At 70.5% G+C, this 40,618-nt stretch carries 35 protein-coding genes and 1 pseudogene (1 of these 36 running past the window's edge); 22 read left to right on the top strand and 14 right to left on the bottom strand.

Features of this window, described 5'->3' with window-relative positions; all coding sequences use genetic code 11:
• Positions 1-156: 156 nt before the first annotated feature.
• From ACZ7M2_RS01390 to ACZ7M2_RS01360, 7 genes are all read right to left on the bottom strand, one after another.
• On the bottom strand, positions 157-873 hold the full coding sequence (locus ACZ7M2_RS01390) for an ABC transporter ATP-binding protein (protein ID WP_067363973.1): 717 nt from the start codon (positions 871-873) through the stop codon (positions 157-159).
• Positions 870-1,871, bottom strand: a complete 1,002-nt coding sequence (locus ACZ7M2_RS01385; protein WP_471593679.1) for an ABC transporter ATP-binding protein — start codon at positions 1,869-1,871, stop codon at positions 870-872. The genes ACZ7M2_RS01390 and ACZ7M2_RS01385 overlap by 4 nt, the downstream gene beginning before the upstream one ends.
• A complete protein-coding gene (locus tag ACZ7M2_RS01380; protein WP_471594496.1) occupies positions 1,868-3,652 on the bottom strand; it encodes a branched-chain amino acid ABC transporter permease in 1,785 nt (594 codons plus the stop codon). The genes ACZ7M2_RS01385 and ACZ7M2_RS01380 overlap by 4 nt, the downstream gene beginning before the upstream one ends.
• Before the next feature lie 5 nt (positions 3,653-3,657).
• Positions 3,658-4,590 carry a branched-chain amino acid ABC transporter permease gene (locus ACZ7M2_RS01375; RefSeq protein WP_075026312.1) on the bottom strand — a complete coding sequence of 311 codons (933 nt, stop codon included), beginning with the start codon at positions 4,588-4,590 and terminating at the stop codon, positions 3,658-3,660.
• A 194-nt stretch (positions 4,591-4,784) separates the two neighbouring features.
• Positions 4,785-6,005 (bottom strand): branched-chain amino acid ABC transporter substrate-binding protein, encoded by a 1,221-nt coding sequence (locus tag ACZ7M2_RS01370; protein ID WP_471593678.1) that lies wholly within the window; start codon positions 6,003-6,005, stop codon positions 4,785-4,787.
• An 853-nt stretch (positions 6,006-6,858) separates the two neighbouring features.
• Positions 6,859-7,344 (bottom strand): PaaI family thioesterase, encoded by a 486-nt coding sequence (locus tag ACZ7M2_RS01365; protein ID WP_352046504.1) that lies wholly within the window; start codon positions 7,342-7,344, stop codon positions 6,859-6,861.
• Between the two features lie 54 nt (positions 7,345-7,398).
• A complete protein-coding gene (locus ACZ7M2_RS01360; protein ID WP_471593677.1) occupies positions 7,399-9,678 on the bottom strand; it encodes an FdhF/YdeP family oxidoreductase in 2,280 nt (759 codons plus the stop codon).
• A 122-nt stretch (positions 9,679-9,800) separates the two neighbouring features.
• Between ACZ7M2_RS01360 and polA the strand changes: the two genes are divergently transcribed.
• Positions 9,801-12,530 (top strand): DNA polymerase I, encoded by a 2,730-nt coding sequence (polA, locus tag ACZ7M2_RS01355; RefSeq protein ID WP_471593676.1) that lies wholly within the window; start codon positions 9,801-9,803, stop codon positions 12,528-12,530.
• Positions 12,531-13,277: 747 nt separating this feature from the next.
• Positions 13,278-14,240, top strand: coding sequence for a serine hydrolase (locus ACZ7M2_RS01350; protein ID WP_471593675.1), 963 nt, complete (start codon positions 13,278-13,280; stop codon positions 14,238-14,240).
• Here ACZ7M2_RS01350 and ACZ7M2_RS01345 read toward each other — a convergent pair.
• Positions 14,161-15,009: a DUF4184 family protein gene (locus tag ACZ7M2_RS01345; RefSeq protein WP_471593674.1), complete on the bottom strand. Its 849-nt coding sequence runs from the start codon at positions 15,007-15,009 to the stop codon at positions 14,161-14,163. The two genes, ACZ7M2_RS01350 and ACZ7M2_RS01345, sit on opposite strands and share 80 nt — an antisense overlap.
• Before the next feature lie 256 nt (positions 15,010-15,265).
• Between ACZ7M2_RS01345 and ACZ7M2_RS01340 the strand changes: the two genes are divergently transcribed.
• From ACZ7M2_RS01340 to pgfA, 3 genes are all read left to right on the top strand, one after another.
• The gene (locus ACZ7M2_RS01340; protein ID WP_471593673.1) at positions 15,266-16,975 is read left to right on the top strand and encodes a lytic transglycosylase domain-containing protein; all 1,710 of its coding nucleotides are present in this window, start codon (positions 15,266-15,268) and stop codon (positions 16,973-16,975) included.
• Between the two features lie 152 nt (positions 16,976-17,127).
• The gene (locus ACZ7M2_RS01335; protein WP_107096558.1) at positions 17,128-17,262 is read left to right on the top strand and encodes an SPW_0924 family protein; all 135 of its coding nucleotides are present in this window, start codon (positions 17,128-17,130) and stop codon (positions 17,260-17,262) included.
• A gap of 39 nt (positions 17,263-17,301) precedes the next feature.
• On the top strand, positions 17,302-18,294 hold the full coding sequence (pgfA, locus tag ACZ7M2_RS01330) for a cell envelope lipid trafficking protein PgfA (protein ID WP_471593672.1): 993 nt from the start codon (positions 17,302-17,304) through the stop codon (positions 18,292-18,294).
• On the opposite strand, the gene hrpB is transcribed toward pgfA, so the two are convergent.
• Both hrpB and ACZ7M2_RS01320 read right to left on the bottom strand, forming a co-directional pair.
• Positions 18,284-20,854: an ATP-dependent helicase HrpB gene (gene hrpB, locus ACZ7M2_RS01325; RefSeq protein ID WP_471593671.1), complete on the bottom strand. Its 2,571-nt coding sequence runs from the start codon at positions 20,852-20,854 to the stop codon at positions 18,284-18,286. The two genes, pgfA and hrpB, sit on opposite strands and share 11 nt — an antisense overlap.
• 4 nt (positions 20,855-20,858) lie before the next feature.
• Positions 20,859-21,740, bottom strand: a complete 882-nt coding sequence (locus ACZ7M2_RS01320) for a class I SAM-dependent methyltransferase (RefSeq protein WP_254650252.1) — start codon at positions 21,738-21,740, stop codon at positions 20,859-20,861.
• Between the two features lie 337 nt (positions 21,741-22,077).
• Between ACZ7M2_RS01320 and rpsA the strand changes: the two genes are divergently transcribed.
• The 5 genes from rpsA to ACZ7M2_RS01295 all read left to right on the top strand — a co-directional run bounded on the left by rpsA (position 22,078) and on the right by ACZ7M2_RS01295 (position 26,206).
• Positions 22,078-23,577, top strand: coding sequence for a 30S ribosomal protein S1 (gene rpsA / locus ACZ7M2_RS01315; RefSeq protein WP_075026303.1), 1,500 nt, complete (start codon positions 22,078-22,080; stop codon positions 23,575-23,577).
• A 63-nt stretch (positions 23,578-23,640) separates the two neighbouring features.
• A complete protein-coding gene (locus ACZ7M2_RS01310; RefSeq protein WP_471593670.1) occupies positions 23,641-23,946 on the top strand; it encodes a hypothetical protein in 306 nt (101 codons plus the stop codon).
• Positions 23,947-24,058: 112 nt separating this feature from the next.
• Positions 24,059-24,997, top strand: coding sequence for a PAC2 family protein (locus tag ACZ7M2_RS01305; protein ID WP_060898459.1), 939 nt, complete (start codon positions 24,059-24,061; stop codon positions 24,995-24,997).
• 169 nt (positions 24,998-25,166) lie between these two features.
• Positions 25,167-25,775, top strand: coding sequence for a dephospho-CoA kinase (gene coaE / locus ACZ7M2_RS01300; protein WP_471593669.1), 609 nt, complete (start codon positions 25,167-25,169; stop codon positions 25,773-25,775).
• 50 nt (positions 25,776-25,825) lie between these two features.
• Positions 25,826-26,206, top strand: coding sequence for a tetratricopeptide repeat protein (locus tag ACZ7M2_RS01295; RefSeq protein ID WP_054235974.1), 381 nt, complete (start codon positions 25,826-25,828; stop codon positions 26,204-26,206).
• 45 nt (positions 26,207-26,251) lie between these two features.
• Here the strand turns inward: ACZ7M2_RS01295 and ACZ7M2_RS01290 are convergent, their stop codons facing one another.
• Positions 26,252-26,518 carry a DUF6343 family protein gene (locus ACZ7M2_RS01290; protein WP_352046495.1) on the bottom strand — a complete coding sequence of 89 codons (267 nt, stop codon included), beginning with the start codon at positions 26,516-26,518 and terminating at the stop codon, positions 26,252-26,254.
• A gap of 64 nt (positions 26,519-26,582) precedes the next feature.
• Here ACZ7M2_RS01290 and ACZ7M2_RS01285 point away from each other — a divergent pair, with 64 nt between their 5' ends.
• A complete protein-coding gene (locus ACZ7M2_RS01285) occupies positions 26,583-27,629 on the top strand; it encodes an acyltransferase domain-containing protein (RefSeq protein WP_471593668.1) in 1,047 nt (348 codons plus the stop codon).
• Positions 27,630-27,719: 90 nt separating this feature from the next.
• Positions 27,720-28,178: a DoxX family protein gene (locus ACZ7M2_RS01280; protein WP_471593667.1), complete on the top strand. Its 459-nt coding sequence runs from the start codon at positions 27,720-27,722 to the stop codon at positions 28,176-28,178.
• A 90-nt stretch (positions 28,179-28,268) separates the two neighbouring features.
• Here ACZ7M2_RS01280 and ACZ7M2_RS01275 read toward each other — a convergent pair whose 3' ends face one another.
• The gene (locus ACZ7M2_RS01275) at positions 28,269-28,754 is read right to left on the bottom strand and encodes an RNA-binding S4 domain-containing protein (protein ID WP_471593666.1); all 486 of its coding nucleotides are present in this window, start codon (positions 28,752-28,754) and stop codon (positions 28,269-28,271) included.
• A 126-nt stretch (positions 28,755-28,880) separates the two neighbouring features.
• On the opposite strand from ACZ7M2_RS01275, the gene nicT reads away from it, so the two are divergent.
• The 3 genes from nicT (at position 28,881) to pip (ending at position 31,845) form a co-directional block, all read left to right on the top strand.
• Positions 28,881-30,032 (top strand): Nickel transporter NicT, encoded by a 1,152-nt coding sequence (gene nicT, locus ACZ7M2_RS01270; RefSeq protein ID WP_471593665.1) that lies wholly within the window; start codon positions 28,881-28,883, stop codon positions 30,030-30,032.
• 91 nt (positions 30,033-30,123) lie between these two features.
• A complete protein-coding gene (locus ACZ7M2_RS01265; protein ID WP_471594495.1) occupies positions 30,124-30,873 on the top strand; it encodes a uracil-DNA glycosylase in 750 nt (249 codons plus the stop codon).
• Between the two features lie 9 nt (positions 30,874-30,882).
• A complete protein-coding gene (pip, locus tag ACZ7M2_RS01260; protein ID WP_471593664.1) occupies positions 30,883-31,845 on the top strand; it encodes a prolyl aminopeptidase in 963 nt (320 codons plus the stop codon).
• 12 nt (positions 31,846-31,857) lie between these two features.
• On the opposite strand, the gene ACZ7M2_RS01255 is transcribed toward pip, so the two are convergent.
• Positions 31,858-32,541 (bottom strand): GntR family transcriptional regulator, encoded by a 684-nt coding sequence (locus ACZ7M2_RS01255; RefSeq protein WP_471593663.1) that lies wholly within the window; start codon positions 32,539-32,541, stop codon positions 31,858-31,860.
• A 194-nt stretch (positions 32,542-32,735) separates the two neighbouring features.
• Here ACZ7M2_RS01255 and ACZ7M2_RS01250 point away from each other — a divergent pair, with 194 nt between their 5' ends.
• Both ACZ7M2_RS01250 and ACZ7M2_RS01245 read left to right on the top strand, forming a co-directional pair.
• A complete protein-coding gene (locus ACZ7M2_RS01250) occupies positions 32,736-34,211 on the top strand; it encodes an NCS1 family nucleobase:cation symporter-1 (protein WP_471593662.1) in 1,476 nt (491 codons plus the stop codon).
• A gap of 5 nt (positions 34,212-34,216) precedes the next feature.
• A complete protein-coding gene (locus ACZ7M2_RS01245) occupies positions 34,217-34,927 on the top strand; it encodes an aspartate/glutamate racemase family protein (protein WP_471593661.1) in 711 nt (236 codons plus the stop codon).
• A gap of 13 nt (positions 34,928-34,940) precedes the next feature.
• Here ACZ7M2_RS01245 and ACZ7M2_RS01240 read toward each other — a convergent pair whose 3' ends face one another.
• Positions 34,941-35,393 (bottom strand): RidA family protein, encoded by a 453-nt coding sequence (locus ACZ7M2_RS01240; protein ID WP_471593660.1) that lies wholly within the window; start codon positions 35,391-35,393, stop codon positions 34,941-34,943.
• 143 nt (positions 35,394-35,536) lie between these two features.
• On the opposite strand from ACZ7M2_RS01240, the gene ACZ7M2_RS01235 reads away from it, so the two are divergent.
• From ACZ7M2_RS01235 to ACZ7M2_RS01215, 5 genes and pseudogenes are all read left to right on the top strand, one after another.
• Entirely contained in the window at positions 35,537-36,376 is an 840-nt protein-coding gene (locus ACZ7M2_RS01235) for a nucleotidyltransferase domain-containing protein (protein ID WP_471593659.1), read from the top strand.
• 41 nt (positions 36,377-36,417) lie between these two features.
• The gene (locus ACZ7M2_RS01230; RefSeq protein WP_471593658.1) at positions 36,418-37,149 is read left to right on the top strand and encodes a DUF7873 family protein; all 732 of its coding nucleotides are present in this window, start codon (positions 36,418-36,420) and stop codon (positions 37,147-37,149) included.
• A 594-nt stretch (positions 37,150-37,743) separates the two neighbouring features.
• Positions 37,744-39,621: an FUSC family protein gene (locus ACZ7M2_RS01225; protein ID WP_471593657.1), complete on the top strand. Its 1,878-nt coding sequence runs from the start codon at positions 37,744-37,746 to the stop codon at positions 39,619-39,621.
• 77 nt (positions 39,622-39,698) lie between these two features.
• Positions 39,699-39,845, top strand: a pseudogene (locus ACZ7M2_RS01220) (amidohydrolase); the annotation flags it as partial.
• Between the two features lie 24 nt (positions 39,846-39,869).
• Positions 39,870-40,618, top strand: partial view of a cytochrome P450 family protein gene (locus tag ACZ7M2_RS01215; protein ID WP_471593656.1) — the 5' portion only. It continues 424 nt past the right edge of the window; only the first 749 of its 1,173 coding nucleotides appear in the window; its start codon is at positions 39,870-39,872; the stop codon falls past the right edge of the window.

The following is a 40,618-nucleotide window of genomic DNA, read 5'->3' as shown; positions in this document are numbered from 1 at the left end:
AGGGGGTTGGGCAAGGTGGGGTGGAAGTTGGGGTCTGCTTTTCCGGGCCGGGTGGGGAGTTTTTTGGTCTGATTCCGAGGTTCCCAACTCCCCCCCCTTGGGGCCCCCGGGCCTCTTCGTGCAGCGGCTGTACGGTCGTACGGCCGGAGCCCGGTCTCAGTCCTCGCCCAGGTAGGCCTTGCGTACCGACTCGTCGTGCAGCAGGTCCTGCCCGGTGCCGGAGAGGACGATGTTGCCGACCTCCATGACGTGTCCCTGGTCGGCGAGGGAGAGCGCCGCCTGGGCGTTCTGCTCGACGAGGAGGATGGTCGTACCGTCGGCCTTGAGTTCGGCGATGGTGGCCATGATCTTCTGCATCATGATCGGCGAGAGGCCCATGGAGGGTTCGTCGAGCATGAGCAGCTTGGGCTGGGACATGAGCGCGCGGCCCATGGCCAGCATCTGCTGTTCGCCGCCGGAGAGGGTTCCCGCGGCCTGCTTGCGGCGTTCACCCAGGATGGGGAAGAGGTCGTAGGCGCGCTGGATGTCCTTCTCGATGCCCGCCTTGTCGGTGCGCAGGAACGCGCCGAGCTGGAGGTTCTCGGTGATCGTCAGCCGGGGGAAGATGTGGCGTCCCTCGGGGGAGTGGGCGAGGCCCAGGGAGACGATCTTGTGGGCGGGGATGTTGCTGAGGGGTTTGCCGTCGAAGGTGATGCGGCCCGCGGTGGGCTTGAGGAGCCCGGAGAGGGTGCGCAGGGTGGTCGTCTTGCCGGCGCCGTTGGTGCCGATGAGGGTGACGATCTGGCCGGCTTCGACGGAGAAGGAGATGCCCTTGACGGCTTCGATCTTGCCGTAGGCGACCTTGAGGTCTTCGACCTCGAGCAGTGCGGTCACTGGGCGTTTCCTTCCTTGCTGGTGGTGCCCTCCGCGGCGGCGTCGCTCTCGGCGGCCTCAGGAGTCTCGGTGGCCTCGGGAGTCTCGGAGGCTTCCGTTGGCTCGGGAGCGTCCGTGGGCTCGGGAGTGTCCGTGGGCTCGGGGGTGTCCGTGGCCTCCGCCGCCTCGGCGGCTTCGACCTCGGCGAGTTCCTCCGCGCCGGGGGCGCCCTCGAAGGGGGTGCCGAGGTAGGCGGCGATGACGCGTTCGTCGCCCTGGACGACCTCGGAGGTGCCCTCGACGAGCTTCTCGCCCTGGACGAGGCAGGCGACGCGGTCGGACAGGTTGAAGATGAAGCGCATGTCGTGCTCGATGACGAGGACGGCGATGCCCCTGTCGCGGATGGCGAAGACGAGGTCTTCGGTCGCGCGTGTCTCCTGGGGGTTCATGCCGGCCGTGGGCTCGTCCAGGAGCAGCAGTCCCGGTTCGCTCGCCATGGCGCGGGCGATTTCGAGCTTGCGCTGTTCGCCGTAGGGGAGGTTGCGGGAGAGGTGGTCGGCCTTGTGGTCGAGGCCGATGAACTCCAGCAGTTCCATGGCGCGTTCGCGGGAGGCGGCTTCTGCCTTGCGGAAGCCGGGGCCGCGCAGGAGGGCCGACCAGAGGCCTTCCTTGGTCCTGGTGTGGCGGCCGACGAGCACGTTCTCCAGGACGGTCATGTTGGCGAAGAGCCGGATGTTCTGGAAGGTGCGGGCGATGCCGGCGCTGGTGACGAGGTGGGGCTTGGGCGGGAGGACGGTGCCCTTGTAGGAGACCTTGCCCTCGGTCGGCACGTAGAGGCCGGTGAGGCAGTTGAAGAAGGTCGTCTTGCCGGCGCCGTTGGGGCCGATGAGGCCGACGATCTCGCCCGAGTTGACGGTGAGGTCGACGCTGCGGACGGCGGTGAGGCCGCCGAAGCGCATGGTGACGCCGCTGGCCTCGAGTACGGGGCTGGTGGCCGTGGTGGTGGTCATGTGGGTCACGCCCCTGCCTTGGTGACGCCGACGGTGGAGTCGGGCAGGCCCTGTTCGGGGATGTCGATGGTGTCGTCGGACTCGTGGAATTCGAGCTGGCGGCGGCGGTTGGCGATGATGCCTTCGGGGCGGAAGCGCATGAGGATCACGAGCGCGATGCCGAAGGCGAAGAGCTGGTACTCCTTCAGGAAGCCGAGCTTCTCGGGGAGGAGGTAGAGCAGGGTGGCGCCGAGGATGGGGCCGTTGACCGTGCCCATGCCGCCGAGGACGACCGCGGCCAGCAGGAACGCGGAGTTGGGCGGTACGGAGCCGGCGAACTGGTACGGGGCCGGGTTGACGCTGTAGCCGACGTGGGCGCTGACCGTGCCGGCGAGGCCGGCGAGGGAGGCGCCGAGGGCGAAGGCGATGAGCTTGACGCGGAAGCCGTTGATGCCCATGGCGGTCGCGGCGGTCTCGTCCTCGCGGATCGCGATCCAGGAGCGGCCGATACGGGAGTCGGCGGCGCGGTTGAAGACGATCACGACGATGCCGGTGATGATCAGCATCAGCAGGAAGTAGTTCGCGAAGCGGCCGAGGGTGATCGAGCCGATGTCGTGCGAGTTCCCGAGGTTGAACCCGAAGATGTCGAGGTCCGGGATCATCGAGATGCCGTTGGGGCCGTTGGTCAGGTTCGGTCCGGAGGAGCCGTCGAGGTTGTTGACGGAGATGCGGAAGATCTCTCCGAAGCCGAGGGTGACGATGGCGAGGTAGTCGCCGCGCAGTCGCAGGGTGGGGGCGCCGATGAGGACGCCGAAGACGAGCGACGCGGCCATGCCGGTGAGCATGGCGGCCCAGAAGGGGAACTGGACGCCGGAGAAGCGGGAGAACTCGGAGCCGGAGACGAGGGCCGCGGCGTAGGCGCCTACGCCGAGGAAGGCGACGTATCCGAGGTCGAGGAGTCCGGTGAGGCCGACGACGATGTTCAGGCCGAGGGCGACGGTGGCGACGACGAGGATGTTCACGCCGAGGTTGGCGTTGTGCTCGTTGTTCTCGACGAAGGGGAAGACCGCCGCGGCGAGGAACGCCATGGAGGTGGCGAATCCCTTGTGGCGGGCGTTGAGCGTGGCGAACCGGTCGAAGAGTCCGGCGGCCTGGAGTGCCCAGGTGCCGAGGACGACGAGCAGCAGGTAGCCGATGAAGGTCTCGCTGGCGTCGGGGTCGACGCCGATGCCGTACGTGAAGACGATCAGGGCGACGGCGGTGGCGCCGGTGATGACGAGGCGCTCGGCCCAGCCGGGGAGCTGCTCGGCCGCGGGGATGCGGTCGGGCTTGCTGACCCAGTCCTTGAAGGTGTTGCCGGGGCTCGGGAGAGCGAGGGCGCCGACGAGGGCGATCAGGGAGCCGATGGCGGTGACGTAGGCGCCGGGGTCGAGGGCGACGAGGCCCTTGAGGTCGACCGCGATGGCGATGGCGCTGAACCAGCTGACGGCGAACGCGGAGGCGGCGGCGAGGACGACGGGCGCGGTGGCGCCTGCCGGGTTGAGCCAGCGCAGGCCGCGGACGCCGAAGAGGGTGAGCGCGAAGAGCAGGGTGATCGCGCCGGCGACGAGGTCGAGGATCTGGAGGCCGGCCGGGGAGCCGTAGTAGGTGAGGTCCCCGGGGAAGTCGGCCGTGTAGGTCCACGACATGAAGGTGCTGGCGATGGTGGCGACGGCGCCGACGGCGACGAGGGCGCGCGCGGCGGTCTGGGGGAGTGCGATCAGGCCGCGTGCGGGGGCGGTGATCTCGGAGGTGTTCTCGGTGGTTGCCATGGTGGTCACGCCCTGTCCGCGACGCGTTCGCCGACCAGGCCTTGTGGCCTGAACAGCAGTACGAGGATGAGGAGGACGAAGGCCCAGACGGAGGACCAGCCGCCGCCGCCGAGCTGCTGCATGCCGGGGATGCCGTCGATGTAGGAGGTGGCCATGGTCTCGGCGAGGCCGAGGACGAGGCCGCCGATCATGGCGCCGTAGATGTTGCCGATGCCGCCGAGGACTGCGGCGGTGAAGGCCTTGAGGCCCATCTGGAAGCCCATGTTGTACTGGATCGAGCCGTAGCGCAGGCCGTAGGAGACGGCGGCGACGGCGGCGAAGAAGCCGCCGATGGCGAAGGCGATCACGATGATCTTGTTGGTGTCGATGCCCATGAGCTGGGCGGTGTCAGGGTCTTGGGCGGTGGCCTGCATCGCGCGGCCGGTGCGGGACATGCTGACGAAGAGGGCGAGGGCCGCCATGCAGAGCGGGGCGGCGACGATGACGAAGAGCGAGCCGCTGCTGATGCTGATGGACCCGATGTGCCAGGGTCCGGCGTCGATCTGCGGGAAGTTGCGGTCGGTCTTGGCGTTCGGGTACCAGTTGAAGACGGCCTGCTGGAGCGCGAGGGAGAGGCCGATGGCGGTGATGAGGGGTGCCAGGCGTGGCGCGCCGCGCAGTGGTCGGTAGGCGAACCGTTCCGCCCCGACGGCGATGAGGACGGCGACGAGTCCGCCGCCGATGAGCATCGCTGGGAGGGCTATCCACATGGATGTGCCGTCGGGCAGGACGTAGAGGTAGACCGTGAGTGCGCCGAAGCCTCCGGTCATGAAGATCTCGCCGTGGGCGAAGTTGATGAGCTGGACGATGCCGTACACCATCGTGTAGCCGATGGCGATCAGCCCGTACATCGAGCCGAGGAACAGCCCGTTGGCCAGCTGCTGCGGCAGGGTGTTCACCGCATGGCCTCCATGTGGGTGGGGAGAGTGAACGGGGGGATATGGGGCGGGCCGCGCGGTGACGTGTGGTCTTGGCCGCGCGGCCCTGGGGTGTAGCTAGCGGCGGATCTCGAATCAGCTGGGATCAGCTGGAGTTGGCTGGGTTCAGCTGGAGTTGGCTGGAATCAGCTGAAATCAGCCGGGATCGGATCGGATCAGCCGTTGAACGTGCCGCTCTTGACGGCCTTCCACTTGCCGCCCGTGACCTGGTAGACGGTGAGCTGCTTGTTGGTGGTGTCGCCGTACTCGTCGAAGGAGACGGGGCCGGCGATGCCCTCGAACTTCGTCTTCTGGACCTCGTCCACGATCTTGGCGCGGGCGCCGTCGGGGATCTTGCCGTCCTTCACGACGTTGGCGATCGCCTTGATGATGGCGGTCGCGGCGTCGTAGGAGTAGCCACCGTAGGTGCCGTAGTCGCCCTTGAGGCCGGAGGCCTTGTACTTCTTGATGAAGTCCGCGGCGGAGGGCAGGGAGTCGACGGGCTGGCCGACGGAGGTGGCCAGGTCACCCTCGGAGGTCTTGCCGGCGGTCTGGATGTAGGTGTCGCTGAACATGCCGTCACCACCGAACAGCGGGATCTTGACTCCGCCGTCCTTGAGCTGCTTGGTGAGCTTCTCCGACTCGTCGTACTGGCCGCCGTAGTAGACCAGGTCGGCCTTGGAGTTCTTGATCTTGGTGACGAGGGCGGAGAAGTCGGTGTCGCCGGTGTTGACGTGGTCCTCGCCGGCGACCTTGCCGCCGCTCTTGGTGAAGCCGGCCTTGAACAGCTTGGCCAGGCCCGCGCCGTAGGTCTGCTTGTCGTCGACGACGAAGACGTTCTTCTTCTTGAGCGTGGTGGACGCGTACTCGGCCGCGAAGCCGCCCTGGAGGGCGTCGGTGGTGGCCGTGCGGAAGTACGTCTTGAACGGGCGCGTCTTCGAGGTCTGCCAGTTCTTGCCCTGGGTGAGCTCGGGCGCCGTGTTGGAGGGCGAGATCTCGACCAGGTTGGCGGCCGAGAAGACCTGCTGCATCTGCGTGGCGACACCGGAGTTCAGCGGGCCGACGACGCCGAGGACCTTCTCGTTGTTGACGAGGGCGGTGGCGTTCTGCTGGCCGCTGGCCGGGATCGCCTTGTCGTCGAGCGCCTGGACCTTGAAGGTCACGCCGGGGACGGTGTTGTTCTTGTTGGCGTCGTCGACGGCGATCTGCACGCCGCCCTGGATGCCGAGGCCGGTTGCGGAGTTCTGACCGGTCAGCGGAGCGTCAACGCCGATGATGATCTCGGTCTTGCTGCTGCTGCTCTTGTCCCCGCTGTTGTCACGCGAACCGCAGGCGGTCAGCGTGAGTGCTCCGGTGGTGAGCACGGAGGTGAGTATGACCAAAGAACGCTGTCGCACGTTGAATCCTCTCCCTGGCGCAGCAGCCCTGCTGAGCTGCCGTGTGTCTCGCCGGGCCGTACTGGGTGATACCGAGCCGTGCTGCAGACGCGCCCGGCGGCGCGGTGACTGGCCGTGACTCTAAGCCTGTCTGTGGGCCCGGGCATCGCCGTGGGCTGGCTTGTGACTTTCTTGTTATGACGTGCCGGTTGGCGGACTTCAGGGACGGGTATTCTCGGCCGATTTGGCGGAAATTCTTCTCGTTCCACATGTTGAGAATCCGCACTTCCGGTTGCGCGTGGGCGAAGGTCGCGGTCGGACGGCGTCGCAGGTCGCGTGGAGTCGCCGGGAGAGGTCGCGGGAGTGCGGGCCGTCGAAGACGGAACTCTGATGCCGTATTGCGCGCGTGTTACGCAGCGTTACGTCGAGAAAAGGGAACTAGGAGTTCGGTCGGCGTACACGGTATTTGGGCGCACGCGGTGCGGTCCGGGCGGGCGGGTCTCGTGAAGGCGAGTGAAGTCGCCTGAAAGGGTTGCGAGTTGCCGCTGATTTCCGATAACTCCGGCGTATTGGAGTGCGGTTGCGGCGGGCGGGTGCGCGCGGGGGCGGGGCGGCGGCCGGGGGCGTGCGGGAGGGGTGTGGGGGGCGGGTCCGGGGCGGAGGTATCCGTCCTCGGTCAGGCGCGGCATCGGTCGGTCCCGGAAGGGGCCGGTGTTGACGCGCCGGCCGCTGCGGACGGACGCCTCCGCTCCGTCCCCTGCCCGCCGCGCCTGACTGCCGGTGAGTCCCGACTGCCGGTGAGTGGGGGGCAGTTGTCTCCTGCCCCCCGGTCGCCGCACTCGGCTGTCGGTGAGTGGTGAGTGGTGGGTGGGGGTCAGAGCTGGCTTGTGCGGGCGGTGTCGGTGGGGGTGACGTCGCGCAGGAGGCAGGTGAGGCGGGCGGTGCAGACGCGCTTGTCGTTCTCGTCGGTGATGACGATCTCGTACGTCGCCGTCGTGCGCCCGCGGTGTACGGGGGTGGCCACGCCGGTGACGAGGCCGGAGCGGGCGCCGCGATGGTGGGTGCAGTTCAGGTCGACGCCTACGGCGATCTTGGAGCTGCCGCCGTGAAGCATGGAGCCGACCGAGCCGAGGGTCTCCGCGAGGACGGCGGAGGCGCCGCCGTGCAGGAGGCCGTACGGCTGGGTGTTGCCCTCCACCGGCATGGTGCCGACGACCCGGTCCGCGGAGGCCTCGATGATCTGTACGCCCATGCGGGTGCCGAGGTGGCCTGCCGAGAAGAGGGCGGGCAGGTCGACGCCGAGTGCGGCGTACTCGTCGATGACCTCTTGCGGGAACTTCACTTGGCTCTGCTCGCCCATGGGGGCCGGCTCCGATCGTCGTCGATCTCTCTGGCTGACTGGCTGAGCGAACGCTCAGTCGGTGGCCGATTGTTCCAGACGGACCACGACGGACTTGCTGGCCGGGGTGTTACTGGTGTCCGCGGTGGCGTCGAGAGGGATGAGGACGTTGGTCTCCGGGTAGTACGCGGCGGCGCAGCCGCGGGCGGTCGGGTAGTGCACGACGCGGAAGCCGGCGGCGCGCCGCTCTATGCCGTCGCGCCATTCGCTGACGAGGTCGACGTACGAGCCGTCGGTGACGTTCAGTGCGCGGGCGTCCTCGGGGTTGACGAGGACCACTCGGCGGCCGTTCTTTATGCCCCTGTAGCGGTCGTCGAGGCCGTAGATGGTGGTGTTGTACTGGTCGTGCGAGCGGAGGGTCTGGAGGAGGAGGCGGCCTTCGGGGAGCTTCGGGTACTCGACGGGCGCGGCGGTGAAGTTGGCCTTGCCGGTCGCGGTGGGGAAGCGGCGTTCGTCGCGGGGGGCGTGGGGGAGAGCGAAGCCGGCGGGGTCGGCGACGCGCGCGTTGAAGTCGTCGAAGCCGGGGATCACGCGCGCGATGCGGTCGCGGATCGTGGCGTAGTCCTTCTCGAACTCTTCCCAGGGGGTGCGGGAGGTCTCGCCGAGCACGCGGCGGGCGAGGCGGCAGACGATGGCCGGCTCGGACAGGAGGTGCTCGCCCGCGGGTTTCAGACGGCCGCGTGAGGCGTGGACCATGCCCATGGAGTCCTCGACGGTCACGAACTGCTCGCCGCTGCCCTGGAGGTCGCGCTCGGTCCGTCCGAGGGTGGGCAGGATCAGGGCGCGGGCGCCGGTGACGACGTGGGAGCGGTTGAGCTTGGTCGAGACGTGCACCGTGAGGCGGGCGCGGCGCATGGCGGCCTCGGTGACGTCGGTGTCGGGGGAGGCGGAGACGAAGTTGCCGCCCATGGCGAAGAAGACCTTCGCGTCGCCGTCGCGCAGGGCGCGGATGGCCCGTACGACGTCGTAGCCGTGCTCGCGGGGCGGGGCGAAGCCGAACTCCTTCTCCAGGGCGTCCAGGAAGGCCGGGGCGGGGCGCTCGAAGATGCCCATGGTGCGGTCGCCCTGCACGTTCGAGTGGCCGCGGACCGGGCAGACGCCCGCGCCGGGACGGCCGATGTTGCCGCGCAGCAGCAGGAAGTTGACCACTTCGCGGATCGTGGGCACGGAGTGCTTGTGCTGGGTGAGGCCCATGGCCCAGCAGACGATGGTGCGCTGGGAGGACAGGACGAGGCGGAGGGTCTCGTCGATCTCCTCGCGGGTGAGGCCCGTCGCGGTGAGGGTCTCGTCCCAGTCGGCGGCGCGGGCGGTGGCCGCGAACTCCTCGTAGCCGTGGGTGTGTTCGGCGATGAAGTCCTCGTCGACCGCGCCCTCGGTCTCCAGGACGAGCTTGTTCAGGAGGCGGAAGAGGGCCTGGTCGCCGCCGAGGCGGATCTGCAGGAACAGGTCGGTGAGGGCGGCGCCCTTGAGCATGCCCTGGGGGGTCTGCGGGTTCTTGAAGCGCGCCAGGCCCGCTTCGGGCAGCGGGTTGACGCTGATGATCTTCGCGCCGTTGGCCTTGGCCTTCTCCAGGGCGGAGAGCATGCGCGGGTGGTTGGTGCCGGGGTTCTGCCCGGCGACGATGATCAGGTCCGCCCTGTAGAGGTCCTCGAGCAGGACGCTGCCCTTGCCGATGCCGATGGTCTCGGAGAGCGCGGAGCCCGAGGACTCGTGGCACATGTTCGAACAGTCCGGCAGGTTGTTCGTGCCGAGCTCGCGAGCGAAGAGCTGGTAGAGGAACGCGGCCTCGTTGCTCGTGCGCCCCGAGGTGTAGAAGAGGGCCTCGTCGGGGGAGCCGAGGGCGGCGAGCTCCTCGGCGATGATGTCGAAGGCGCGCTGCCAGGAGACCGGCTCGTAGTGGTCGGCGCCCTCGGGCAGGTACATGGGGTGGGTGAGGCGGCCCTGCTGGCCGAGCCAGTAGCCGCTGCGGCCGTGCAGGTCGGTGACCGGATGTGCGGCGAAGAAGTCCGGGGTGACCCGGCGCAGGGTGGCCTCCTCGGCGACCGCCTTCGCGCCGTTCTCGCAGAACTCCGCCGTGTGCCGATGCTCCGGCTCGGGCCAGGCGCAGCCCGGGCAGTCGAAGCCGTCCTTCTGATTGACGCGCAGGAGGGTCAGCGCGGTGCGCTTCACCCCCATCTGCTGCTGGGCGATGCGCAGGGTGTGCCCGATGGCGGGCAGCCCGGCCGCGGCGCGCTTCGGCTCGGTGACCTGTGGCGCGTCCTGGACCGGATCGCTTGCCGGCGGCTTGCTGGCCATCGTTGAACCCCTTCGCCTGTACGTGTGAAGTACATCGAGGATCCTCGCACGGGCCGGTGACAATGACGGCGGCCGGTCCCGGGAGGTCCGCACTGTCAGTGGGGCGTGGCAGGATCGGGGGCGTGGCAGAAACAGCATCGAAGAAGACCGAGAAAACCGCAGGTGCGGGCCGTCCGCGGCTGATGCTCATGGATGGGCACTCGCTGGCGTACCGCGCGTTCTTCGCGCTGCCCGCGGAGAATTTCACGACCGCGACGGGTCAGCCGACGAACGCGATCTATGGTTTCGCGTCGATGCTGGCGAACACGCTGCGCGACGAGGCGCCCACGCATTTCGCGGTGGCGTTCGACGTCTCGCGCAAGACGTGGCGCTCCGAGGAGTTCACGGAGTACAAGGCGAACCGTTCGAAGACCCCGGACGAGTTCAAGGGGCAGGTCGAGCTGATCGGCGAGCTGCTGGACGCGATGCACGCGCAGCGGTTCGCGGTCGACGGCTTCGAGGCCGACGACATCATCGCGACGCTCGCCACGCAGGCCGAGGCCGAGGGCTTCGAGGTCCTGATCGTCACCGGTGACCGCGACTCCTTCCAGCTGGTGTCCGAGCACACGACGGTGCTGTACCCGACGAAGGGCGTCTCCGAGCTGACCCGCTTCACTCCGGAGAAGGTCGTCGAGAAGTACGGGTTGACGCCGGCGCAGTACCCCGACTTCGCGGCGTTGCGTGGCGACCCGTCGGACAACCTGCCGGGCATCCCCGGCGTCGGTGAGAAGACGGCCGCGAAGTGGATCAACCAGTTCGGTTCGTTCGCGGACCTCGTCGAGCGCGTCGACGAGGTCAAGGGCAAGGCCGGGCAGAACCTCCGCGACCACCTGGAGGCGGTGAAGCTCAACCGCCGTCTCACGGAGATGGTGAAGGACGTCGAGCTCCCGAAGACGGTCACCGACCTGGAGCGCGCGGCGTACGACCGTACGGCGGTCGTGACGGTCCTGGACACCCTGGAGATCCGCAACCCCTCCCTGCGTGAGCGGCTCTTCGCCGTCGACCCAGGGACGGCGGAGGCCGAGGCGGCCGCTCCGGTCGTCGAGGGGGTCGAGCTGGACGGGGCGGTCCTGGGGGCGGGCGAGCTGAAGCCGTGGCTCGCCGAGCACGACGGCAAGGCGGTCCTGGGTCTGGCCACCGTCGACACGTGGGCGCTGGGTTCGGGGTCGGTGGCCGAGGTCGCGCTGGCCGCGGGGGACGGGGCGGCGGCGTGGTTCGACCCCTCGCGGCTGGACGAGGCCGACGAGAACGCGTTCGCGAAGTGGCTCGCCGACCCCAAGAAGCCCAAGGTGCTGCACAACGCCAAGGGCGCGATGCGGGTCTTCGCCGAGCACGGGTGGACGATCGAGGGCGTGTCCATGGACACCGCGCTCGCCGCGTATCTGGTGAAGCCGGGCCGCCGCTCCTTCGCGCTGGACGCGCTGTCCCTGGAGTACCTGGGCCGGGAGCTGGGGCCCGCCGCGGCGGCCGACGGCCAGCTGGCCTTCGGTGCGGACGACCAGGCCGAGGCCGAGGCGCTGATGGTGCAGGCCCGCACGATCCTCGACCTGGGCGAGGCGTTCGGCGAGAAGCTGGCGGAGGTCGGCGCGGCCGAGCTGCTGCGCGACATGGAGCTGCCCACGTCGGCGCTGCTGGCCCGGCTGGAGCGGCACGGCATCGCGGCGGACCGGGCGCACCTGGAAGCCATGGAGCAGATGTTCGCCGGCGCTGTGCAGCAGGCGGTGAAGGAGGCCCACGCCTCCGTCGGGCACGAGTTCAACCTCGGCTCGCCCAAGCAGCTCCAGGAGGTCTTCTTCGGCGAGCTGGACCTGCCCAAGACGAAGAAGACGAAGACCGGTTACACGACGGACGCGGACGCGCTGGCCTGGCTGGCCACGCAGACCGACCACGAGCTGCCGGTCGTCATGCTGCGCCACCGTGAGCAGGCCAGGCTGCGGGTGACGGTCGAGGGCCTGATCAAGACGATCGCCGCGGACGGCCGCATCCACACCACGTTCAACCAGACGGTGGCCGCGACGGGCCGGCTCTCGTCGGTGGACCCGAACCTGCAGAACATCCCGGTCCGTACGGAGGAGGGTCGCGCGATCCGTCGCGGCTTCGTGGTCGGCGAAGGCTTCGAGTCCCTCATGACGGCCGACTACAGCCAGATCGAACTGCGCGTGATGGCCCATCTGTCCGAGGACGAGGGCCTGTTGGAGGCGTTCACGTCGGGCGAGGACCTGCACACGACGGTGGCGTCGCAGGTGTTCTCGGTCGAGCGTTCGGCGGTCGACGCGGAGATGCGCCGCAAGATCAAGGCGATGTCGTACGGCCTTGCCTATGGGCTGTCGGCGTTCGGACTCTCCCAGCAGCTGAACATCGACGCGGGTGAGGCGCGCGCGTTGATGGACACGTACTTCGAGCGGTTCGGAGGCGTGCGGGACTATCTGCGCCGGGCGGTCGACGAGGCCCGCGCCACGGGCTACACGGCGACGCTCTTCGGGCGCCGCCGCTATCTGCCCGACCTCAACAGCGACAACCGGCAGCGTCGCGAGGCCGCCGAGCGCATGGCGCTCAACGCCCCCATCCAGGGCACGGCCGCGGACATCGTCAAGATCGCGATGCTGAACGTGGACCGGGCGCTGCGCGAGGCCGGGCTCAAGTCCCGCATGCTCCTCCAGGTCCACGACGAAATCGTCCTGGAGATCGCCCCTGGGGAGCGGGCCAAGACCGAGGAGCTCGTCCGCCGCGAGATGGCGTCCGCCGTTCATCTCCGGGCGCCCCTCGACGTCTCCGTCGGCGCGGGCCCCGACTGGGAATCCGCAGCGCACTAGCCCCCGGCGACCGAGCCCCTGAAACCCCGGCCCAGATTTCCGACCCCAGCTCCGATCCCGACCCAGGGCCCGACGCCGGTCCCGGTTTCGGGCCTCGGTCCCGACCTCGGTCCCGGCCCCGGTTTCCGGCTTCGGTCCCGACGTCGGCCTCGGCGCCGGCGTCGGGTTCCGGCCTCGGGCCCGGTCCTGGCCTCGCGCCCGGGTTCCGGTCCGGGCCTCGCGCTCCGACCCCCGGCCCCGGCCCCGCTTCGATCCCGGTTCCGGCCTCGGGCCCGGTCCTGGCCTCGCGCTCCAGCCCCCGGCCCCGGCCCCGGCCCTGGGCCAGGCTTCGATCCCGGGCCCGGGCTTCGATCTCGGTTCCGGCTTCGGCCGCGGGTCTCGGCCCCCGCGCCGGGCCGGGTGGGTTCGGCCCCGGGTGGAGCTGGTCGTGGCTCCGTCCGCTCTCGGCGTCGGGTGCCCCGCGGGCGGCTTGTGCGCCGGTGTGGACAGATGCCCCACCCCGCTGGGGGAACCCTCCGCCCACAGGGCACCCCCCTCGCAGCCGCTTGCGGCGCAAGCCGCCCCCGCCCCGCCTTCCGAGCCGCCCGCAGGGTGAAGTCCTCGCGTTGGCTGCTTGTAGGGCATGAGCCCTTTCCGGTGGGCCGGAGGCGCAGGGGAGGGGGGTCCGCTCAACCCCCGGAGGGAACCGTCACTCGCGTGGCCCTCGCAAAGACGCCCCCCGTGCAAGGGGACCGTAAGGATGCGGGCATGGGTACAAGCATGCTCAACCGTCACACGGCCATGGCCACAGCAGTCGTCTCGGCGCTGCTCGCGCCGGTACCCGCGGTGGCCGCGAGCGCGAGCACCGCCCAGGTGCCCGCGGCCTGCCGTTCCACCCGCAACCCCGAGCTCGCCGCCCGGATGTCCCGTGACATCGGGGCGGCACTGTCGTCACGCCAGGGCACCGTCGCCGTGGCGGTGCGCGACGACAACACCGATCTGACCTGCGCCCTCGCGAGCGAGCGTCAGTACGACTCGGCGAGCGTCGTCAAGGTCACGATCATGGAGGCCACCCTGCGCCGCGCGGACGAGCTGCGCCGCACCCTCACGAACTGGGAGCTCGCCAACGTACGCCCCATGATCACCATCTCGGACAACACCGCGGCCCAGCATCTGTGGAACGACCTGGGCCACACCTACCTCCGCCGTTTCCTGGAGCGTGTCGGAACGCGCCGCACCGAGCTCGGCCGGGCCGGTTACTGGGGTCTGACCCGCACGACGGCCACCGACCAGATGCGGCTGCTGGGCGTGCTCACAGGCGCCCGTTCCTTCCTGAAGAGCCGCGCCTACGGCCTGAAACTGCTCAGCCAGGTCCGCAGCGACCAGCGCTGGGGCGTCCCCGCCGGCATGCCGCGCGGCATGCGGGCGCACATCAAGAACGGCTGGCTGCCCCGGTCCACCCACGGCTGGCGCGTGCACAGCGTCGGCGTGTTCACCGGCTCCGGCCGCAGGTACCGCATCGTCGTCCTGTCGCACGACAACCCGACGATGACGTACGGGGTCCGCACCATCGAGCGCATCGCCCAGGCCGTCCACCGCGGCCTCAACCGTCGGCGCGGTGTTGTCCAGGGCTTCACTCCGGAGAACAGGATCAGCGAGGTGTCGGACGGTTCGGCGCCGCGCGGACCGGTGCTGGGCTGGGACGAGCCGGAGCGGGGCGCCACACCCTGACCCCGACGGCGTACAGCGCGAGGCCGAGCACGAGACCCGCACCCGCGCCGAAACAGAGCGCCGGGATCAACTCCCAGGGCTTCGCGCGGGTGCCCCAGTAAGCCCACCAGCGTGACGCCCGCTGCACGGCGCCCACCAGCCCGCAGCCGCCGATGACGGCGGCTGCCAGCCACCGGTCGGAACGCGACAGCACCGGCACCCCCACCGGTTCGGCCGAGGGCGCCCGGCGCAGCGCGATGCTCACGAAGGCCACGATCACGACGGCGCCCACCAGCGAACTGCCGTACTGCGCGTAGGTGAACACCGGCGTGCCGTCGGCGTTCCGCGACAGGACGGGGACCAGCCGCACCCCCCACCGGTCGTGGTGCGTGAACGCGTCCCACACGACGTGTGTCAGCGCGCCGAGCACCGCGGAGGCGTACCACCACAGTGCGGCCGTGGAGCGCACCGGCCCGCGCGGTGTCCCGCAGCGCAGCAGAGCCGCGGGACGGCCCTGACGGGCCCGTGGCAGCAGTGCCACCAGGGGTTCGCGCAGTACCAGCCAGGCACCCGCCAACGCGCAGGCGACGAGTACGTCGAAGGTGAGGACACCGGTGAACGAGTGCGTGAAGTCGCCGAACTCCATCGCTCCGGGAACCACGCTCGCCGCGTAGTAGGTCATGTCGGGGGCGAAGGAACCGGCCACGAGTGCCGCGGGCGCGAGGCGGCCGCTCCCGTCGCCGCGCAGGGCGGGCAGTACGGCTGCCGCGTGGCTGAGGGTGAAGGGCAAAGCGTCCCCCTGTGGCAGACGTTGGTCTGATATGTCGGCCCCGGTGATCTCCGACGCCCAGTATGAGGGACGTAGGAAAATGTCCACGGGCTCCACCCCGCGGTGCGTGTTCTCTTGGACAATCCCACATGGCCAACCGGTGAAAATCGGGCACGAACGGGTGCCCGGGCGACGGAAGTTGTCGTAGGGTCGCCTGGGTCACTGAGCCAGCGAACGCGCGGTGCGCGGGCGGTCGTCCACGGGAGGGGTTCACTCAATGGCGGCGCATTTCGGCAGACTGCGCAAGGGGGCGACGACCACCGCCGTGGCCGCGGTCGCGGTCGCAGCCCTGTCCGCTTCCCAGGCACCCGGAGTGACCACCGACGACCTCGGCAGACAGGCCGCCGGTGCCGCCCAGCCATCGGGGGACGCGAAGACCGGCGGTGAAGGCGGCGGCGCGACCGGCGACTCGCCGTACTACACCGACCTTCCGCCGCTGAAGAGCCCCAACCCGAGCCCGTCCGCGAGCCCGACCACCGGCACGACCGTCTCCGTGGGCGAGGCCGAGGCCGGCATACCCGCGACCGTCCTCGACGCCTACAAGAAGGCCGAGGCCGAGCTGCGCGCCTCCAAGCCGGGCTGCAACCTGCCCTGGCAACTCCTCGCCGCCATCGGCAAGGTCGAGTCCGGCCAGGCCCGCGGCGGCCGGGTCGATGCGAGCGGTACGACGTACTCGCCGATCCTCGGCCCCAAGCTCGACGGCAACGGCTTCGCCCTGATCGCCGACACCGACAACGGCGCGTACGACGGCGACCCCGCCTACGACCGGGCCGTGGGCCCCATGCAGTTCATCCCCTCCACCTGGGAGTGGGCGGGCCGCGACGGCAACGGCGACGGCAAGAAGGACCCCAACAACGTCTACGACGCGGCGCTCGCGGCCGGCCACTACCTGTGCCGGTTCGACCGGGACCTGTCCGTGCAGTCGCAGATGAACGCCGCGATCCTGAACTACAACAACTCGACGGAGTACCTCAACACGGTTCTGTCGTGGCTGGAGTACTACCGCAAGGGCACCCACGAGGTCCCGGACGGCACGGGCACCCTGCCCTCGCACAGCAGCAACAACGACCCCGGGGCGAGCCCCAGCCCGTCCACGCCCGCGACACCGAGTACGCCGAGCACACCGAGCACGCCGAATTCCCCCAAGCCGCCGGGCAGTGGCGGCTCGACGAGCCCCACTCCGAAGCCGCCCAAGCCGAGTTCGCCCGCGCCGAGCCCGACGCCTCCCACGCCCACCCAGACGGTGGACCATCTGGAGGACGCGAACACCGGGAAGCTCACGGCGACGGCGGGCAGCGCCTTCGGCACCAAGGTCGCCGTGCGGGCCGAGTCCACGGCGAGCAAGGGCGTGGCGAAGGTCCGGGTGCGGTTCACGATCATCGGCGACACGGACGCCACCTTCACCGGTGGCGAGAGCGTCGCCACGGTCGTCACCGGCAGCGCGGGCACGGCCACCGCGCCCGCACTCGTGGCGGGGGAGAAGGCCGGTGACTTCACCGTCCGCGCCACCGTCGTGGGCCGCGTGCTGGGCGGCCTCGACTACACGGCCACCGTCACCCCGCGCCAGGCCGACACCCTCACCCGCACCAGCGACACGGCGCTGACCTGCGTGCCGGGCGGTGAGTTCGCCGACCAGGTCGAGCTGAAGGCCACCTACAAGGGTGCCATCGCGGGCAAGGTCGCGGCCACCGCGACGCTCATCAAGTCGGCGGACGACGCGACCGAGAACGACAAGGGCCCGTACTTCAAGGACGCGGACGGCAAGACGATCCGCACCCTCACGGACCTCACGACGGACGCCGACGGCGTGCTCAAGCTCCCCAAGCTGTACGCGGACGACGCGACCGGCACGTTCCTGCTCCGCGTCAACACCACGGGCGGCGCGGTGCTGACGGTCGAGCTGAAGGTCGCCGCGGCCGCCTCGTAGGCCGTACGCGCGTCAAGGGCGCCCCTCCGCCGACAGGCGGAGGGGCGTTCTCGTTCGTGTGCGCAAGGTGTTCTCATCTCGCCCCGCCGTTGCTACGGTGCCGGATCTGACGAGGTATCAGTTCTCGATCCGCCGTCCCCCGGAGGCCCCGCATGCGCGCCCTCATCGCCGCCGCGACCGGTCTCGCCGTGGCGTTCGCCCTGGTGCTCACGATCACGGCCATGGGCTCACCGGCAGGCAAGACCTCGCCCAAGCCGCTGCTGACGACCGTGCCCGCGCACCCGTAGCGCTCAGGGCATCCGCAACTCTCAGGGAGGGACGCCGAGATGCGTCGCAAGGCCAGCCTGATCCTGCTCGCCTTCGCCGTGTTCTTCGCGGCGCTGTCCCCGCTGCTGCGCTGGTACGCCTTCCCGCGGCTGGCGAAGATCCCCGCCAACCAGTACCAGGACATGGTCCTGGAGGCGAAGGACGCGACCCTGCTCGACTACGGCACCATGCAGGCCAAGAAGGTCCCCAAGGTCACCATCGTGCAGACCCTGAAGGGCAACGTCGAGGCCTCCGACCGCATCGAGAAGACGGCGGGCCGCGATGTCGTCGTCTGGGACAGCCTCTCCTATGTGCAGGGCCCCGACGGGAAGATGGTCTCCAGGCTCCCCGAGCGTTACATCTTCGACGCGCACAGCCAGGACCCCGTCCACGCCACGGGCGAGTCCGTCGACGGCGACCCCGTCACACGCGAGGGCATCGAGTTCAAGTGGCCCTTCCACACGGAGAAGCGGGACTACGAGTACTTCGACGCACAGACCCGCACCTCGGCCCCCATCCACTACAAGGGCACCCAGACCTTCCGTGGCGTCAAGGTGTACTACTTCGAGCAGACCATCCCCTGGACGAAGGTCAAGTTCCCCAAGGTCATGCCCGTCCAGGGCATCACTCCGGAGTCGGTCGCCAAGACGGGCACGACACGCTGGTACACGACCGTCCGCAAGTTCTGGGTGGAACCGGTCACCGGGGCGCCGGTCTACGGCGAGGAGCTCCACAAGGAGGAGCTGCGGGGCGGCACCCTCCTCGGGGGCCGCGACAAGGTGACCGCATTCGCCGGTGACGTGAAGATGCGCGAGGACTACACCAAGCACACCGTCGCCCTGGTCAAGTCCAACCGCACCCTGATCCTGCTGCTGACGTCGTATCTGCCGTGGGGCTTCCTGGTCCTCGGCGCGGCTCTGCTGTCCCTCTCCCTCTACCTCGAGGCGCGCAGCCGCCGCCCGGGCGACCCGGCCCCCACGGAGGCGGTGGAACCGGAGCCGGTCAACGCCTGAGCCGCGCGTTCGTGTGCCGGGTCGGCTCGGCGGTGGCCGGATCCTCGGGCCACGGATGCTTGGGATAGCGACCCCGCAGCTCCGCCCGCACCGCCTTGTACCCGTCCTTCCAGAAGGAGGCGAGGTCGGCGGTGACGGCGGCGGGGCGCCCGGCGGGCGAGAGCAGATGGACGAGCACGGGCACCCCGGCGACGGCCGGTGACTCGTGCAGTCCGAACATCTCCTGCAGCTTGACGGCGAGCACCGGCTGCTCCGGGTTGGCGTAGTCGATCCGGATCCTGGACCCACTGGGCACCTCGATCCGCTCCGGCGCGAGCTCGTCCAGCCGGGCCGCGTCTCCCGTGGCCCAGGGCAGCAGCCGGTTCAGTGCCTGCCCGGCGTCGATCCGCGCCAGATCGGCCCGCCGCCGGGCACGGCCGAGCTCCGGCTCCAGCCACTCGTCCACGCGCGCGTGGAGCGCGTCGTCGGACACGTCGGGCCAGGGGCCGCCCAGATGCAGCCGCAGGAACCCGAGCCGACGCCGCAGCCCCTCGGCATCCGGTGACCACCGCAACAGCCCGAACCCGTCCTCCCGCAGCCCTTCGAGCAACGCCTCCCGTACGAGCCCGGGGTCGGCGTTCTTCAGCGGACGCACCGCCAGCTCCACGGCCCCGAGCCGCTCGACCCGCCGCGCGACGACGTCGCCGCCGGCCCAGTGGACCTCGTCCCCCTCGGAGCGCAGGGGCGCCGCGGCCCGCCGTGCCGTCTCCTCGTCGACGACGGCGGCAAGCCGCACACGCGCGTGCCCGGCCCCGACGGGCCGATCGGCCACGGCGACCGCCAGCCAGGGCGCGCCGCGCAGAGCCGAGCCGTCGCCGACGTCGGCACGGGTGCCGTTCAGCATGAGGTAGGAGCCGCCCTGCGCCTGCGCGAGCCGCTCGGGGAACGTCAGGGCAGCCACCAGCGCGACCACACGATCGTCGCCCCCGCCGGCCGGCCACGGACCACCTTCGAGCCCCTCACCGCGGGCGCTGTCCTGGGCGGGTGGCCGGGAAAGACCCGTCGACGCGGAGCGCAGGCGCCGGGATTCGGTGCGCCAGCGGGACGCGTAGGGGTCGCCGCCGCGTCGGGCCAGTCTCCAGGCCCCGGCCAGGTCGTCGCCGTACTCGCGGGGCGGCTCCTCGCTCAGGAGGGCGACCACTTCCGCGGCGCGGTCGGCGCCCACCACGGGGGCCGCGTCCAGCAGCGCCCGAGCGAGCCGGGGGTGCAGGCCCAGCCTGGACATGCGCACACCCCGTTCCGTGGCCCGGCCGGCCGTGTCCACCGCGCCCACCGCCGCCAGGACGGACCGCGCCGCCGCCATCGCCCCGCCCGGCGGCGGATCCAGGAGCGCCAGCCCCGTCGCCCCAGGATCGCCCCAGCAGGCCGCCTGCAGGGCGAACGCCGTCAGGTCGGCCACCTTGATCTCCGGGGCGGGATATCGCGGCAGACGGGCGTCCTCGGCCTCCGTCCAGCATCGGTACACCCGCCCCGGCGCCTCACGCCCGGCCCGCCCCGCCCGCTGCCGTCCGGCCGCCTGCGAGGCCCGTACCGTCGTCAGCGCGCTCAGCCCCCGCGCGTGGTCCACCCGCGGCTCCCGCGCCAGCCCGGAGTCGACGACCACCCGCACCCCCGGAACCGTCAGCGACGACTCCGCCACGGAGGTCGCCAGGACCACCCGGCGCCGGTCCCCGGTCCCCGGCGACAGCACCGCGTCCTGCACGGCGGCGGGCGCCCGCCCGTGCACCTGGAGCACGTCGACCCGGCCGCCCAGATCCCCCAGCCCGCCCGCCACCCGCGCGATCTCACCGACCCCGGGGAGGAAACACAGGACGTCCCCCTCGCACTCCGCCAGTGCCCGCCGCACCACCGACGCGACATGCGTCAGCAGCGCCGGGTCGACACGCATGCCGTGCGGCGGCCGTACCGGACGTACCGGAGGCGCCCACTCCACCTCCACCGGATACGAGACGCCCTCCGCCGCGACGACGGGCACGTCGCCCAGCAGCCGCGCCCACCCCGCCGCGTCCGTGGTCGCCGACGCCGCCACGAGCCGCAGCTCGGGACGGAGCGCGGCCCGTACGTCCAGGAGGAACGCGGCGACCGTGTCGGCGTCCAGATGACGTTCGTGGCACTCGTCGAGCACCACCACGTCGACGCCCGCGAGCTCCTGGTCCCGCTGGAGCCGCTGGAGGAGGACACCCGTCGTGACGACCTCCACACGCGCGCGTGGCCCCACGACCCGCTCCCCGCGCACGGTGAACCCGACGCTCTCGCCGACCTTCTCGCCGAGCAGCCACGCCATCCGCCGCGCCGCGGCCCGGGCGGCGATCCGCCGCGGTTCGGCGACCACGACCCGGCGCGCCGGCCGCCCGTCGCCCGGGCCGCCGAGGAGTCCGGCGAGCGCCAGCGGCACGAGGGTCGTCTTGCCCGTTCCGGGCGGCGCCACGAGCACGGCGCTGCCGCCGTCCTCCAGGGCGTCGTCCAGGGCGGGCAGGGCGCCGCGTACGGGCAGCGCGTCCAGGGCGTCGTAACGGATCACCCGATCAGTCTCGTACGCACACGAAGATCGCCGTACCGGGGATCAGGTTTCCGCGCAGCGGGGACCAGCCGCCCCACTCCTGGGTGTTCCAGGCGGGCCACTGCGGCTCGACCAGGTCGAGCAGCCGGAAGCCCCCGGCCACCACGTCCCGTACCCGGTCGCCGACCGTCCTGTGGTGCTCGACGTACACCGCGCGGCCCTCCTCGTCCTGCTCGACGTAGGGAGTGCGGTCGAAGTAGGAGGAGGAGACGGACAGGCCCTCGGGGCCGGGCTCGTCCGGGAAGGCCCAGCGGATCGGGTGCGTCACGGAGAAGACGAAGCGGCCGCCGGGGCGCAGCACCCGGTGGACCTCCTTCAGGACGCGCACCGGGTCGGCCACGAACGGCAACGCGCCGTACGCCGAGCACGCGAGGTCGAAGGAGCCGTCCGCGAAGGGCAGCGCGCCCGCGTCGGCCTCCACGAGCGGCACCCCGCCGCCTATGCGCAGCGCGTGCTGGAGCTGGCGGTGGGAGAGGTCGAGGGCGACCGGACGGGCCCCCTGGGCGGCCAGCCAGCGCGAGCACTGGGCCGCGCCGGCACCGATCTCCAGGATGTCCTTGCCCTTGAGGTCCTCCGGCGGGCCGAGCAGCTCGGCCTCCACCTCGTCGAGGCCCTCGGGGCCCCATACGAAACGGTCGTCCCCGAGGAACGTGCCGTGTTCTGTCTGGTAGTCGTCCGCGTTCCGGTCCCACCAGCCGCGGTTGGCGCGGGAGCTCTCCGTGACGCCCGCGTCGCGCCGGGTCGCCTCCGGCTCGGCGGGTTCGGGCTCCCGGACCTCGGAGTGTTCCGGTTCGTGGATCTGGGGCTCTTGGATGATCGGCTCCCTCGTATTAGTCTGCGGCTCCAACCGGTCTCGGGAGTGTCACGGCAGGGGCCGGCTATGGCCCGCGTGGCCTCGTGAGACAGGTTTTGTGCCGGGAATGCGGCGATCCGCCCCGGGTGTGCGCCTTCGCGCATTGACCCTGCCCGGCTGCCCCCGTATGCTACAAGTTGCGCTGCGGGCCTGCGCTCCTCAGACGTAGCAGGCTGCGCTCGCATCTGTATGTATGTCCCCTCGGTTTTCGAGGCGCCACCGGGTAACCGGGTTCGGCGCTTCCTTGGCTGTCCGGCTTCTACAGGGCGAAACGGGCTCCCGGCGTAAGCAGTACCTACGACTCACCGTCCGTACCGGAGCCCTTTCCCACATGACGAGCAGCACCGAGACCACCGCCACCACTCCGCAGGTTGCGGTCAACGACATCGGTAACGAGGAAGCCTTCCTCGCCGCGATCGACGAGACGATCAAGTACTTCAACGACGGCGACATCGTCGACGGCGTCATCGTGAAGGTCGACCGGGACGAGGTCCTGCTCGACATCGGTTACAAGACCGAAGGTGTCATCCCGAGCCGCGAGCTCTCGATCAAGCACGACGTCGACCCGAACGAGGTCGTCGCCGTCGGTGACGAGATCGAAGCCCTTGTTCTCCAGAAGGAGGACAAGGAAGGCCGCCTGATCCTCTCGAAGAAGCGCGCCCAGTACGAGCGCGCCTGGGGCACCATCGAGAAGATCAAGGAAGAGGACGGCATCGTCACCGGTACCGTCATCGAGGTCGTCAAGGGTGGACTCATCCTCGACATCGGCCTCCGTGGCTTCCTGCCGGCTTCCCTCGTCGAGATGCGCCGTGTCCGCGACCTCCAGCCCTACGTGGGCAAGGAGCTCGAGGCCAAGATCATCGAGCTGGACAAGAACCGCAACAACGTGGTCCTGTCCCGCCGTGCCTGGCTGGAGCAGACCCAGTCCGAGGTTCGCCAGACGTTCCTCACCACCCTCCAGAAGGGTCAGGTCCGCTCCGGCGTCGTCTCCTCGATCGTCAACTTCGGTGCCTTCGTGGACCTGGGTGGCGTCGACGGTCTCGTGCACGTCTCCGAGCTCTCCTGGAAGCACATCGACCACCCCTCCGAGGTTGTCGAGGTCGGCCAGGAAGTCACCGTCGAGGTCCTCGACGTCGACATGGACCGCGAGCGCGTCTCCCTGTCGCTCAAGGCGACGCAGGAAGACCCGTGGCAGCAGTTCGCCCGTACGCACCAGATCGGTCAGGTCGTCCCGGGTAAGGTCACCAAGCTCGTTCCGTTCGGTGCGTTCGTCCGCGTGGACGAGGGCATCGAGGGTCTGGTCCACATCTCCGAGCTGGCCGAGCGCCACGTGGAGATCCCGGAGCAGGTCGTCCAGGTCAACGACGAGATCTTCGTCAAGGTCATCGACATCGACCTCGAGCGCCGCCGCATCAGCCTCTCGCTGAAGCAGGCCAACGAGTCCTTCGGTGCCGACCCGGCCTCGGTCGAGTTCGACCCGACCCTGTACGGCATGGCCGCGTCCTACGACGACCAGGGCAACTACATCTACCCCGAGGGCTTCGACCCCGAGACCAACGACTGGCTCGAGGGCTACGAGACCCAGCGCGAGGCGTGGGAGCACCAGTACGCCGAGGCGCAGTCGCGCTTCGAGCAGCACCAGGCTCAGGTCATCAAGTCCCGCGAGGCCGACGCTCAGGCCGAGGCCGAGGGTGCCACGTCCACGGGTGCGGCTCCGGCCGCCTCCGGTGGCGGTTCCTACTCCTCGGAGTCGGACGACACCTCCGGCGCCCTGGCGTCGGACGAGGCCCTGGCTGCCCTCCGCGAGAAGCTCGCCGGCGGCCAGAGCTGAAAGCTCACCGCTAGCAAGTAGCACGTGACTGCGGGCCCGCACCCTTCGGGGTGCGGGCCCGCAGTGCGTTGCGTCGCCAAGGCGGTCATCGTCGGCGACGGCATCGCCTGCCTGGCCTCCGCGTGCGAACTCGGCGTCCCCATCGAGGTGTTCACCAACGTCCAAGGAGCTGACCGCCACCGACCAGGAGAGCCGGTCGAGTTCCTCAAGGACCGGGGTGACCACGACGAGAAGCACCGCACCGAACTCGCGTCCTCCTTCTCGCACCGCAGGCGACTGGCTCAGCTTCACCGAGCCTGGCAGCGCGGCGCGTTCACCCCCGCCCGCAAGGCGGTCACCGCGCTGCACACACGCGTGCTGTCGGCGTAGGTATGCGGGACAACGACCCCGGAGGCGAACCGAGCCGTAAAAGGAGCGGTCCGGGGAATGCTCGCGATCCTCACCACGTTGTGGAGTACGAACACGAGGAGGAGCGGTCACAGTGCTTGATCCGCAGGGTTTGTACGCATGGGAGCCGAAGGGCCTGGCCGTGGTGGACATGGCACTCGCCCAGGAGTCGGCCGGTCTGGTCATGCTCTACCACTTCGACGGATACATCGACGCGGGTGAAACGGGCGACCAGATCGTCGACCGTCTGCTCGACTCGCTGCCCCACCAGGTCGTGGCCCGTTTCGATCACGACCGGCTCGTGGACTACCGGGCGCGCCGCCCGCTGCTGACGTTCAAGCGCGACCGCTGGACGGACTACGAGGAGCCCACGCTCGACGTGCGGCTCGTCCAGGACGCCACGGGCGCGCCCTTCCTGCTGCTGTCGGGACCCGAACCGGACGTCGAGTGGGAGCGCTTCGCCGCCGCCGTCCAGCAGATCGTGGAGCGGCTCGGCGTCCGGCTGTCCGTGAACTTCCACGGCATCCCCATGGGCGTCCCGCACACCCGCCCCGTGGGCCTCACCCCGCACGGCAACCGCACCGACCTGGTGCCGGGCCACCGCAGCCCCTTCGACGAGGCGCAGGTCCCCGGCAGCGCCGAATCCCTCGTCGAGTACCGCCTCATGGAGGCCGGACACGACGTCCTGGGCGTCGCCGCGCACGTCCCGCACTACATCGCCCGCTCCCCGTACCCGGACGCGGCGCTGACCGTCCTGGAGGCCATCACGGGCGCCACGGGCCTGGTGCTCCCCGCCATAGCGCACTCCCTGCGCACCGAGGCGCACCGCACCCAGACGGAGATCGACCGGCAGATCCAGGAGGGCGACGAGGAGCTCGTGGCCCTCGTCCAGGGCCTCGAGCACCAGTACGACGCCGCCGCGGGCGCCGAGACGCGGGGCAACATGCTCGCGGAGCCGGTGGACATCCCGTCGGCGGACGAGATCGGGTTGGAGTTCGAGCGCTTCCTGGCGGAGCGCGAAGGCGACGCGTAGGGAGGGTGACGCCGTAGGGGACGACACGGTAGGGCGAGGGCGCAGGCAGGCCCCTTCGCGCCTACGCACGAGTCCCTTCGTGCCTGCGCGCAGGCACGTTCGTGCCTACGCACGGGCCCCTTTGGGGGCCGTGGGGGGCTCGTCACCGGCAGGCTCTAAGCTCTCGGTCATGCTGAAGGTTGGCCTGACCGGCGGTATCGGCGCCGGCAAGAGCGAGGTGTCGAGGCAGCTCGTACGGCTCGGCGCGGTGCTGATCGACGCGGATCTGATCGCGCGGGAGGTCGTCGCACCCGGAACACCCGGGCTCGCGGCCGTCGTCGACGCCTTCGGGCAGGACGTGCTCGCACCCGACGGCGGTCTGGACCGCCCCAAGCTGGGCTCGATCGTCTTCGCCGACCCGGAGAAGCTCGCCGTCCTGAACTCGATCGTGCACCCCCTGGTGGGCGCCCGCTCCCGCGAGCTGGAAAGTGCCGCGGCCGAGGACGCCGTCGTGATCCATGACGTCCCGCTGCTCGCCGAGAACGCCCTCGGACCGCTGTACGACCTCGTGGTCGTCGTCGACGTCAGCCCCGAGACCCAGCTCGACCGACTCGTGCGGCTGCGCGGCATGACCGAGGCGGACGCCCGCGCCCGCATGGCCGCCCAGGCCACCCGCGAGAAGCGGCTGGGGATCGCGGACGTCGTCATCGACAACGACGTCCCCCTGGAGGAGCTGGAGGGGCGCGTACGGGAGGTTTGGGCGGATCTCGTGCGCCGGGCGCATGCCCGCAAGGAATAGCCGCCCCGGACGGGGGCGTTGAACCCGTTCAGCGAGGGAAGGACTCTGCCGTGCCCGAGACCAGCGGATCGACCGGACGTACTCCGGAGACGCATGTCATCGACTTCCGTGCCGCCGAGCAACTGCTCGCCGCGCGGGACCCGCGGGGCGCGGTGAAGCTGCTCGACCCAGTGATCGCCGCGCACCCGGAGAACACCGCCGCCCGACTGCTGCGCGCGCGTGCCTTCTTCGCCGCCGCGCAACTGCGGCCCGCCGAGCTGGAGTTCACGATCGTCCTGGAGCGCGAGCCGGACAACGCGTTCGCGCACTTCGCGCTGGCCCGCACCTATGAGCGCCAGCTCCGCCCCGACCAGGCGAAGCGGCACTTCCGGCTGGCGGCGGCGCTCGACCCGAAGCCCCAGTACCTGGAAGCGGCGCGCTTCGACTCGTAAGTCGCAGGTCGTAGGGCGCGACTCGTCGTGGCCGTCGCCGACCCGCTACGGGTGACGGTGCTCCGGAGGCCGGTACGGCGGGATGTCGCGGCCCGGCTGGTAGTGCGGCCCCTGATGGATGTGGCGCAGGATCATGGTCATGTCCACGGTGACGATCAGCCACAGCACCCCGCACGCGGCCGCCCAGCCGGGGCGTCCGACCAGCGCGAACGCGGCCGTACCGAAGATCGTCCAGACCAGGCCCCAGACACTCAGCCAAAGGCGCATGCGCAGGGCGCTGCGCGCCGTCGTCGGTTCACTGCCTGTACGCATACGGATCACTACTCCGTGACGCTGATCCGTGACCATCGCTCCTACTGGAAACGTACTCTTCGTCGTGCACGTTGACCAAGGGGCCGCGGAGAGCGAGCGGCGGCCGGACCGACGGGAGGCGCGGGTGCTGCTGGAGGCGCTGCGGGCGGACGCGAGACTCGCCGAGTGGCTGAGGGACCTGGAGAGCGAGAGCGCTCCCCGGCTGGAGGCGGTGCTCCCGGACGCGGACGAGCTGCCGGACCTCCTGCTCGACCTGACCGTGGCCCACGAGCACATCAACGAACTCGTCGCGCTGCGCGGCCGGCTGGCGGCCGACCCGGAGGCGATGACGCTCCTCGCCCGGTGCGTCGGCCGCTTCGTACGGGACATGGGGGAGATCGGGAAGGGGTGGGAGCCGCCCGCGTTCCCCGAGTCGACGGGGCCGCTCGGGCGCGGCTTCCACCTGTACGTCTTCATCGCGGCGCTCCCGTACGTCCGGGCCTACCACCGAGAGCTCGGCATCACCGACGACGTGTCGCGGCGCACGCTGGCCGACCTCGGCCGGCACGTGTCCGTGCACCACAGACGGCTCGGGACGCCGGGGCTGCTGTTCCCCTGGTGGATCGCCCTGCACTTCCACGGTGAGTTGTTCCAGCTGGGCCGGCTGCAGTTCCAGCGGTCGCGGCTCGGCCGACGCACGGGGCGGGCCGTCGCGGCGGCGGGCCTCGACGCCGGCCCCGGCGACGCGTGTCTGAGCCTGCACATACCCGACTTCCACGGGCCGCTGTCACCCGCCGCCTGCGCGCGGTCGCTCGCGCTGGCACGGGAGTTCTTCGCCCGGCACTATCCCGACGAGCGCCATGAAGTCGCCGTGTGCCACTCCTGGCTGCTCGATCCACAGCTCGGGCGGTATCTCCCGGCGGAGTCGAACATCATCCGCTTCCAGGAACGCTTCCGGATCGCGTACCAGGAGACGACCCCGGACGACGGGGTGCCGGTCGGCTTCGTCTTCGGCGATCCGGAGCTGCCCACGCGCGCGCTGCCACGCCGGAGCGCGGTGGAGCGTGCGGTGGGGGACCATCTGCGCGCGGGCGGGCACTGGTATGTCGGGCACGGCTGGTTCGCGCTGTAGCCCGTTTCCGGTCCACGGCGATGAGTTCCGCACGCGACCCCGGTCTACCCCTGCGACAGCAACGCGTACCGCTTCGCACAGGAGACCCTCATGTCCGAGACCACCGTCCCCGTCACCACGCTCGCGTCCACCTCCATCTCCGCCACCTCGTCGCTGAAGACCCGTGGCCGCGGTGCCCGGATCTCCCTGGGCGCGCTGCAGATCGTGCTCGGACTCTTCTACGCGTTCGCGAGCGCGCTGCCCAAACTGATCGCGCACCCGTCGGCCGCCGAGGCGTTCGACAAGCTCGGCTGGGGCAGCACGGGGATGTACCTCATCGGCACGCTCGAACTCGCCGGAGGCCTCGCCCTGCTGGTCCCGCTGCTGTCCTCGGTGGCGGCGGTGGCGCTCAGCGCGCTGATGGTGGGTGCCTTCGTAGTGAACATCACCGTCATCCACGGGCCGTACGTGGCGACTCCGCTCATCCTGATCCTGCCGCTCGCGCTGATCGCGTGGGCCAGGAGGAACCACACCACCGAGCTGGTCCGGTGGGTGCGGCGACGGGCATGACACGGTGACGGCGCACGACGACCGTACGACGTCGGGGGCTTCCCGAGTGACCACGGGGAGCCCCCGACGTCGTACGGCGACGCCCTCGGGTCAGGGCGAGTCGGGGCCGCCGAGGCCCCGGAGGCGTTCCATCTCGCGGCGGTCGCGCTTGGTCGGGCGGCCCGCTCCGCGGTCGCGGACGCCGGCCGGGGCGATCGCCTCGCGCGGCGGGGGCGGCGGGCTGTTGTCGACGTAGCACTCGGCGGCGACGGGCGCGCCGACCCGCTTGCGGATCACCCGCTTCACGACGACGACCCGTTCCCGGATCCCCTGCCGCAGGCGCACCTCGTCGCCGACGCGCACGGCGTACGCGGGTTTGACGCGGTCCCCGTTCACCCGGACGTGTCCGCCCCGGCACGCGGTCGCGCCCGCCGAGCGGGTCTTGACCAGACGTACGGACCAGATCCAGCTGTCGACCCGCACGCTCTCGCCGCCCGCCGGGCGGGCGGCCTCGGCGGCGGCCACCGCCTTCTCCTCGTCGACCTCCTCGTCGACCTTCTCGTCGTTCCGCTCGACGTCCGCACCCTCAGAAGCCATGCCTCGACTCTAGAAGAGTCCTGGCCCGGTGTGCCCCGATGGCTTTACTGCGAGTTGGTTGCAGCTGCGATATCTGTGCCAGAGAGTGACTTCGGTACTTGTAAGAGGAAGTAAGGACAGGCACGTATGGTCACCGTCCCCGCTCCCACCTCCCCGCAGCCCGTCGCCTCGACGGGTTCGCGTTGGCAGCGGATCCGCACCTCGATGACCCGCAGGGAGTGGGCCCGGCTCGGCGGCATGGCGGCCTTCGTCCTCGCGCTGCACGTCATCGGCTGGTTCATCCTGGTGGTGATCGTGGCGCCGGAGCACTACAGCATCGGCACGAAGAGCTTCGGCATCGGGATCGGTGTCACCGCCTACACCCTCGGTATGCGGCACGCCTTCGACGCCGACCACATCGCGGCCATCGACAACACCACCCGCAAGCTGATGGGCGAGGGCAAGCGCCCGCTCTCCGTCGGCTTCTGGTTCTCGCTCGGGCACTCCAGCATCGTCTTCGCGCTGGCCCTCCTGCTGTCGCTGGGCGTCAAGGCGCTGGCCGGACCCGTCCGCGACGACAACTCCCAGCTGCACAGCGTCACCGGCGTGATCGGTACGACCGTCTCCGGGGTCTTCCTCTACCTCATCGCCGGGATCAACCTCCTCATCCTCGTCGGGATCTGGAAGGTGTTCCGCCAGATGCGCACCGGGCACTTCGACGAGGCGGCGCTGGAGGAGCAGCTCAACAACCGCGGGCTGATGAACCGCCTCCTGGGCCGGCTGATGAAGTCGATCAGCAAGCCCTGGCAGATGTACCCGCTCGGCATGCTCTTCGGCCTCGGTTTCGACACCGCCACGGAGATCGCCCTGCTGGTCCTCGCCGGTTCCGGCGCCGCCTCCGGCCTGCCCTGGTACGCGATCCTGTGTCTGCCGGTGCTGTTCGCCGCGGGCATGTCGCTGCTGGACACCATCGACGGGTCCTTCATGAACTTCGCCTACGGCTGGGCGTTCTCCAAGCCGGTCCGCAAGGTCTTCTACAACCTCACCATCACGGGTCTGTCCGTCGCCGTCGCCCTGATCATCGGCACCGTGGAACTGCTGGGGCTGCTCGCCGAGAAGCTTGCTCTGCACGGGGTCTTCTGGGACTGGGTCGCGGGTCTGGACCTGAACGTGCTCGGCTTCGTCATCGTCGGACTGTTCTTCGTGACCTGGCTCGTCGCCATGGCGGTGTGGAAGTTCGGCCGGATCGAGGAGAAGTGGACCGCCGGGCTGCGCCCCGCCGAACAGCCCACCGACTGACCCACCGAGGGCAGGGTGGGGGAGCGGTGGGCGGGCCCGGTCGTACGGTGGGTGCATGGACAGCAGCGCGGCCGACAGAAGCGATCCCGGGATGGTCGGTGATCTGGACGACCTGGACGCACTGACTGATCTGGACGCCCGGATCGCCGGGTGCCGGGCGTGTCCGCGGCTGGTCGCGTGGCGCGAGGAGGTCGCCCGCACCAGACGCGCCGCCTTCGCCGACCAGACGTACTGGGGCCGCCCCGTCCCCGGCTACGGACCGGCCGACGCCTCGCTGCTCATCGTCGGGCTCGCACCCGCCGCCCACGGCGGGAACCGGACCGGACGGATGTTCACCGGGGACCGCTCCGGGGACGTGCTCTACGCGGCGCTGCACGACGTGGGGCTCGCCTCGCGCGGGACCTCGGTGAGCGCGGACGACGGACTGGAGCTGTACGGCGTACGCGTCACCTCGCCCGTGCACTGCGCGCCGCCCGCCAACAAGCCGACACCCGGCGAGCGGGACACCTGCCGCCCCTGGCTCGTACGGGAGTTGGAGCTGCTGCGGCCCACGCTCCGGTCGGTGGTCGTGCTGGGAGCCTTCGGCTGGCAGGCCGCGCTGCCCGCCTTCGCCGCGGCGGGATGGACGGTGCCCCGGCCCAGGCCGGTGTTCGCGCACGGGGCGAGGGTTTCGCTGGGGGCGCGGGACGGGCCGGCGGCGGGATCCATCGAGCTGTTCGGGTGCTTCCACGTCAGCCAGCGGAACACGTTCACCGGACGGCTGACGCCCGCCATGCTGCGGGACGTGCTGCGTACGGCGGCCGGGGCGGCGGGGCTGACGACGCGACCGTACGACGGTTAACCTCGCCCGATGAGCCTGTATCCGGAGATCGAACCGTACGACCACGGCATGCTCGACGTCGGTGACGGCAACCACGTGTACTGGGAGGTCTGCGGAAACCCCGACGGCAAGCCCGCCGTCATGCTGCACGGCGGTCCGGGGTCCGGCTGCGGTCCCTGGTTCCGGCGCTACTTCGACCCCGCCGAGTACCGGATCGTGCTGCTCGACCAGCGCGGCTGCGGACGCTCCACGCCGCACGCCGCCGCGTACGGGACGGACATGGCCGTCAACACGATGGCGCATGTGATCGGCGACCTGGAGCTGCTGCGACGGCACTTGGGCATCCGGCGATGGCTGGTGTGGGGCGTGTCGTGGGGGTCGGCGCTGGGGCTGCGGTACGCGCAGACGCATCCGGACGTCGTCTCAGAACTGGTGCTGACCGCGGTGGCCACCGGCGCGAACTCCGAAGTGGCCTTGCTGACCAGGGGACTTGGACGGTTCTTCCCCGAGGCCTTCGAGCGGTTCCTCGCCGAACTGCCCGAGGGGGAGCGGGACGGGAACCTCGCCGCCGCGTACAGCAGGCTGCTCGAATCGCCCGACCCCGAGGTGCGGGCACGGGCGGCGCGGGCCTGGACCGACTGGGAGACGGCGATCGTTCCCGCGCCGCCGCGGTCGGAGAAGCGCTATGAGGACCCGGAGTTCCGCATGGCTTTCGCGCGGACCGTCACCCACTACTTCGGCAACGACCACTTCCTGGGGGAAGGCAACGACGAAGGCGTCGTGATCCGCGACGCGCCCCTGCTGAAGGGCATCCCCGGCACGCTCGTCCAGGGCAGTCTCGACTTCGGGAACCTGCTGGGCACGGTGTGGCGGCTCCACCATGCCTGGCCCGACAGTGAGTTGATCGTCGTCGACGACGTGGGGCACACCATGGGGGCGAGGGGTGTGGTGGACGCGTTGGTGGCGGCGACGGACAAGTACGCCCTGCGCTAGACCCCGGCGGATTCAGGCCCGGGGAGCCTCGGTGTCGCCGAAGAGATGCCGCACCGTCGACCGGTAGTTGGCCTGGACGTGGGCGAGGGCGTGCGCGCGGGCGCGCTCCGGGTCACCGGAGGCGATGGACTCGTACAACTCGTGGTGTTCGGTGAGGAGTTGGGGCCACTCCTCGTTCTGGCGGGTGAGCCAGCGCAGGCGGCCGTCGACCGGCTCCATGACGGAGATCAGCAGGCTGTTGCCCGCCATGGCGAGGATGCGGTCGTGGAAGCGGGTGTTGATGTCGGTGATCGCCTCCGCGTCGTCGGCGCGGGTCGCCGTCGCCGCACGGTCCAGCAGGTCCGCCAGCTCGGCGAGGTCCCGCGGTGTCGCCCGTGCCGCCGCGAGCCCGGCGGCGTAGACCTCCAGTGCCTCGCGCAGTTCGAAGAGTTCGGCCACGTCCGTCGGGGTGAGCCGGCGTACGACCGTGCGGCGCGGTGTCTCGAAGTGCACGAACCCCTCCGCCACGAGCGCGCGGATCGCCTCGCGCACGGGAACCCGTGAGACCCCGAAGCGCTCCGCCAGTTCGCGCTCGACGAGACGGTCCCCGGGGCGCAGCCGCCCCGCGATGATCTCCTGCCGCAGCGAGGCCAGGACGCGTTCGCGGACCGCGCCCAGGGGTTCCCGTTCCGCGCCCAGGGGTTCGATCTTCGTCATGGGGCCATCTTCGCCGACTCCGGGGGTGTTTTACGGAGCCTTAACCGCTTGGAAATCGGTCAGAACGCTTGACGGCGAGACCATGACGCAGTTTGGTATACCAAACACGCTCCGCAGGGCCGTCTCGTACGCGCCACAGCCGCCGCCCCCCATGCGAACTGCTGTCCTCCGTCCCCTTGTCCCATGGAGGTCCCGTGTCCCTCGCCGACCGTGCCGAAGCCACCGGCACCCCTGCATTCGTCCCCGATCCCCGGCTCACCAACGAAGACCTCGCACCCGCGGAGAAGCGCAACTGGAAGGTCTTCGACCTCTTCGCCATGTGGATGTCCGACGTCCACAACCTCGGCAACTACACCTTCGCCGCGGGCCTGCTGGTCCTCGGCATGAACGTCTGGCAGATCTTCACCTCGCTGCTCGTCGGCTTCGTGATCATCTACGCCGGAATGAACCTGATGGGCCGCGTCGGCCAGCGCACCGGCGTACCCTTCCCCGTGGTCAGCCGCATCAGCTTCGGTGTCTGGGGCGCCAACATCCCGGCCCTGATCAGGGCCGTCATCGCCATCATGTGGTACGGGATCCAGACCTACCTGGCCTCCGTCGCCGTCAACGTCATGCTGCTCGCCGCCTGGCCCGGCCTGGAGTCGTGGACCCACCATTCCTTCCTCGGCCTGGACGCGCTCGGCTGGACGTCGTTCGTCACCCTGTGGCTGCTCCAGGCGCTGATCATCAATCAGGGCATGGAGGCGGTCCGCAAGTTCCAGGACTTCTGCGGCCCGGCCATCTGGCTTGTCATGATCGCGCTGGCCGTCTGGGTCCTCGCCAAGGCCGGCTGGAGCATCTCGCTCACCTCGACCCCGCACCCGGTCTCCGTGGGCGAACAGTGGCGTCAGTGGTTCGGCGCGGTCGGCCTGATCCTCGCGACCTACGGCACGCTGATGCTCAACTTCTGCGACTTCTCACGCTTCGCCCCCAGCTACAAGACGGTCAGGCGCGGCAACTTCTGGGGCCTGCCGATCAACTCCACGGCCTTCGTCATCGTGTCGGTCATCGTCACGGCCGGTTCCATCGAGGCGTTCGGCGAGGCCATCACCGACCCCGCGGAACTGGTCGCCAAGGTCGGCAACACCTGGGTGATGATCCTGGGCGCCCTGACCTTCGCCATCGCCACCATGGGCGTCAACATCGTCGCCAACTTCGTCTCACCCGCGTACGACCTGGCGAACGTGTGGCCGCAGAAGATCACCTTCAAGATCGGCGGCATGATCAGCACGGTCCTGGCGCTGGTCGTGACGCCCTGGAACCTCTTCTCCAACCCCACGGTCGTCAACTACTTCCTCGGCGGCCTCGGCGCCTTCCTGGGCCCGCTGTTCGGCGTCATCATGATCGACTACTACTGGGTGAAGCGCGGCCGGATCGACGTCGACCGGCTCTTCGACGCCCGGCCCGGATCGCCGTACTACTACCGCAAGGGCGTCAACCCCAAGGCCCTGTGGGCGTTCCTGCCCTCGGCGGCGGTCGCCGCGGTACTGGCCCTGGTGAAGGCGTTCAGCGACGTGGCCCCGTACTCCTGGTTCATCGGAACCGCGCTGGCCGCGGGCCTCTACATGGCCATCTGCCGCACCGAGCGCGCCGCCGGCGAGACAGCCGTCCCCGAGTCCGTGGAGGTCTGAGCGGCGTGCACATCGTCGTCACCAACTGCAACACCACGCAGGAGATGACCGAGGAGATCGTGCGAGGTGCCCGGGCCGCCGCAAGCCCGGGCACCACCGTGACCGGCCTCACCCCCGCCTGGGGACCCGAGTCCGCCGAGGGCTGGCTCGACAGCTACCTCTCCGCCGCGGCCGTCCTCGACACCCTGCGCACCTACGAGGGTCCCTGCGACGCCGTGGTCATGGCGGGCTTCGGCGAACACGGGCGCGAGGGCGCGCGCGAACTCGTGGACGTGCCCGTCGTCGACATCACCGAGGCCGCCGCCCACCTCGCCTGCCTCCTCGGCCGCCGCTACGGAGTCGTCACCACCCTGGAGCGGTCGTGCGGCCAGATCGAGGACAGCCTGGCGGCGGCGGGGGTGGGGCGCAACTGCGCCGCCATCGTCGGCACCGGCCTCGGCGTCCTCGACCTGGGCGACGCCCAGCGCACGCAGGAGGCGTTCGTGAGCGCGGCGGAGCGGGCCCGGGAGGCCGGCGCCGAGGTCCTCGTCCTCGGCTGTGCCGGCATGACGGGCCTGCAACGGGCGGTCGGGGAGAAACTGGACCTCCCGGTCGTCGACGGCGTCGCCGCCGCGGTCAAACTCGCGGAGTCGCTGGTCTCCCTGGGCCTCACGACGAGCCGGGTGAGCAGCTATGCGCGACCGCTGCCGAAGCGGCGGGTGTGGGGTGCAGGCTGAGGGTGAATACGGCCTAGAACTCGGACTCGGGCACGACCGCCGTCGCCGTGATCTCCACCAGCTGCCCCGTGTACCCGAGGCAGGCCACCCCGAGCAATGTCGACGAGTGGGGTCCCGTACTGAGCCCGGACGCCTCGACGACACGCCACACGTCGGACAAAACCCCCGGCTCACCGCTGACGACATACACATCGGTCGCCACCACATGCGCGAAGTCACTGCCCACGGCGCGGAGTTGCTCGCCGAGATTGGAGATCACCTGCTCGGCCTGCCGCACGGGATCCCCCACACCGACGATCTTCCCCGCCGCGTCCAGCGGCACGGCCCCGGCGAGAAAGGCGAGCCGCGTCCCCGCCTCGACGACCGACGCGTGAGCGTAGCCGGGGGGCGGGAAGAGACTGGGGACGGTGACGCGTACGGGCACGGGAACTCCGGGAATCCTCGACTGGGCGGGCAACCTGCCCATGATGTGGGCGGACGGTCGGCGGCCGCATGCGATTTAGCCCCGACTCGTCCCCAGCCGAAGGCCCTGCCCGCCGCGAGGGGACGGTTCACCCTCCCGCCGGATATCGGCTCGACAGCCCCGCCACCCCACCGCATCCTCACCTCATGCCCACACCGACCCGGCCGCCGCACACCGACGACGAGAAGTTCCTCGCCCACGTCACCGACCGCCTGGCCGCCCTCCCCGCCGTCCGGGCCGTCGCCCTCGGTGGCTCCCGCGCGCAAGGCACCCACGGTCCCGGCAGTGACTGGGACCTGGCGATCTACTACCGGGGCGCCTTCGACCCCGACGACCTGCGCGCCGTCGGCTGGCAGGGCGAGGTCTCGGAGATCGGCGGCTGGGGCGGGGGCGTGTTCAACGGCGGGGCCTGGCTGACCGTCGAAGACCGTCGTGTCGACGTCCACTATCGCGATCTCGATGTGGTGGAACGGGAGTTGGCGAGGGCGGAGCAGGGGCGGTTCCATGTGGAGCCGCTTCTCTTCCATCTCGCCGGAATCCCGAGCTACCTCGTCGTCGCCGAGCTCGCCGTCAACCGTGTCCTGCGCGGCGACCTGCCCCGACCCGCCGCCTACCCGGTGAAGCTCCGCACTTCCGCCTCCGCCCACTGGCACGGCACCGCCCACGCCACCCTCGCCTACGCCAAGGCCAACCACGCGCCCGCCCGTCGTCTCACAGAGGTCGCGGGAGCGCTGGCGAGCGCCGCTGTGCAGACCGGCCACGCGGTGCTCGCAGCGCGCGGGGAGTGGGTGACGAACGAGAAGCGGCTGCTGGAGCGAGCCGGGTTGAGAGGGATCGACGAGATCGTGCGCGGCGGCGTGAACGAGCCGGAGGGGCTGGCGCACATGCTCGGGTGGGCCGAGGAGGTCTTGGACGCGGCGGTCGCCCGGGCCGAGGAGGTCCTGGACGCCGCGGTCGCCGGAGCCCGGGAATCCGGCGTCGAATAACCCTTCGAAATGCCCACGCCGCCACTGCTACCGTCACCGACGTGGCGAAACTCAATCAGATCATCGCAGTGGAGAAGGGCATCAAGTCCAAGTCCCATCAGGACCTGACGGCCGCTCATCACGGGCTGCAGAAGCCCGCATTGCTGGCCGGTATCTCGCGGACCTATCAGCCGAAGGACGAGGAGGGCGAGCAGCTGCCGCCCGAGTCGACGCGGGTGCAGGTGCAGGCCGAGGACGTGTTGCGGGAGACCGCGGGGACGCTCACCCGGCTGTTCGATGTGACCGCCACCAAGGACTGGGCGAACTGCACGGCACGGGCGGATGTGAAGGTGGACGGGCGGGTCCTCGTCGCCGACGTACCCGTGTCGTATCTGCTCTTCCTCGAGAAGCAGCTCACCGATCTCAACACCTTCGTCAGGAAGCTGCCCGTTCTCGACGCCTCCGAGTCGTGGGTGCAGGACCCGTCGACGGACGCGTGGAAGACCGAGCCCGTCAGGACGCTGCGGACCAAGAAGGTGCCGCGCAACCACGTCAAGGCCGAGGCCACCGAGAAGCATCCGGCCCAGGTCGAGGTGTACTACGAGGACATTCCCGTCGGGTACTGGACGACCGTGAAGTTCTCCGGCGCCCTGCCCGCGCGACGCGTGAACGAACTGCTCGACCGGGTCGAGAAGTTGCAGCAGGCCGTCAAGTTCGCCCGGGAAGAGGCGAACGGCGTGGACGTCGTCGACCAGCGCGTCGGAGACCCCGTGTTCGGCTACCTGTTCGGGTAGCCTCTGAAACTCCCCGGCCACAACGCACCACGGCCGGGGTGCGCGAGGAGCGCAAGCTGAACCTGAAGCTTGTCGTGAATGCACGGTTCCAGTGGAGGTTCGAACCCTCCCCGCGGCACCACACGGCACTCCACGGAGTGCCCACGCGCCGCGGTAGCCCAATTCGGCAGAGGCAGACCGTGATCAATCTCAGACTCTTGCTCCAGACTCAGCATTCGCCGCCGATCGCCGGATCGACCGGGCCCAGGCCCCGGGACGCCGAAATGCCGGTTCAAGTCCGGTCCGCGCAGCTCGATGCGTGGTGGTCCAAAGGCAGGACGCGGCGACATAACGACTGACCTGGGTTCTCAAGCGTGCCGGCGTGTGACATGGGTGGCATCACAAGGGTCCGGGGGCCGGCTACGCCCTCGGACCCGCTCCCTTTCCCCGGCCGACCGGCAGTTGCGTTCATAAAGAACGCGGCATCCCCGCGATGCGTCACCTTCCGGAAACACATCCGTTCCATTTCCTCCGGCAAAGCGATCTACCGTAGGCAGTACACCGCCCGGCCGACGTCGCCCGAAGGCGCTCCCGCCCTCGCCCGACAGGAGTCCCGTGTCCCGCCTCAGCTCCGCCGTACCGCCCTGGCTCGCCCACGCCCTGCGCGCGCAGCGCGGCCCCGTGCCCTGGAGCGCGGTCGTGCGGGGCGCTCTCGCCGCCGGACCGCTGCTGCTCATGGCGGTACAGAGCGGGCGTGTGTCCGTCGGCGTTGTCGCAGCCCTGGGGGCCATGCTCGCCGGGATCAACGACCGGCCGGGCAGCCGCAGGGCCGCGGTCAGGCGGCTCGGCGTGCCGGCGCTCGCGGGAGCCGGTGGGCTGCTCGTGGGGTCGTACGCGGGACAGCACGTCGGCGCGGTGACGCTCACCCTTCTCCTCACCGTGCTCGGACTGTTCGCCGGAGCGGTCAGCGCCGTCGGGCCCGTCGCGAGCGGAGCGGGTACACAGCTGCTCGTCGCCGCCGCCATCGGGGCCGGGATGCCGCTGCCCGAGCCCGGCTGGCAGCGTGCGCTCTTCTTCGTCGGCGGGGCCGGATGGCTGCTCGTGCTGCGGCTCGCGCTGCCCACACCCGGGGCCACCGCCGGCGACTATCGCTTCGACGGGGAGCGGGACGCCGTCGGGGGTGTGTACGACGCCGTCGCCGCGCTGCTCGAAGCGGTCGGGGGGCCGGACGCGCCCGGTCGCAGGGTCGCCCTCACCGCCGCGCTCGACCACGCCCAGGACGCGCTCGGCGGGCCCCGGCTGCGGCCGTACGCCAGTTCCGCGGCCGAGCGGCGGCTGCACGCGCGGTACGCCGCCGCGCTCCCGCTCGCCGAGGCCGCCACCGCGCTCGCCTGGGCGGGCGAGGCGGTGCCCGCGAGGGCCGTCGAAGGGCCGCGGCGACTCGCCGTCGCCGTACGGACCAGTACGCACACCGGGCCGCTGCCCGCGCCCGCCCGTTCCGCCCCGGCCCTGCGTGCCCTCGACGACGCACTCCTGCACGCGGCCGACGCCTTCGACAGGGGTGGCGACGACACCGCGCTGCACACGCGGCGCTGTACCGCCACGTCCCTCGCCCGCACGGTCCTCGGTTCCGCAGGGCGCGAGTACGGGCTACGGGTCGCCCTCTGCTTCGGCGCCGGCGCGGCCGTGGCGCAGGCCCTGCACCACGCCCGCTGGTACGGCAGTCACTCCCACTGGTACTGGCTCCCCGCGACCGCCGTCTTCCTGGTCAAGCCCGACCTAGGACCGCTCGCCTCACGCGTGATCTGCCGGGCGGCGGGGACCGTGCTCGGAGCCGCCCTCTTCGCCGGGTTCGCGGCGCTGCTCCCGCGCCCTGCCGGGCTGGTCGCCCTGGTGGCGCTGTGCGGCGCCCTGATCCCCGTCGCCACCAGGCACTTCGCGGCGCAGACCGCCGTCGTCACCGTGCTCGTGCTCTCCCTCGTCATGGTGGGCGGGGAACCCGGGGCCTCCTGGAGCCGGATCGGCGAAACGCTGCTGGCCTGCGCGATCGTGCTGATCGTCGGTCACCTGCCCACGCTCGGACAGCACGGGGGAGGGGTACGGGCCCGTCTCACCCACGCCACCGAGGCCGCGCACGTCTACCTCGCCCACGTACTGGACGACGGCACGGCCGACGACCGGGCCGGCCGCTGGACCCTGCGCCGCGAGGCCTATCGCGCGCTCGCCGAGGCCCGCGCCTCGATCGACCTCGCCGCCGCCGAACTCCCCGCACTGGCCCGGCACGCCGAGGGAACGGACGAGGTCGCGGCCACCCTCGAACGCCTCGTCGACACCACGACCGCGTGCGCCGTGCAGCTCGACGACACCGGACGGCTCACCTCCCGGCACACCGAACGCATCGCCGAACTCCTCGACGAGCTGGCCGAGGGGCGGGAACGTGCGGGACTGGCGGTGAAGAAGGAGCAGCCGCTCCCCGTTCCGCTCGCGGGCTGAGCACCGGGCGCCCGACCCGTCGTACGGTGACGCCATGACGCCGTCCGTCCCGGCCCCGTCCGCGACGGGCCCCGCCGACCTCCTCCGTCGACGGACGTGTCCTGATGCGCGACCGCGAGCTGCTGACACTCGATCTGCCCGCCACCGTCGCGGAGTTGGGGGAGCGGTTGCCCGCGCTCGTCGACCGGGGCCACGGGAGGCGGATTGAGGAGTACGACACCTGATCCACTCTGCCTAGGCTGGAGGGCATGGACCCCGCAGAAGGCCTCATCGACCACCCGTACGCCGTCTACGACCGCCTGCGCGACACCGCGCCCGTGCATCGCGTCGCCGGTACCGACGGCAACCCCGCCTGGCTCGTCACCCGGTACGACGATGTCCGCGAGGCACTCGCGAACCCGCTGCTCTCCATGGACAAGAAGCGCGCGCTGCCCGGGAGTTACCAGGGGTTGTCGCTGCCGCCCGCCCTCGACGCCAACCTCCTGAACATGGAGGCGCCCGACCACACCCGCATCCGGCGCCTGGTGGTCCGCGCCTTCACATCGCGCCGAGTCGAGCAACTGCGCACACCCGTGCGGGAAACCGCCGACCGGCTCCTCGACGCGCTCGGACCGCACGGCAGCGCCGACCTGATCGCCGCGTACGCCGCACCCCTGCCGATCACCGTCATCTGCGACCTGCTGGGCGTTCCGGGGGAGCACCGCCGGGACTTCCGGGCCTGGACCGACGTGCTCGTCGCGCCGGACCCGACGCGTCCCCGGGCCGCCAAGGAGGCGGTCGTGGCCATGCTCGGGTTCCTCACCCAACTCCTCGCGGACAAACGGAAGAAGCCGGCGGACGACCTGCTCTCCGACCTGATCGCGGTGCGCGACGAGGGTGACCGGCTCACCGAGGACGAGCTGACGTCGCTCGCCTTCCTCATCCTCTTCGCGGGCTACGAGAACACCGTGCAGCTCATCGGCAACGCCATCCTGGGACTGCTCACCCATCCCGACCA

The sequence above is a fragment of the Streptomyces sp. NPDC111507 genome (assembly GCF_055638955.1).
Note: the sequence above shows the minus strand (reverse complement) of the source record. Positions and strands in the feature narration are given on the sequence as shown.

What these genes read in the sequence shown, in the direction of transcription:
- ACZ7M2_RS01290 (WP_352046495.1), bottom strand. Translation starts at nt 26,518, where the DNA reads ATGCGTACAGGCAGTGAACCGACGACGGCGCGCAGCGCCCTGCGCATG.
- pip (WP_471593664.1), top strand. Translation starts at nt 30,883, where the DNA reads ATGAGCCTGTATCCGGAGATCGAACCGTACGACCACGGCATGCTCGAC.
- ACZ7M2_RS01280 (WP_471593667.1), top strand. Translation starts at nt 27,720, where the DNA reads ATGTCCGAGACCACCGTCCCCGTCACCACGCTCGCGTCCACCTCCATC.
- ACZ7M2_RS01365 (WP_352046504.1), bottom strand. Translation starts at nt 7,344, where the DNA reads ATGGGCGAGCAGAGCCAAGTGAAGTTCCCGCAAGAGGTCATCGACGAG.
- nicT (WP_471593665.1), top strand. Translation starts at nt 28,881, where the DNA reads ATGGTCACCGTCCCCGCTCCCACCTCCCCGCAGCCCGTCGCCTCGACG.
- ACZ7M2_RS01380 (WP_471594496.1), bottom strand. Translation starts at nt 3,652, where the DNA reads ATGGCAACCACCGAGAACACCTCCGAGATCACCGCCCCCGCACGCGGC.
- ACZ7M2_RS01360 (WP_471593677.1), bottom strand. Translation starts at nt 9,678, where the DNA reads ATGGCCAGCAAGCCGCCGGCAAGCGATCCGGTCCAGGACGCGCCACAG.
- ACZ7M2_RS01350 (WP_471593675.1), top strand. Translation starts at nt 13,278, where the DNA reads ATGGGTACAAGCATGCTCAACCGTCACACGGCCATGGCCACAGCAGTC.
- ACZ7M2_RS01240 (WP_471593660.1), bottom strand. Translation starts at nt 35,393, where the DNA reads ATGGGCAGGTTGCCCGCCCAGTCGAGGATTCCCGGAGTTCCCGTGCCC.
- ACZ7M2_RS01265 (WP_471594495.1), top strand. Translation starts at nt 30,124, where the DNA reads ATGGTCGGTGATCTGGACGACCTGGACGCACTGACTGATCTGGACGCC.
- ACZ7M2_RS01255 (WP_471593663.1), bottom strand. Translation starts at nt 32,541, where the DNA reads ATGACGAAGATCGAACCCCTGGGCGCGGAACGGGAACCCCTGGGCGCG.
- coaE (WP_471593669.1), top strand. Translation starts at nt 25,167, where the DNA reads ATGCTGAAGGTTGGCCTGACCGGCGGTATCGGCGCCGGCAAGAGCGAG.
- rpsA (WP_075026303.1), top strand. Translation starts at nt 22,078, where the DNA reads ATGACGAGCAGCACCGAGACCACCGCCACCACTCCGCAGGTTGCGGTC.
- ACZ7M2_RS01275 (WP_471593666.1), bottom strand. Translation starts at nt 28,754, where the DNA reads ATGGCTTCTGAGGGTGCGGACGTCGAGCGGAACGACGAGAAGGTCGAC.
- pgfA (WP_471593672.1), top strand. Translation starts at nt 17,302, where the DNA reads ATGCGTCGCAAGGCCAGCCTGATCCTGCTCGCCTTCGCCGTGTTCTTC.
- ACZ7M2_RS01340 (WP_471593673.1), top strand. Translation starts at nt 15,266, where the DNA reads ATGGCGGCGCATTTCGGCAGACTGCGCAAGGGGGCGACGACCACCGCC.
- ACZ7M2_RS01235 (WP_471593659.1), top strand. Translation starts at nt 35,537, where the DNA reads ATGCCCACACCGACCCGGCCGCCGCACACCGACGACGAGAAGTTCCTC.
- ACZ7M2_RS01335 (WP_107096558.1), top strand. Translation starts at nt 17,128, where the DNA reads ATGCGCGCCCTCATCGCCGCCGCGACCGGTCTCGCCGTGGCGTTCGCC.